The 57671-nt window shown below is 49.2% G+C and carries 49 protein-coding genes and 2 pseudogenes (1 of these 51 running past the window's edge); 45 read left to right on the top strand and 6 right to left on the bottom strand.

Features of this window, described 5'->3' with window-relative positions:
- Window positions 1-183 precede the first annotated feature (183 nt).
- Together Q0101_RS03025 and Q0101_RS03030 are read right to left on the bottom strand one after the other, a co-directional pair.
- On the bottom strand, window positions 184-954 hold the full coding sequence (locus Q0101_RS03025) for an ATP-binding cassette domain-containing protein (protein WP_297942206.1): 771 nt from the start codon (window positions 952-954) through the stop codon (window positions 184-186).
- On the bottom strand, window positions 951-2054 hold the full coding sequence (locus Q0101_RS03030) for an ABC transporter permease (protein WP_297942209.1): 1104 nt from the start codon (window positions 2052-2054) through the stop codon (window positions 951-953). The genes Q0101_RS03025 and Q0101_RS03030 overlap by 4 nt, the downstream gene beginning before the upstream one ends.
- A gap of 80 nt (window positions 2055-2134) precedes the next feature.
- Here Q0101_RS03030 and murJ point away from each other — a divergent pair, with 80 nt between their 5' ends.
- From murJ to Q0101_RS03050, 4 genes and pseudogenes are all read left to right on the top strand, one after another.
- Window positions 2135-3532, top strand: a complete 1398-nt coding sequence (murJ, locus tag Q0101_RS03035) for a murein biosynthesis integral membrane protein MurJ (RefSeq protein WP_297942212.1) — start codon at window positions 2135-2137, stop codon at window positions 3530-3532.
- Window positions 3519-4970, top strand: a pseudogene (cysS, locus tag Q0101_RS03040) (cysteine--tRNA ligase); the annotation flags it as partial. The gene murJ and the pseudogene cysS, both read left to right, overlap by 14 nt.
- 1282 nt (window positions 4971-6252) lie before the next feature.
- Complete coding sequence (locus Q0101_RS03045; RefSeq protein WP_297942214.1) at window positions 6253-7974, top strand: ABC transporter ATP-binding protein; 1722 nt, start codon at window positions 6253-6255, stop codon at window positions 7972-7974.
- Window positions 7975-8492: 518 nt separating this feature from the next.
- Window positions 8493-9644: an MFS transporter gene (locus Q0101_RS03050; protein ID WP_297942216.1), complete on the top strand. Its 1152-nt coding sequence runs from the start codon at window positions 8493-8495 to the stop codon at window positions 9642-9644.
- Window positions 9645-9654: 10 nt separating this feature from the next.
- Here the strand turns inward: Q0101_RS03050 and Q0101_RS03055 are convergent, their stop codons facing one another.
- Window positions 9655-10845, bottom strand: coding sequence for an MFS transporter (locus Q0101_RS03055; RefSeq protein ID WP_297942218.1), 1191 nt, complete (start codon window positions 10843-10845; stop codon window positions 9655-9657).
- 118 nt (window positions 10846-10963) lie between these two features.
- Here Q0101_RS03055 and Q0101_RS03060 point away from each other — a divergent pair, with 118 nt between their 5' ends.
- From Q0101_RS03060 to Q0101_RS03220, 33 genes and pseudogenes are all read left to right on the top strand, one after another.
- Window positions 10964-11884 (top strand): stomatin-like protein, encoded by a 921-nt coding sequence (locus tag Q0101_RS03060; protein ID WP_297942220.1) that lies wholly within the window; start codon window positions 10964-10966, stop codon window positions 11882-11884.
- Entirely contained in the window at window positions 11881-12444 is a 564-nt protein-coding gene (locus Q0101_RS03065; RefSeq protein ID WP_297942223.1) for an NfeD family protein, read from the top strand. The genes Q0101_RS03060 and Q0101_RS03065 overlap by 4 nt, the downstream gene beginning before the upstream one ends.
- Window position 12445: 1 nt before the next feature.
- Window positions 12446-12796: a nucleotidyltransferase family protein gene (locus Q0101_RS03070; protein ID WP_297942225.1), complete on the top strand. Its 351-nt coding sequence runs from the start codon at window positions 12446-12448 to the stop codon at window positions 12794-12796.
- Window positions 12789-13163 (top strand): HepT-like ribonuclease domain-containing protein, encoded by a 375-nt coding sequence (locus tag Q0101_RS03075; protein ID WP_297942228.1) that lies wholly within the window; start codon window positions 12789-12791, stop codon window positions 13161-13163. Before Q0101_RS03070 ends, Q0101_RS03075 begins: the two co-directional genes overlap by 8 nt.
- 2 nt (window positions 13164-13165) lie before the next feature.
- Window positions 13166-14215: a dehypoxanthine futalosine cyclase gene (locus Q0101_RS03080; protein ID WP_297942231.1), complete on the top strand. Its 1050-nt coding sequence runs from the start codon at window positions 13166-13168 to the stop codon at window positions 14213-14215.
- Window positions 14216-14769: 554 nt separating this feature from the next.
- Entirely contained in the window at window positions 14770-16029 is a 1260-nt protein-coding gene (locus tag Q0101_RS03085; RefSeq protein ID WP_297942234.1) for a pitrilysin family protein, read from the top strand.
- Window positions 16030-18329: 2300 nt separating this feature from the next.
- Window positions 18330-19616: pseudogene (gene recG, locus Q0101_RS03090) on the top strand (ATP-dependent DNA helicase RecG); the annotation flags it as partial.
- Window positions 19617-19829: 213 nt separating this feature from the next.
- Window positions 19830-20312, top strand: a complete 483-nt coding sequence (locus Q0101_RS03095; protein WP_297942237.1) for a hypothetical protein — start codon at window positions 19830-19832, stop codon at window positions 20310-20312.
- Window positions 20313-20844: 532 nt separating this feature from the next.
- Window positions 20845-22086: a histidine--tRNA ligase gene (gene hisS / locus Q0101_RS03100; protein ID WP_297942239.1), complete on the top strand. Its 1242-nt coding sequence runs from the start codon at window positions 20845-20847 to the stop codon at window positions 22084-22086.
- Window positions 22083-23921 (top strand): biosynthetic arginine decarboxylase, encoded by a 1839-nt coding sequence (gene speA / locus Q0101_RS03105; RefSeq protein ID WP_297942242.1) that lies wholly within the window; start codon window positions 22083-22085, stop codon window positions 23919-23921. The genes hisS and speA overlap by 4 nt, the downstream gene beginning before the upstream one ends.
- Window positions 23918-24613, top strand: coding sequence for a serine O-acetyltransferase (gene cysE, locus Q0101_RS03110; protein WP_297942244.1), 696 nt, complete (start codon window positions 23918-23920; stop codon window positions 24611-24613). Before speA ends, cysE begins: the two co-directional genes overlap by 4 nt.
- A gap of 12 nt (window positions 24614-24625) precedes the next feature.
- Window positions 24626-25105 carry a hypothetical protein gene (locus Q0101_RS03115; RefSeq protein WP_297942246.1) on the top strand — a complete coding sequence of 160 codons (480 nt, stop codon included), beginning with the start codon at window positions 24626-24628 and terminating at the stop codon, window positions 25103-25105.
- Window positions 25102-26280 (top strand): pyridoxal phosphate-dependent aminotransferase, encoded by a 1179-nt coding sequence (locus Q0101_RS03120; protein WP_297942248.1) that lies wholly within the window; start codon window positions 25102-25104, stop codon window positions 26278-26280. Before Q0101_RS03115 ends, Q0101_RS03120 begins: the two co-directional genes overlap by 4 nt.
- A gap of 1341 nt (window positions 26281-27621) precedes the next feature.
- Window positions 27622-28611, top strand: a complete 990-nt coding sequence (locus tag Q0101_RS03125) for a c-type cytochrome (RefSeq protein WP_297942249.1) — start codon at window positions 27622-27624, stop codon at window positions 28609-28611.
- Between the two features lie 804 nt (window positions 28612-29415).
- Window positions 29416-29958, top strand: coding sequence for a 4'-phosphopantetheinyl transferase superfamily protein (locus tag Q0101_RS03130; RefSeq protein ID WP_297942252.1), 543 nt, complete (start codon window positions 29416-29418; stop codon window positions 29956-29958).
- Window positions 29955-30371, top strand: a complete 417-nt coding sequence (locus Q0101_RS03135; RefSeq protein ID WP_297942254.1) for a hypothetical protein — start codon at window positions 29955-29957, stop codon at window positions 30369-30371. Before Q0101_RS03130 ends, Q0101_RS03135 begins: the two co-directional genes overlap by 4 nt.
- The gene (locus Q0101_RS03140) at window positions 30352-31842 is read left to right on the top strand and encodes a beta-ketoacyl synthase N-terminal-like domain-containing protein (protein WP_297942257.1); all 1491 of its coding nucleotides are present in this window, start codon (window positions 30352-30354) and stop codon (window positions 31840-31842) included. Before Q0101_RS03135 ends, Q0101_RS03140 begins: the two co-directional genes overlap by 20 nt.
- A complete protein-coding gene (locus tag Q0101_RS03145; protein WP_297942259.1) occupies window positions 31839-32267 on the top strand; it encodes a hypothetical protein in 429 nt (142 codons plus the stop codon). Before Q0101_RS03140 ends, Q0101_RS03145 begins: the two co-directional genes overlap by 4 nt.
- Window positions 32260-32994, top strand: a complete 735-nt coding sequence (gene fabG, locus Q0101_RS03150; protein WP_297942262.1) for a 3-oxoacyl-ACP reductase FabG — start codon at window positions 32260-32262, stop codon at window positions 32992-32994. Before Q0101_RS03145 ends, fabG begins: the two co-directional genes overlap by 8 nt.
- Window positions 32988-34217 (top strand): beta-ketoacyl-ACP synthase, encoded by a 1230-nt coding sequence (locus tag Q0101_RS03155; protein ID WP_297942264.1) that lies wholly within the window; start codon window positions 32988-32990, stop codon window positions 34215-34217. Before fabG ends, Q0101_RS03155 begins: the two co-directional genes overlap by 7 nt.
- Window positions 34218-34227: 10 nt before the next feature.
- Window positions 34228-34650, top strand: coding sequence for an excinuclease ABC subunit A (locus Q0101_RS03160; RefSeq protein WP_297942267.1), 423 nt, complete (start codon window positions 34228-34230; stop codon window positions 34648-34650).
- A complete protein-coding gene (locus Q0101_RS03165) occupies window positions 34640-36199 on the top strand; it encodes a beta-ketoacyl synthase chain length factor (RefSeq protein ID WP_297942269.1) in 1560 nt (519 codons plus the stop codon). The genes Q0101_RS03160 and Q0101_RS03165 overlap by 11 nt, the downstream gene beginning before the upstream one ends.
- Window positions 36189-37298, top strand: coding sequence for a hypothetical protein (locus Q0101_RS03170; RefSeq protein ID WP_297881416.1), 1110 nt, complete (start codon window positions 36189-36191; stop codon window positions 37296-37298). The genes Q0101_RS03165 and Q0101_RS03170 overlap by 11 nt, the downstream gene beginning before the upstream one ends.
- Window positions 37295-38050, top strand: a complete 756-nt coding sequence (locus Q0101_RS03175) for a lysophospholipid acyltransferase family protein (RefSeq protein ID WP_297881418.1) — start codon at window positions 37295-37297, stop codon at window positions 38048-38050. Before Q0101_RS03170 ends, Q0101_RS03175 begins: the two co-directional genes overlap by 4 nt.
- Window positions 38047-38313, top strand: coding sequence for a phosphopantetheine-binding protein (locus Q0101_RS03180; protein ID WP_177388711.1), 267 nt, complete (start codon window positions 38047-38049; stop codon window positions 38311-38313). Before Q0101_RS03175 ends, Q0101_RS03180 begins: the two co-directional genes overlap by 4 nt.
- The gene (locus Q0101_RS03185) at window positions 38306-38584 is read left to right on the top strand and encodes an acyl carrier protein (RefSeq protein WP_297942271.1); all 279 of its coding nucleotides are present in this window, start codon (window positions 38306-38308) and stop codon (window positions 38582-38584) included. Before Q0101_RS03180 ends, Q0101_RS03185 begins: the two co-directional genes overlap by 8 nt.
- 749 nt (window positions 38585-39333) lie before the next feature.
- Window positions 39334-39873 (top strand): DNA gyrase subunit B, encoded by a 540-nt coding sequence (locus Q0101_RS03190; protein WP_297881422.1) that lies wholly within the window; start codon window positions 39334-39336, stop codon window positions 39871-39873.
- The gene (locus Q0101_RS03195) at window positions 39854-41947 is read left to right on the top strand and encodes an AMP-binding protein (protein ID WP_297881424.1); all 2094 of its coding nucleotides are present in this window, start codon (window positions 39854-39856) and stop codon (window positions 41945-41947) included. Before Q0101_RS03190 ends, Q0101_RS03195 begins: the two co-directional genes overlap by 20 nt.
- Entirely contained in the window at window positions 41928-42929 is a 1002-nt protein-coding gene (locus Q0101_RS03200; RefSeq protein WP_297942273.1) for a glycosyltransferase family 2 protein, read from the top strand. The genes Q0101_RS03195 and Q0101_RS03200 overlap by 20 nt, the downstream gene beginning before the upstream one ends.
- Complete coding sequence (locus Q0101_RS03205) at window positions 42922-44046, top strand: hypothetical protein (RefSeq protein ID WP_297942276.1); 1125 nt, start codon at window positions 42922-42924, stop codon at window positions 44044-44046. The genes Q0101_RS03200 and Q0101_RS03205 overlap by 8 nt, the downstream gene beginning before the upstream one ends.
- Complete coding sequence (locus Q0101_RS03210; RefSeq protein ID WP_297942278.1) at window positions 44033-44542, top strand: thioesterase family protein; 510 nt, start codon at window positions 44033-44035, stop codon at window positions 44540-44542. The genes Q0101_RS03205 and Q0101_RS03210 overlap by 14 nt, the downstream gene beginning before the upstream one ends.
- Before the next feature lie 33 nt (window positions 44543-44575).
- Entirely contained in the window at window positions 44576-45103 is a 528-nt protein-coding gene (locus Q0101_RS03215) for an outer membrane lipoprotein carrier protein LolA (RefSeq protein ID WP_297942280.1), read from the top strand.
- Window positions 45096-47231, top strand: a complete 2136-nt coding sequence (locus Q0101_RS03220; RefSeq protein ID WP_297942282.1) for a hypothetical protein — start codon at window positions 45096-45098, stop codon at window positions 47229-47231. The genes Q0101_RS03215 and Q0101_RS03220 overlap by 8 nt, the downstream gene beginning before the upstream one ends.
- A 385-nt stretch (window positions 47232-47616) precedes the next feature.
- Here the strand turns inward: Q0101_RS03220 and Q0101_RS03225 are convergent, their stop codons facing one another.
- Window positions 47617-48528, bottom strand: a complete 912-nt coding sequence (locus Q0101_RS03225; RefSeq protein WP_297942284.1) for a LysR family transcriptional regulator — start codon at window positions 48526-48528, stop codon at window positions 47617-47619.
- A gap of 139 nt (window positions 48529-48667) precedes the next feature.
- Here Q0101_RS03225 and Q0101_RS03230 point away from each other — a divergent pair, with 139 nt between their 5' ends.
- The 5 genes from Q0101_RS03230 (at window position 48668) to Q0101_RS03250 (ending at window position 52353) form a co-directional block, all read left to right on the top strand.
- Complete coding sequence (locus tag Q0101_RS03230; protein ID WP_297942286.1) at window positions 48668-50209, top strand: flavocytochrome c; 1542 nt, start codon at window positions 48668-48670, stop codon at window positions 50207-50209.
- Window positions 50210-50288: 79 nt separating this feature from the next.
- Window positions 50289-50720, top strand: a complete 432-nt coding sequence (locus Q0101_RS03235) for a cytochrome c3 family protein (protein ID WP_297942288.1) — start codon at window positions 50289-50291, stop codon at window positions 50718-50720.
- On the top strand, window positions 50717-51388 hold the full coding sequence (locus Q0101_RS03240) for a NapC/NirT family cytochrome c (protein ID WP_297942341.1): 672 nt from the start codon (window positions 50717-50719) through the stop codon (window positions 51386-51388). Before Q0101_RS03235 ends, Q0101_RS03240 begins: the two co-directional genes overlap by 4 nt.
- 376 nt (window positions 51389-51764) lie before the next feature.
- Entirely contained in the window at window positions 51765-52226 is a 462-nt protein-coding gene (locus tag Q0101_RS03245) for a hypothetical protein (protein ID WP_297942290.1), read from the top strand.
- Window position 52227: 1 nt separating this feature from the next.
- Window positions 52228-52353, top strand: a complete 126-nt coding sequence (locus tag Q0101_RS03250) for a hypothetical protein (RefSeq protein WP_297942292.1) — start codon at window positions 52228-52230, stop codon at window positions 52351-52353.
- A 357-nt stretch (window positions 52354-52710) separates the two neighbouring features.
- Here the strand turns inward: Q0101_RS03250 and Q0101_RS03255 are convergent, their stop codons facing one another.
- A complete protein-coding gene (locus Q0101_RS03255; RefSeq protein ID WP_297942294.1) occupies window positions 52711-54102 on the bottom strand; it encodes an OprD family outer membrane porin in 1392 nt (463 codons plus the stop codon).
- A 447-nt stretch (window positions 54103-54549) separates the two neighbouring features.
- A complete protein-coding gene (htpG, locus tag Q0101_RS03260; protein ID WP_297942297.1) occupies window positions 54550-56391 on the bottom strand; it encodes a molecular chaperone HtpG in 1842 nt (613 codons plus the stop codon).
- Window positions 56392-56823: 432 nt separating this feature from the next.
- Between htpG and Q0101_RS03265 the strand changes: the two genes are divergently transcribed.
- The 3 genes in view from Q0101_RS03265 to Q0101_RS03275 are tightly spaced (at most 17 nt apart) and all read left to right on the top strand, a layout consistent with a single transcriptional unit that may run on beyond the window.
- Window positions 56824-57192 (top strand): hypothetical protein, encoded by a 369-nt coding sequence (locus Q0101_RS03265; RefSeq protein ID WP_297942299.1) that lies wholly within the window; start codon window positions 56824-56826, stop codon window positions 57190-57192.
- Window positions 57193-57209: 17 nt separating this feature from the next.
- Window positions 57210-57542: a hypothetical protein gene (locus Q0101_RS03270; RefSeq protein WP_297942301.1), complete on the top strand. Its 333-nt coding sequence runs from the start codon at window positions 57210-57212 to the stop codon at window positions 57540-57542.
- Window positions 57482-57671: the 5' portion of a tetratricopeptide repeat protein gene (locus Q0101_RS03275; protein ID WP_366939390.1), read on the top strand. 176 nt of this gene lie beyond the right edge of the window; only the first 190 of its 366 coding nucleotides appear in the window; the start codon lies at window positions 57482-57484; its stop codon lies off the right edge, out of view. Before Q0101_RS03270 ends, Q0101_RS03275 begins: the two co-directional genes overlap by 61 nt.

Below are 57671 nucleotides of genomic sequence, written 5' to 3' on the forward strand. Positions count from 1 at the left end.
AAATTTTAAAATTTCGATTGAGCCGCTAAGGTCTAAATTTTAAAATTTAAGCCCTGCGGAGCCCGGAATTCCTCGCTAGGTTTAAAATTTAAAATTTTCCCGCCGCTATTTTAAAATTTCAGCTCCTACCTATCTAAATTTTACTCGCCGCGATGCGTATTTCGGCTCGGTAAATTTCAAAGCCTAATCTCTTTGTCGCATCTTAAATAGCTCTTCAAGCGGGTTATTCTTTAGGCTTGAAATTTCCTCGATGCTTCCTTCGAAGGCGATTTTTTGATTATCCACGATCAAAAACCGATCCAAAATGTCAAAGATACTGTCCACGTCGTGCGTCACCATCACGACCGTGACGCCGAGGCTGTCTCTAAGCTCGCAAACAAGCCTATCAAGGGCTCTGGCGCTGAGCGGATCAAGCCCCGAGTTTGGCTCGTCCAAAAATAAAATTTCAGGGCTTAGAGCTAGCGCGCGAGCCAGCGCCACGCGCTTTTTCATACCGCCGCTAAGCTCGTTTGGCCTAAGCGCGGCGGCCTCCTTCTTAAGCCCCACCTTTTGGATCCAAAACATCGATAGCTCATCTATCTCGCGCTCGCTAAATTTAGAGTATTCGCGCAGCAGCACGCCTACGTTTTCGAGCACGCTCATCGAGCTGTAAAGCGCGCCGAACTGAAACATCACGCCGCATTTTAGGCGGATCTCGTTTTGCCCTGCTTCGCTTGCGCGCCAAATATCGCGTCCGAAAATTTTAATCTCGCCGCTTTGCGGGCGCTTTAAAAATATGAGCGTTTTCATTAACGTCGTTTTACCGCTGCCGCTGCCGCCTAAAAAGCCGTAAATTTCGCCCTTTTTGACGCTAAAGCTCACGCTATCGTGCATAACACGCGATCCGTACGCAGTAGTAACGTCGCGCGCGACTATGATTTTGGAGGTTTCGCTAGACTGCGCTTGCTCGCTCATAGCCCGATTTCCGAAAACAAAACCGCAAATACCGCATCGATCGCGATAACCCAAAATATCGCGTTTACGACGCTAATGGTGGTGTATTCGCCGATGCTTTGGGTATTTCCTTTGACTTCAAAACCCCGCATGCAGCCGATGATAGCGATAAATGCCCCGAAAAACGGCGCTTTAATCATACCTACTAAAAAATGCCTAAGCTCTACAGAAGCCTTAAATCTATCCAAATAATCGCTAAAGGCTATGTCTAAATACGCGTCACACACGATCATCTGCGCAAGGATACTCACGCCGTCTGCGATAAAAATGACTAGCGGCATGATTAGTACCATCGCGATAATGCGCGGCATCGCAAGAAAATAAAACGGATCAAAGCCCATCGTCCTCATCGCATCGATCTCTTCGGTGATCTTCATCACGCCGATCTGCGCCGTAAAACTCGAAGCCGAACGACCTGCGATAACAATAGCAGCAATTAGAGGCGCTACTTCACGGAGCGTCAAAGCGCCCATTATATCGATGATATAGATGCTAGCGCCAAATTTAGAAAGCATATCCGAGCCTATGTAAGCAAGCACGATACCGATCAAAAATGCCGTCAGTGAGACGATGAAAAGCGCGTCTATGCCGCTATCTTTGATGAAATTTACGGTTTCTTTGAAACGGAATTTCATCGGATGAATTACAAAAGCCGCGAGTTTAGAAAAAAACTCGCCCAAAAAGCTTGCAAGGCTTAGCAAGCCTAGAATTCCAAGATGGCAATAAAGTCCGATCTGTGCTAAAAAATTTAGCCTGCGAGACTCGGGTACGTAGCTAAAATCGATCGTTTTATCATCCATAAAGCTTAAAATTTTGGCAGCTTTGCAGCTATTCTCCACAAGGCTAACCCGCTTGCCGGCAAGGGCATTTTTAATCATCAGCGCCATGAAATAGTCTAAATTTGAAATTTCGCTTAAGCTTAGCTCCAGCTCGTTTAAATTTTTTACCGCTTTTTTTAGTGCAAGTAACTGCGAGCGCGAGCTTTTGTAGTTCCACTGCCCGCGTAGCGATAAGGTGTTTTTCCCGCCCGAGCTTTCGAGCGAAAAGGCTAAATTCCGCAAAAATTTCTCTCCAAAATCAAAAAATAGGGGAAATTATAATATAATCAACCTTGGCATTTTATAAAATTTAATGGAGATTTATGCTCAGAGGCTTTTTTACAAATAGCGCAGGCACGCTGGTTTCGCGAGTTTTGGGTTTCGTGCGCGACCTGCTTACCGCATCGGTTTTGGGCGCGGGAATTTACAGCGATCTGTTTTTCGTAGCGTTTAAACTGCCCAATCTTTTTCGCAGACTATTCGGCGAGGGAGCCTTTACGCAGGCGTTTTTACCGAGCTTTACCGCCGCGCGCAAAAAAGGAATTTTCGCCGCAGCGGTGCTTATTAAATTTAGCATTTTTATCGCGCTTCTAACGGCGCTTGTACTGCTCGCAGCACCCGTTTTTACCAAAGTTTTAGCATACGGATTTAGCGCCGAGCAGATCGATCTTGCCGTGCCATACGTGCGGATAAATTTTTTCTACCTTACATTCATTTTTGTCGTTACGCTCTTTGCCTCGCTGCTTCAGTATCGCGACCACTTCGCTACGACGGCGTTTTCGACCGCGCTTTTAAATTTAGCGATGATCGCGGCGCTTCTACTGGCTCGCGGCAAAGACGGCGCCACGGCGGTGCTCTATCTTAGCTTCGGCGTCGTGGCGGGCGGGCTTTTGCAGCTTGCGGTACACGTTTATGCGTTGAAATTTACCGGTATGCTGCGCGTCTTAGCCGGCGGCTTTGCGCGGCTTGCACGGGGCGATAAACCGCAGACGCAGGGCTTTTATAAAAATTTTTTCGCGGGCGTGCTCGGTGCGTCGGCGCTTCAGCTAAGCTCGTTTATAGATACCTTTTTTGCGAGCTTCCTTGCTAGCGGCAGTATCAGCTATCTTTACTACGCCAACCGCATATTTCAGCTGCCGCTCGCGCTTTTTGCGATCGCGCTTAGCACGGCGATCTTTCCGCGCATGAGCAAATTCGTAAAAGCTCGCGACGACGCGCAGGCTCTAGCTCTAGTCGAGCGCGGATTTTACTTCCTTTTGGCGCTGCTCGGGCTCTCTGCGATAGGCGGCGTGATGCTGCAAAACGAGATCACGCAGCTGCTATTTGAGCGCGGAGAATTTACCCGCCAAAATTCTATCGAATGCGCCGCGGTTCTTGGCGCATATATGGTAGGGCTCGTGCCGTTTGGGCTATCTAGGATTTTTTCGCACTGGCTGTATGCGAATATGAAGCAGAAGCTAAGCGCGAAAATTTCGATCTGGTGCGTTTTTATAAACGTCGCTTTGTGCGCGCTGTTTTTTAAACCCTTCGGAGCGGTGGGGCTTGCGTTTGCAAGCACGATAACGGGAGTGTTTCTACTTGGCTTTAATCTCTATTTTTTTGGATTTAATAACTTTTTGGCTATAATCCGCGCAAAAAAAATTATTGCGATCGCGGCGCTTTGTGCGGGCGAAGCGGCGATTTTATACATTTTAAAAGGCTTGTATTATGGTAATTTATGATAGTTTGAGCAAAAAAAAGCTCCCATTTAAGCCCATTAGCGAGGGGCTAGCGCGCATTTACGCCTGCGGTCCGACCGTCTATGACGACGCGCATCTGGGCCACGCAAAAAGCGCCGTGAGCTTCGATCTGCTGCGCCGCGTGCTGCAAGCGGAGGGATATGAGGTTAAATTTGCGCGAAATTTCACCGATATAGACGACAAAATTTTAAAAAAGATGGCGGAAACCGGCAAGAGTCTGGGGGAGATTACGGAATTTTATACCCGCAGATATTTGCAGGATATGAGCGCGCTAAACGTCGCGGACGCGAGCATTTCGCCTAAAGCGACCGAAAATATCGCCGCGATCTGCGAGCTCATATCCTCGCTTCTTAAAAAAGGCTTTGCCTACGAGATCGCGGGTGACGGCATCTACTTCGACACGCGCAAAGACGGGAATTATCTAAGCCTTAGCGGCAAAAAAGATGATGCTAGCAAAAACATCGCCCGCGTCGCCTCAAACGATGCTAAGCACGACGAGAAGGACTTCGTGCTGTGGAAATTTGACGAGAATTGGTTTGATAGCCCGTTTGGCAAAGGGCGCCCGGGCTGGCACAGCGAGTGCGTCGCGATGATTTTGGCGCACCTTGATAGCGGCGATCCGCAATTTTGCATCGACATTCACGCAGGCGGCGCTGATCTGCTCTTCCCGCATCACGAAAACGAAGCCGCGCAGTGCCGCTGCGCCCGTCATAGAGCGCTAAGCAAATACTGGCTTCACAACGGCTTCGTGCAAGTAAATAACGAAAAGATGAGCAAGAGCCTCGGCAACTCGTTTTTTGTAGGAGACGCCCTAAAAATCGCACCGGGCGAGGCGCTGAGATTTTATCTCTTAAGCTCGCATTACAGGGCAAATTTTAATTATTCGATAGCCGATCTGCTTGCGAGCAAAAAGAGGCTAGATAAAATTTACCGCCTTAAAAAGCGCGTCCGTGACGTTTTAGCTCCCGCTGCGGGGCAAAATTCCGCGGTATGTGTATCTGAACATACTGCGCAAATTTCATCCGCAAGCTCTGCGCGGGCTTGCGGAGCTGCGGGGCAAAATTTAGCTTCGAACGGATCTCAAAGTTTAAGCCCAAACACGGCGCCGAATTCCAAGCCTAAAAATTCTGCGTCTGAACTGCCTGCTGCGGAGGCTAAATTTAGATCGGAGATGATGGAGTTTTTAAGCGATGATCTCAACACCTCGGGCGCGCTTGCGGTGCTCGATAGCTTCGTAGCAAGCGCGAATGAAGCGCTAGATCGTGCGCCAAAAGACAAGGCGCTAAAGGCTCAGATCGCCGCAAATTTGGAGTTTGCGAAGCAGACACTCGGAATTTTATATGAGGATGAGACCGAATACTTTCGCTTCGGCGTGAGCGAGCAGCAAAGGGCGCAGATCGAGGAGCTAATAAAACAGCGCGCGCAGGCGAAGGCGGAAAAGGACTTTGCGAGCGCGGACGCCATCAGAGCGCGCCTTACGGATATGAAGATCGAAGTGATGGATACGCCTAGTGGCACGGCTTGGGAGGTCGCAACGGAGTAGAACGCAAAATTTATCGCAAAATTTTACGTTAAATTTTATGATTTTTGTCATACGGAGTACAAATCCGAACGCTAATTCGCGCGTAAATTTTAGCGCGATTTCATTCGGCGGTGCGATGGTAGCACTGCGGCGACCGTGCATATTTCGGCGCAATTTTTATTCGGCGATACAATGGTACGGCGATGTGGCGGCAAAGGCGCAAGGCGAATTGCGATTTTCATTAGTCGGCGCAGCTGATACAGCCGTGGCAAAATGGAGTAACGCTACGGTGTCTGCGCGTATTTACCGCGTTTTATCGGCAATGGACGATGCGGCGGCGCTATATAACGCGGTACAGCGGTAGTACTACGTGTCTGACTGTACGTAAATTTCAGTGCGATTTTTATCGGCAATTGGCGATGCGGGGTTGTGCCGTAGCGCAGTGAAAGCAGCACTGCGGCGACGCACAAATTTCGGCGCGATTTTTATTCGGCGATACGATGATACGGCGATGTGGCGGCGAAGGCACAAGGCGGGTCGTGATTTTTATCGGCAGCATGTGGCGATGCGAATGGGTGCAGCGAATAATAGCAATGCAGCGCTTGCGCGTAAATTTAGCGCGATTGCGGCAGTATGAAAGTGCAATGCGGCGCGCTGCTGCGCTGTCGCGATATAGCGCGACTATATTATGATGCGGCACTTTGTAGCGTTTTTATGGCGCCTCAAAGCATTTGCCGCTTAAAATGGGCGTACGAAAGCGCAATGCAATGCGATATGGCGGCAGTGCGGCGCCCTCTGGACGGTTCACAGCGCCTCAAAGCATTTAACGCTTAAAATGGCTCGCGAAAGTGTGGAAATCGCGATAAATAAAAACTCGCTCGCTTTTAAGGCACTTTGAGCTTTAAAAATGGTAATGTAAAAACCGCTCTGCGATGCGCAAAAGCCATTTTAAAGCGCTTTATGCTTTAAAAGTAGTAAATAAAACAACCAAAAACGGCGAGGCGCCGAAATTTCTAAAATTTCAGGAATTTTGGGATTTTAAATTCCTAAAATTTTAGAAATTTCGGAGTTGAAAATTCCTGAAATTTTAAGAATTACAAAATTTCAGGAATTTTAAATTCTAAAATTTCATGAATTTTTGGATTTTAAATTTTAAAAATCTTATAAAAAAGGATTGTATTTGAACGGCTTTAAAACTTTACTATCGCGCTTTAAGCCCTATTTTGGGGATTACAAGCCGCAGTTTGCATTGGCGATTTTGGGTATGGTGATGACGAGCGTGGCGACTGCTGCGAGCGCGAAGCTGGTTGAGCCCGTTTTAAATAAAATTTTCGTCGAAAAAAACGAGCCGTATCTCTACACGCTTCCGATCGCGATCATCGTGGTTTTTGCGATGAAAAGCGGCGGCGCGTTTATGCAAAACTACTTCACCGCCTTCATCGGTCAAGACACGGTGCGCCGCTTCCGCGATAGACTCGTCGCAAGCCTCGTGCGGCTGGACGTGGATTTTTTCAACCGCTTCCGTACGGGCGAGCTCATCAGTCGCACGATCAACGACATCGAGCGCATCCGCGTCGTGGTTTCGAATATGATCCCCGATTTTTTCACGCAGATCATTACGATTTTGGGGCTTTTGGGCGTCGTGATCTATCAGAGCCCAAAGCTTTCATTTTTCGCGCTCGTGGTCTTTCCGTGCGCGATATATCCGCTCTCGCGCCTTGCAAAGCGGATGAAAAAAATTTCGCGCGAGTCTCAAGAGAAAACCTCCGATATCTCCTCGGCGCTCAGCCAAATTTACTCCAACATAGAAATCGTCAAGGCAAGTAACGCCGAGAGCTTTGAAGTGGAGAAATTTAACGCCGAAAACAAGAAATTTTTCGGTCTAAATTTAAAGGCGGTCGTAACGACGTGCCTGGTAAGCCCGATCATGGAGATGTTAGGCGCCGTGGGTATCGCCGTGGTGATCATCGTCGGAGGGCAGGAGGTCATCGCGGGCCAGATGAGTATCGGCAGCTTTTTTAGCTTCCTTACGGCGCTTTTTATGGTCTACACCCCGATAAAAAAGGTCTCCTCGCTATACAACAACATGCAAGACGCCATCGCAGCGAGCGAGCGGACGTTTGAGCTCATAGACTTGGAGCCTACGATCGTAGGCGGCGGCAAGCAGATGGGTGAGATAGGCTCGGTGAGCTTTTGCGATGTGTCGCTAAACTACGGCGACAAGGCGGCGCTAAAAGATATAAGCTTTAGCATCAAAAAGGGCGAAATTTTAGCGCTCGTCGGAAACAGCGGCGGCGGCAAAAGCTCGGTCGTGAACCTACTGATGCGCTTTTACGACGCAAGCAGCGGTAAAATTTTATTCAACGGCAACGACGAGATCGGCGAGTTTAGCATCCCTAGCCTGCGCGAAAACATCGGCCTGGTAAGCCAACGCGTCTATATTTTTAACGATACGATCGCGCAAAACGTAAGCTACGGCGCGGAATTTAACGAGCAGCGCGTCATAGAAGCGCTGAAGCTCGCCAACGCCTATGAGTTCGTAAGCTCGATGAAGGATGGAATTTACACCGTGCTTAGCGAGTTCGGCGCAAATCTTAGCGGCGGGCAGCGCCAGCGTATCGCCATCGCGCGCGCGCTGTATAAGGACCCGCAAATTTTAATATTCGACGAGGCGACTTCGGCGCTGGATAACGCAAGCGAAAAGGAGATCTCAAACGTCATCGAAAAGATCAAACAAAGCAAAATCGTCTTTGTAATCGCTCACCGCCTCTCCACGATCGAGCGCGCCGATAATATCGCCGTGATGAAAAACGGTCGCATCCTCGCTATCGGCACCGATGCGAAGCTGACGGGCGAATGCGAGGAATATCGCAGCCTAAAGGGGATAATGCAAAACGGCTAGAGCTTTAAAATTTTGCCCCTTTTACGCCCCGGTTTTGCTCTATGAAATTTTGAAATTTTAGTTTTGAAGTAAGCCGCGTAAGTTTATCCGCAAAGATTGAAATTTTATTTTAAAATTTAGCCACGCGGATAGCCGCTTTGGCTGCAGAGCTTTTTTTAATAAAACTCGTCTCTTTGATGCGACGAGGCACGACTGCTAGAGATTTAACGTTTGGATTAAAATTTTATCTTAAAATTTCAGCGCTTCGTTGCGAGCCCGCCTCTAAATTTAAACGCTCGCGCTGTTTTAAAACCGCTGCGGTAAAAATTTTATCGCATGCTGGGCTTTTCAGCGCACTACCTGCACTTGATCTTAGACATCTGCGATAAAATTTTGGCTTTATTTTCCTTTATAAATTTTCGTATTTTTTTAAAATCTCTATCCGAATCGAAATTTTTCAAATATTTTTTTACATAAAAACCGAGCTTTAATCAATAAAAGGCTACAATAACGCCAAATTTAATTCCAAGGAAAAGTCATTGTTTGAATCTATGCGCGCGGCACGCTCGCTAAGCCCCCTATTTCTGGGGATTTTCTTTATGTTTATCGGCGACGCGCTAGTCATCGCAAGCGCGGGCATCATGCTAAAAGAATCCGGCCACAGCGAGCTTGAGATCGGACTAATTTCGGCGTTTTTCTTTTTAGGGGCGATCTTTAGCGGCTTTTTTGTGCCTTCGATAATCGGCGCACTCTCATACGTGCGAGCGTATGCGGTCTTTACGGCGCTTTTCGGAATTGCCGCAATGCTGCACGATCTTGGCTCAAACCTCGTATATTGGGCAATTTTGCGCTTCATTTTGGGCTTTTGCTACTACGCGCTTTTGATGATAATCGAAAGCTGGATAAACTCAAAGATCACAAACTCCATCCGCTCCCGCGTGCTGGCGATCTACGAAGCGGTTTTTTACGGCGCGTTTGCGATAGGAGTTGCAATTTTAGCGCTAAATTTCGGAACGATGAAAGTTTTCGTGCTAAGCGCATTTTTCATCATCCTAGCGCTGCTGCCGGTAAATTTAATCCGCTTCAATCCTCCTAGAGTCCCCGCTCGCATGCGAATTTCGATGCCGCAAATCTCGATCGTGCCGCCGCTTGCGTTTGCGACGGTGGTTTGCGCGGGCATTTTGATTAACGGCTTTTTTTCGATGGCGAGCGTTTTCGTGCTAAGCGCAGGGCTTGGAGTGGGCTCGGTGGGCGCATTTATGGGATCTGCGATGGTTGGAGGCTTCCTATCGCAGCTTGTTTGCGGCGTAATCTCGGATAAATTCGGCCGCAAACGCGCCATAATGATAGTTTGCGCCATCGGCATCGCAGCTTGCGCAGCGCTGTTTTTTGCCAAGAGCTTCATCCTAACGTGCGCGCTCGCGCTGATGTTAGGATTCGGCGCCTTTCCTTTGTATTCGCTTGCCATCGCGCGCGCAAACGACTCCATCACCGGCGAAGGCGCATCTCGCGTGCAAATTTCGGCAGCGATGCTTTTTATCTATTCGAGCGCGTCGCTCTGCTCGCCTTTGATCATCGGCGCGATGATGAAATTCTTGGGCGCAAACGGCTTTATCTGGGTATTTTTCGCGGCGATGAGCTTTTTATTTATATTTGCTATCTTCCGCCCCGAGATCGCGCCGAAAAGATAGCTTTAAAATTTTAAATTTTTTCGTAGATCAAAAATTTATAATAAAACGCCGCGATTGCGAACATAAAGCCCATGCCGAAGGTGATTTGCGAAAGCGAAAATCCAAGCTCGAAAAAAAATCCGATCGCAGCCGACACGAGCGTCGCGACGATGAAATACGCCATATCGTTGTAAGCGATGACGCGCCCAAAAAACTCCCTATCGACGTGGCTTTGCAGCTGCGTAAAAGAATACGACCACACCGTCGTGATGAAAAATCCCGCCGCGATCATGCCCGCAAACGAAAGCCAGTAGTTAAACTCTAGCACCGCCCACAGCCCGATGCCCGCAAACTGCCCCAGCAATAGCCAAAAAAACGTATGTTTATTCACGATCTTGCTTAGCCATATCTGTCCGAAAAACGCAGCCGCCGAGCGCGACATATTCATAAGCCCGATGACTAGCGATGCGCTTAAAATTTCTTTGTATTTGTACTTCGCAAGAAGCGCGATGAGATTGTCGTAGGTGGTGACGGCGACAAAGGCGTGAAGGACGATGAGATGTACGACCAAAGGATGCGAGCGCAGGTAAGAAAAGCCCTCCTTTAGCATCTTAAACACGGGCTCTGGCGCATTTCTTGCAAGGTCTTTAAAATTTAGCCGCAGCAGGATAAAAAACGAAAAAACGTATAAGCAAAAATCCAAAATAAATGCCGCTCGCACGCCGAAATAGTGGATAAAAATACCCGCGCTCGCCATGCCGAAAGTATATGTGATCGTCCAAATAATGCCCGTCATCTCGTTGGCAAGCTTGAGATAGGGGCGACTTAGAAATTTCGGCAGCGTAGATGATTCGGTTTGGAAAAACAGCGTGCCTGCGACGCTGCGCACGACCACGATCAAAAGCAGCAGCCACAAATAATCCAAACTATCGATAAAAATCAGCATGAAAATACTGATCATCTCGGTTATGAACATCGCCGTCATCAACGGCTTTGGTTGAAATTTATCCACGATGATGCCGTTGATGGGCGCTAAAAAAACGTTCGGTACGAACGAAACGACGCCCACCGCCGTGATCGCCCATACCGGCGCGCCAAGCTCTATGAGCAGCGTAGCGACCCCCACCACCGAAAACCACAAGCCGAACATACATATAAAACCCGCCGAAAAGAGCAGGCGGTAGTTGCGCGAATGGCGAAGCAGTACGATGTATCTGATCATAAAATTTTATCCCGTAAATTTAATATAAAAAATCTATCGAAATTGTATCACGGCGCGCCTTAAAAGCCAAAATAAGCTAAAAATGCTATAATTGCGAAATTTTAATTCAGGAGTGAAAATGGAAGGGTTCGTAACTACGGTAATAGTATTTTGCGTCCTCATCGCGGCAATTCTAAAGATGGGGGTCAAGATCGTCTCACAATCCGAAATTTTGATCATCGAGCGGCTGGGTCGCTTTCATAAGGTGCTAGACGGCGGCTTTCACATCATCGTGCCGTTTTTTGACGCGGTGCGCGCGAAGATGAGCGTGCGCGAGCAGCTGGTGGATATCAGCAAACAGCAAGTCATCACCAAAGATAACGTCAACATAAGCGTCGACGGTATCGTCTTTTTGAAGGTCATCGACGGCAAGATGGCGCTTTACAATGTCGAGGATTATCGCCGCGCGATTTCAAATTTAGCGATGACGACGCTACGTAGCGCGATCGGCGAGATGAGCTTAGACAGCACGCTTAGCTCGCGCGATCAGCTAAATTCCAAACTGCAAATCGCTCTGGGCGACGCTGCGGATAACTGGGGCGTAAAGATCATGCGCGTGGAGATCTCCGAAATTTCGGTACCGCACGGCATCGAAGAGGCGATGAATATGCAGATGAAAGCCGAGCGCGAAAAGCGCGCGATCGAGCTTAAAGCCGAGGCGGAAAAAGCAGCCCTCATCCGAAACGCCGAAGCGCTAAAGCAGGAGAAGGTTCTCGAAGCCGAGGCGATCGAGCGTATGGCGGATGCGAAAAAATATGAGCAGATCGCGCTCGCGCAAGGTCAAAAGGACGCGATGGACAATATAAATTTAGCGATGAGCGCTTCCAGCTTTGCGGCGGAATACCTGCTCGCGCAGGGTCGCGTAAACGCCTTCAGCGAGCTGTCCAAAAACCCGAGCAAGGATAAAATTTTAATCCCTTACGAAACGAGTGAGCTTATCGGCTCTCTTAGCGTGCTTAAAGAATTCCTCGGCAAAAACGGCGCGAAGGATGCTAAATGAACGCGCTGATTTTTATCATAATCGGCGTGATTTTGGCGATCGTCGAGCTTTTGGTGATGGATTTTACCTTTATATTTTTCAGCGCCGGATTTTTCATCACGGGGCTTTTGAGCTTCGGCTTTCATCTTGATTGGGACGTGCAAATTCTGCTTTCGTTCGTGCTTTCGTTCGTGCTTCTAATCGCACTTAAAAGGCCTCTAAAATCGCGCTTTTTCAAACCCGAAGAGAAACACGAGGATAATTTTTTGGACGAGAGCGGCACCGGCACCGTCAAAAACGGCATGGTCTATTTCAAAGGTACATTTTGGAAAAGCGATGAAATTTCAGATCTTAACGAAGGCGACCGCGTCGAAATTTTAGGCGTAAAAAACGGCCAGATCGTGGTTAAAAAAGATAGCAATCGAAATTCTAGCGGCGCAGACAGCGTAAATTTAAATGACGGCGACGTAAATTTAGGCGACGCGGACGCGGACGATAAAAATTCTAACGCCGCCGCGAGCAAAGACGCGCAAAGCTCTGGCGCTAAACAAGAAGCGTCCGCAGATCCGAAAGAGGCGTAGAGTGAGCGCTAAAACCGCACCGAAAAAAGCGATAAACAGCAAAGATGAAATTTTAAAATTTTTATCGTCGCAAAAAAAGAGGCTTTTTGCGGTGGGCGTTACCGAGCTAGGACTTTTCGGCAGCTACGCCAAAGGTAGCGCCGACGCGTTTTCGGACATCGACATCGTGATCGAAACCGATGGAGCAAAAATGGCAAAAAATTTAGGAAACCCATTTTCGGCGCTGGTCTTTTTAGACGATTTTAAAAAAAAGCTATCCTGCAAATTTAATGTAAATGTCGATCTGTGCGATACTACCTCTTTAAGTCGCGAAGAAAAAATGAAGCTGCTGCAAGGAGCGATTTATGTTTGAAAGATCAAGCGTCGAGCGATTAAAAAAGATATCTGATAAAATTTCATCCATCCTAAAAAAATGCGAGGGCGGCGCAGCGCAGGCTCTTGCCGACGAGGATGTTTTGCAGCCCGCGATAATGATGCAGTTCATAAATATCCACGCCCTGCTAAAGGGGCTGCAAGAAAGCAACGATTTGCAGGCTTTGGCGATCTTTAGCAAAGATGAAATAAGAGCTATCAACGCCACCAGAAATATCGCTTCGCACGAATACGAACGGCTAAATTTTGAACTGATAGAGATAGCTATCAAGGACTATCTGCCGACGCTAAATCAAAAAATCACCAGCGCACTAAAGCCGTATCGCAAAGGCAAACCGGAAGGATAAATTTGAAAAGACTAAGTATAGATGAAGCCTTAAATTTAATAGAACATGCCAATCTAAACGAGCTTGGGCGCGCGGCGTTTGCGCGCAAGCTCGAGCTGCATCCTGACCGCGTCACGACCTTCATCATCGATCGAAACATAAACTACACCAACGCCTGCATGATAGATTGCAAATTTTGCGCATTTTATCGCCACGCAAGCGACGCAGATGCCTATGTGCTGAGCTTTGAACAGATTAGCGAAAAGATCGAGGAGCTCATCGCCGTGGGCGGCACGCAAATTTTATTTCAAGGCGGCGTCCATCCGAAGCTGAAAATCGAATGGTACGAGGATCTGGTGGAGTTCATCCGCAAAAATTACCCGAGCATCACGATCCACGGCTTCTCGGCAATCGAGATCGATTATATCGCGCGCCTTAGCCGCATCAGCACGCTTGAAGTGCTTCGCAGGCTGCAAGCCAAGGGGCTCTACTCGATGCCCGGAGCCGGAGCCGAAATTTTAAGCGACCGCGTGCGAGAGCTAGTAGCGCCGCGCAAAAGCGATAGCGCCACGTGGCTTAGAGTGCACGAGGAGGCGCACGGCATCGGCATGAAAACGACCGCCACGATGATGTTCGGCACGCTTGAGAGCACGCGCGAGATCGTGGAGCACTGGGATAAAATCCGCGAGCTGCAAGACCGCACGGGTGGCTTTCGAGCGTTCATTTTGTGGAGTTTTCAGGGGCAAAACACCCGCCTTTTGCGCGAGCATCCCGAGATTAAAAAGCAAAGTCCGAACCGCTACCTGCGCCTGCTCGCCGTCTCGCGGCTATTTTTGGATAATTTCAAAAACATCCAAAGCAGCTGGGTCACGCAGGGCAGCTACATCGGGCAGCTGGCGCTGAAATTCGGCGCGAACGATCTGGGAAGTACGATGATGGAGGAAAACGTCGTAAAGGCGGCGGGCGCGAGCTTTCGGATGAGTAAGGACGAGATGATAGCGCTGATCCGCGACGTAAGCGAAATACCCGCCAAGCGCAACACCAACTACGATATTTTGGAGACTTACGCTTAGGTGCGGGGTTTGCGCGTTTGCGGCAGAAATTTTTATGCGTTTGCGGCTAGAGAATTTAGCGGTAAAATTTTGTCTTAAAACAGATGGCGAATTTTTGCGATCGCGAGCGTGGAATTTTGCAACGGAATTTAAAATTTTGATATGGGTGCGGGTTTAAATTTACTGGCGCAAGCGGAATTTGCGCGGTAAAATTTCATTTCGCTACGGAATTTCGCCTTAAAATTTTGCGGACGCGAAATTATACGCCGCAAGATCAACACGGCGGAGACGGCGCGTGAGAGATATTTCGTTTACAATGCTTGCCGTATTTGGGTGCGGATATATTTCGTCTCGTACTGCGAATACGGCGCGACGCGGTGTTTCGGGCGCTGAAATTTTACAAAAATGCGGCGCGATTAAATTTCAAATTTTAAAGCGGAATGGGCAAAACTGCCTTGGCGCGAAATTTTAAAAGCGAGCCCTGGTGCAAATTTTAAAAGCGTCTCGGCTGCGTCAAAATTTTAAAACCACGCCTGCAAGAACGATGAAATTTAAAAATTTTATAAAGGAAAACGATGGAAAAAAAAGAGATTTCACTCAAAACTAAAGGCGGCAAGAGCGCTAAAATCGACTTTTTGTATCAGTTTGATGATTCGCTGCCGGTGGCGAGCTTCAAGTTAATTTTTAAAGCAAGCGGTGCGGTGAGCGAGAAGACCCCAGGTCTTGCGCGCATCTGTGCGGGCGTTTTGGGCGAGGGCTCAAAGACGCTAGGAGTGAGCGAATTTCACCGCAAGCTCGATATCCGCGCGGTCGAAATCAGCGCCGCGAGCAATTTTGAAACCTTCGGCATCCAGCTAAACTGCCTAAAAGAGCACTTCGATTTCGGCTTAGACATGCTGCGAGAGCTGCTTAAAGAGCCCAATTTAACGCCCTCGGTGCTAGAAAAGCTAAAAATGCAAACCATAGGCGAGCTCGCCGTGCTAAAAAGCGAGTTCGATTACATCGCGACATGCAACCTCAAAGCGCTTCTGTATCCACGCACGAGGCTCGAGCAACCGCTTATAGGCGACGAGGCGAGCGTAGAGCGGATCACGATGAAGGATGTGCGGGAGTTTTTCGCCTCGCTGAGTTTAGAGAATTTATACGTCGTTTTATGCGGCGACGTGAGCGATAAAAACCCGAAAATCGCGGAAATTCTAAGCCTTTTTGCAAGCGGAGAAAAGCGCGAGCTGCCGTTTTTCACGCCGAGCGATGCGAAAAAAATAAAGATCCAAAAGGAGCAGACGCAGCAGGCCTACATCTACTTCGGCGCGCCTTTTGCGCTGCCGAAGGAGCAGGAGTTCATCGCAAACACCGCGCTATTCGTGCTCGGAAGCAGCGGTTTCGGCAGCAGGCTGATGGAGCGCATCCGCGTCAAGCACGGGCTTGCGTACTCGGTCTATGCGCGCGGTGATTTCGAGCTTAGCCGCCGCGAGTTTTGGGGCTATCTGCAGACCAAAAACGAAAATTTACAAAACGCCGCCGCGCTCGTAAAAGAGGAGATCGCGAAATTTATCGCATCTGGCGTGAGCGAAGCGGAGCTGAAAAGCGCAAAAAAATTCCTAATCGGAAGCGCCGTGCTACAAAAAGAGACGATGTTCAAGCGAGCGGCGATCGCGCAGAGCGAGTATTACAAGGGCTATGCATTCGGCGAGTTCGAGCGAAATTTAAAGCGCATCGAGACGCTAAAACTAGGAGCACTTAACGATTTCATCAAGTCGCACGACGAGATCATGAACCTAAGCTTTTCCGTCATTTGCGACGAGGCCGCCGCGAAAAAGGGGCTTAAAATTTAGCCCGTCACGGCGCGTATCTGCAGTCGGCATAAATGGATAAATTTTAAATTTATAAAGCGGCGCGGGCCGCGCTAAATTTTACTTTTGCGCTCTGTTTGCGTACGGCTTGTGCGTTTAAATTTAAAACCGCGCCTGCGTCGCACTAAAATTTACGGGCTTTGCAGAAGCGATTAAATTTACGAGCCTTGCAAGAACGGCTAAATTTAAAGGCGCCGTGTACGACTCGGTAAAATTTCAGCGCGCAAAATAAAGCCCGATTTCGCACGCCGTTTGCAAGCCGCGTAGTGAAATTTAAAAGATGATGCGCGCGCATCTCTTTCGGATCGTACGGTTTGCAAATCGTGCCGTGAAATTTAAAGCGATCGTACTCTGTTTTAAAACCCGGTGCGCGCCGAAAAGACGCGGTTGCCAAACAAAGTGCGCGCAAACGAGTAAAATTTACAGGCGCAGCCGGCAAGCAAATTTGCCGCAATAACGAAATTTCGAGCAAATTTAAACAAGCGTTCGATGCAGCGCGTAAAATTTCGATCAAATTTAGGCGAGCGATTCCACTGCGGCGTATAAAATTTCGCAGCGCGAGGGCTTAAACGCCTATCAAATTTAAAGGATGAAAATTGATTTTTGAAGCAAAAGACGCGGCGACGCTGCAAAAGGCGGGCATTACGACGCTTTTGGATCTGGCGCTGCTTCTGCCCAAAAGCTTCGACGATCTAAGCGTTAGAGACGCGCCCTGCGCGGGCGAGAGCACGGCGGAGGTCGAGTGCCTCTTCCAGCACAGGCGCGGCTCGATGCTCATCGTCGCGGCGCACTGCCTCAGCTGGGAGCGCGAGATCAAAATCGTGATCTTCAATGCCAAAAGTTGGCACTTCGGCGCCTTCAAGCGCGGCAAAAAATTCTTCATCCACGGCAAATGCGACGAGAGCTTCGGCTCGTGGCAGTTCGTAAACCCAAAAATCGTAAGCGAGCCGGGCAGGATCGCGCCCAAATACAAAGCCGTGCTGAGCGACGCTGCGGCGCAAAAGCTGATCAAAAAATATCTAAGCGCGGGCGCGCTTTTAGCCTGCGGGCTACGCGCGGACGAAGCGGCGGTACTGCTCGCGCTACACGAGAGCTCGCCGCGCAGCGTGCGAATGCTAGCTGCGTTAAATAGGCAGCTCAAGGAAGGCGGCGCGGAAAATTTTGGCGAGCGCGACGACGTTTCAAACGGCGGCAAAATTCCGAGTGGCAGTGAAATTTTAAATGGCGGAATTTCAAACAGCGACAAAATTTTAAATGACGACAGAATTTTAGGTAACGGAGAAATTCCAAGCTCGCAAAGCTCGGTAGCCGCCGAAATTTTAAAGGGCAGATCGCAAAACGGTGAAATTTTTAGGGGTAAAATTTCAAACTATCCTCAAAGTAGCGGAGCTCTTGCCTGCGAAGCAATGCGCGGCACGGAGAACGAAATTTTAAGCGACGGAATTCCAAATGGCGCGGAGACTTCACTCCCCCCAAGCCTCCGTGACGACGAGATTGCGAGCGATAAAATTTTAAACGGCGAAGGGCGCCAAGCGCACGATGCAGAGATTTATAACGACGAAAATTTTTGCGTCCAAAGCGATGAGGATTTTCTTGCTGTATACGGCGCGGAGGCGCGCGAGGATGAAATTTCGGACGACTTTAAAGCCGATAATGAAGCGGCGGCGAACAGTGATAAAATTTCAAATGACCTAGTATCCGATATCCAAGCAGCGGCACGACCAGCAGACGTTGAAGCCGCAATTGCACAACCCATGACCAAGCAGTCCGTAGCCGAAGCCATAGTCGCGCAACAAATTGCAAGCGCCCAAGACGTAGATACACAATCCGCAGTGATTAAAACTTCAGACGTTCGAATCGCAGATTTGCAACCCGTAGCCGTCCAAACTCAAAACGCAAGTATGCAACCCGCAGCAATCCAAACTTCAAGCCAAGTAGCGAGCGCACAAACCGCGACCATCCAAACTTTGAGTGCACAAGCTACGGGCGCACAGCCTGTATGCAATCAAACTGAAAATCTTCAGACGGTAGTAGCCGCGCGGATCGCAACCGCAGAGCCTATGATCGCTCAAAATGTAAGCGATGCCGAAACTGTCCATGCCGCCGAGGCCGCACCTATGAGCGCTTCGCGCGATTGTGCCGTGCAATCTACGCATTACCAAACTGGAACTATCCAGACCGCAGCCGCCCAAGCTACGACCGCCATACCTACAATCGCTCAAATTGCAAGCGACGCCGGAACTGTCCATGCCGCCGAGGCCGTCCGAGCCGCAGCCGTAACGCAGATAAGCGGTGCTGCGATTTTACGCACGCTGAAATTTGTAGAAATTCTAAACTACCTGCAAAAGCTAAGCGCAAAAAAAACAAGTTTCCCGGCGCAAATTTACCCGCTGCGCGACATTTCGGATTGGCTTGCTTCGCTTCCTTTTGAGCCTACGCGCGATCAGTTGGGTGCGATAAAGGACATCGCTAGCGATCTGCAAAGCCCTCTAGCGCGCCGCCGCGTCGTCATGGGCGACGTAGGTAGCGGCAAGACGCTCGTGATCCTCGCGAGTGCGGCGATGAACTACCCGCGCATCAGCTATCTGATGGCGCCTACGAGCATCTTGACCGAACAGATTTACGCTGAGGCGCTCCGTCTGCTGCCGCCGCAGATTAAGGTTCTGCTCGTAAAAAGCGGCGATCGCGAGCCGAATTTCGCGGGCGCGCACCTTATCATCGGCACTCACGCCCTGCTCTACCACGAGCTCGCGCCGTCAAATCTCATAATGGTCGATGAGCAGCACCGCTTCGGCTCCAACCAGCGCGAAAAGATCGCGCGCCTCACCGAAAACGGCGAGTTTCGCGCGCATTTCATTCAGTTTAGCGCTACGCCGATACCGCGCACGCTAAGCATGATCCAATCCGAGCTCGTAAACTTTAGCTTTTTAAAACAGCTGCCGTTTGAAAAACAGATCAAAACCAAAATTTTGCAAAACGACGGATTTGCGGGCTTTATGCAGGATCTGCGCCGTGAGCTTGCCGCGGGCAATCAAGCGATCATCGTCTATCCGCTCGTGCAGCAAAGCGAAAGCTCGGTCTATCAAAGCCTTGAGGAGGCGGCGCCGTTTTGGAAGGCTCAATTCCCAGATGTCCTGATCACCCACGGCAGCGACAAGGACAAGGAGGAGGTTTTGCGCCGCTTCCGCGATGAAGGGCGACTGCTGATAACCACGACGATAGTCGAAGTGGGTATCTCGCTGCCGCGGCTTAGCGTCATTTTAATCGTGGGCGCCGAGCGAATGGGGCTCGCGTCGCTTCATCAGCTGCGAGGGCGTGTCGGACGCAAAGGCCAGGCGGGGCGCTGCTACCTCTACACCAAGCTCAAATCCCCACCGCAGCGCCTGCGCGAGTTCGCAGCGACGCTGGATGGATTTAAGGTCGCAAATATCGATCTGAAAAACCGCCAAGGGGGCGATCTGCTGGGCGGCTCGGTACAGCACGGCGCGATGTTTACGTGGTATGATTACGAAGAGGACGTGACGGCTGCGGCAAAGCAGCGACTGAAAGACATAGGACGGGGCGCGTGAAATTCTACGAGATACGATAGAATTTAAACGTAATTTTAGTCGCGGCAAAATTTTACGAAGCGAATGCGATTATGAGGTAATGGGCGATCTGATATAAAATTTGAAATTTCACGGCGCAGATTGCATCGGATAAAATTTAGAGCTTTACCAAGCGTCGTTTGCTTTTAATTTCTAAAATTTATGCAACTTAAAGTCCAAAAAAAGGAGAGCAAAATGGCTTGCGTGACCTACGACAAGGCGAAATGGCACTGGGGCGCAAAAAATGCGCCGACAGATATCCCGCAGGAAAACGGCGCGACGCACATCGCGTTTTTCTTCCGCTGGTGCATGGAGCGCAAGCTCTATTCCAAGGACTTCGCGGCGGATTTCGCGGACGATATAGCGCGGATGAACGATAGCTTTGATTATCGTCAGTATTTTTTCGACGCCATGGACGGCGTGCTGGGTAGCGACGAGCTAAACGCCGTGGGTAAGGCCTTTGCGAAAGCCTACTACACCACGGACCGCACGAAATTTGCCAAAACGCACGGCTGGTATTTGCAAGATTACGACGATTTCGTCGCACGCAAATTCGGCGATAAAAACTTCGACAACGCCTATTTTTACATAGAAAACTCGCCGCAAAATTACGCCGAGATCAAAGAGATCATCGATCGCCGCTACGAGGAATTCTTGAGCTTCAAGGCGGCGAAGTAGAAATTTTACCGCGAGCTTAGCCGGTTTGAAATAGACGCCTAAGTCGAAACGGCGGTGCGATCGACGGTGCGGTAAAATTTAAAATTTTACGCAATGCGTTAAATTTTGCGCAGCGCGTAAATTTCGGTGGCGCTTTAATTTTACATAGCATGCCACGAGCCGGCGCGACGCATCGCAAATTAAATTTTAAAATCCAACCGCTTCGCAGTGCGGGATACATTAAACCTAGCGGCGCGCTGTTTTTATAAGCCTGGCGCTGTATTTGCAAGCTCTCAGAATGCAATATTAGCAGCCGTTACGCCGATCGTCGCGCCGTAAATTTTATAAACGCCGATCGTTTAAAATAATTCTCAAAGATCGCGCAATCCGCATTTTAAGAATAAATTTGAAATTTTAAAATCATCGCGGCGCGCGATGTAAATAAGCAGAACCGATACGTTGCTGCGAGCGGCAGGGCTTAAAATTTAGGTAAATTTAACTATAATCGCCGCAAAAATTTGAAAATTTTAAAATTTCACAAAGGATTTCATCGATGATCAAGGCACTTCGCGGTATGAACGATATTTCAGGCGAACAGGCGCGCATCTACTCGCAAATTTTAAGCGTGTGCGAGCGCGTGGCGCGCAATTACGGCTTTTGCCTCATCGAAACTCCCAAGCTCGAGCAGACCGCGCTATTTCGCCGCAGCGTCGGCGAGAGCAGCGACATCGTCGGCAAGGAGATGTATGAGTTTAGCGACAAAAGTGGTGAGAGCGTCTGCCTGCGCCCCGAGGGCACCGCGGGCGTCGTGCGCGCCTTTATCGAAAAAAAGCTCGATCGCAGCGGCGGCGTGCATAAATTTTATTATCAAGGCTCGATGTTTCGCTACGAGCGCCCGCAAAAGGGGCGCCTGCGCGAGTTTCATCAATTCGGCGTCGAGTGCTTCGGCGAAAATAGCGTTTATGAGGACGCGAGCGTGATTTTGATGCTGGCGCAAATTTTACGCGAGCTAAATGTCGCCGCAACGCTTAAAATCAACTCTTTAGGCGACGAGGAGTGCATGCCGGCATATAAAACCAAGCTCGTAAATTTCTTGCAAGGACACAAAGACAGGCTCTGCGAGGACTGCCAAAGGCGCATCGATACCAATCCGATCCGCGTGCTGGACTGCAAAAACGAAAGCTGCCAGAAAATTTTAGCCGCCGCGCCTCTTATAACGGAAAATTTAAACGACGCCTGCGCCGCGGAATTTGTGCAGCTGCAAAGAATTTTAACCCAAAACGGGCAAAAATTTGAAATAGATCCGAAGCTCGTGCGCGGGCTTGATTACTACTGCAAAACCGCCTTTGAGTTCGTCTCAAGCGAGCTTGGCGCGCAAAGCGCCGTAGGCGGCGGCGGGCGCTACGACAGGCTCGTGGAGTTTTTAGGCGGCAGAAAGACGGCGGGCGTGGGCTTCGCGATCGGTATCGAGCGAATAGCCGAAATTTTAAAAACGCGCGAAAGCCCACAAGCGCGCGAGGGACTTTATATCGGCGCGCTGGATGAAGCATTCGTAAGCACGGCATTTTCATTTGCGCTAAAACTGCGAAAGTTTTGCAAAACTCAAATTTCATACGAGCCCAAGAGCCTAGCCAAGCATTTAAAGGCAGCCGACGGGGCGGAGGCTAAATTTTGCCTTTGCATCGGGCAGGACGAGTTTGACCGAGCCGAGGTGTGGTGTAAAAATTTAGAGGATCAAACCACCTTCGCGATCAAATTTAAAGAGGTCGAAGCGTTTTTTAAGGATAGAGCATGAGCGATTACGGACTAAATATTTGGGGAAATTCCAACTTCACGATAGACGGGGGCAAACTATGCCTAAACTCCGATTTCAAGCAGCCTTTGGTAGATATCATAAAAGAGATCCGCGCAGACGGCGTGCGAGGCCCGATACTGCTGCGCTTCCCGCACCTCATCAAAAAGCAGATCGTCGAAATTTATTCAAATTTTAACCGAGCCATTAAGGAGTTTGATTACAAGGGAAAATTCCACGCCGTCTATCCGCTTAAGGTAAATCAATTCCCGGGCTTCGTTAAAAATTTAGTCGATATCGGCGAGCCTTACGGATACGGACTCGAGGCCGGCAGCAAGCCCGAACTGCTGCTAGCGATGGCGTATAACAAATACGGCGCGCCGATTACCGTAAACGGTTTTAAAGATAAGGAGCTCATCAATATCGGCTTCATCGCCGCAGAGATGGGACATAACGTAACGCTTACGATCGAGGGGTTAAACGAGCTTGAAACCATCATCGAAACGGCCAAGGAGCGGTTTGCGCCAAAGCCATTCATCGGGCTTCGCATCAGGCTGCACAACTCCGGAAGCGGGCTGTGGGCGAAAAGCGGCGGGATAAATTCCAAATTCGGCCTTACCTCGACCGAGCTTATAGAGGCGATAAATTTGCTCAAGAAAAACGACCTCATCGAGCAGTTTACGATGATTCATTTTCATATCGGCTCGCAGATTACAGAGATTCATCCGCTCAAAAAGGCCCTCATCGAGGCGGGCAACATCTATACCGAGCTTCGCAAAATGGGCGCGAAAAATTTAAAATCCATAAATTTAGGCGGAGGTCTTGCTATCGAATACTCCCAAGCCAAAGAAAGCTCCAGCCGCAACTATACGCTAAAAGAATACGCCAACGACGTGGTCTTTCTACTAAAATCGATCGCAGAGGATAAAAAAGAGGCCGAGCCCGATATTTTTATCGAGAGCGGAAGATACGTAGCCGCCAGCCACGCGGTGCTCGTGGCGCCGATTTTGGAGCTTTTTACCCAAGAATACGCCGAAGAGAAGCTCGCCCTAAAAAAGGATAATCCGCCGGTAGTCGCCGAGCTATACGATCTGTATAAAACTCTAAAACCCTCCAACGCGCTAGAGTATCTGCACGACGCCATGTCGCACATGGAGAGTGTGCTTACCCTTTTTGATCTAGGATATGTCGATCTGATCGACCGCTCAAATGGCGAAATTTTGGTTCATCTAATAATGCGAAAGGCGTATGGAATTTTAGGCAACAAGCAAGAGTATAGCAATTTCTTAAACTCCCTAGGCAACGCCCAAGAGCGCTATTTAGTAAATTTTTCGATCTTTCAAAGCTTGCCCGATTTTTGGGGCATCAAGCAGCACTTCCCAATCATGCCGTTAGAGAGGCTGGACGAGCGCGCCACGCTATCGGCGTCAATCTGGGATATCACCTGCGATAGCGACGGCGAGATAGAATTCGACAATCAAAAAAATCCGCTCTTTCTGCACGATTTCGATCCTGAAAAAGAGGAGTATTTTTTGGGCTTTTTCCTTGTCGGAGCCTATCAGGAGGTGCTTGGCATGAGCCACAACCTCTTTGCACACCCCACTGAAGCGACCGTGATCTTAAAGGATGACGGCGGCTTTGAGATCAAGGATTTTATCGAATCTCAATCGGTCATCGACATCTTGGAGGATATGGACTACGACGTAGTAGATATCCGCGAAAGCCTAAACGAGCGCGTCGAAAAATCAAATCTTATCGGAGATAAAGAGAAAAAGCATATCCTGGGCGAGCTATATCTGTTTTTAAACGACAACAGCTATCTAAAGACGATCAAATGAGTTTTTGGCAAATTTTAAAACGGGACTTCACCGAGCCCTTGCGCCAAGACCCCGCATGCAATAGCGTATTTGAGATATTTTTCTGCTATCCCGGCGTCTGGGCGCTGATAAATTACCGCTTCGCGCATTTTTTCTACGAGCGAGGTTTTAAGCTCATTGCTCGCGCGATCAGCGGACTTAGCCGCATAATCACCGCCGTAGATATAAACCCCGGCGCACAGATCGGCTCGGGCGTGTTTTTCGACCACGCCACGGGGCTTGTCATCGGAGAAACGGCGATCATCGGCGATAACTGTCTGATCTATCAGGGCGTCACTCTCGGCGGCGTGAGCTTAGAGCACGGCAAGCGCCATCCGACGCTGCAAAACGGCGTCGTAGTTGGTGCAGGAGCTAAAGTGCTAGGCAACATCACCATCGGCGAAAATTCCAAAATCGGCGCAAATTCCGTCGTCGTAAAGGACGTCGAGCCAAACTGCACCGCTGTAGGCGTGCCTGCTAGAATTTTAGGAAGCTGTGAGAGCGATCCTTTAGCGCATAATAAAATTCCCGATATCAGCCAGGAGCTTATCAAATATCTCATCAAGCGTATCGAAATTTTGGAAGATTGCATCTGCAGCGGCAGAAAAGATATCGCCGAAATGGATGAGGATCTCAATAAATTCTACGAAGAGTATCTAAAATCATTAAAATAATAAGGGTTAAAAGTGAAAAAGGCTCTATTTTTTATAATTTGTGCTATTTTGTCGGCAAGCGGCAGCGACGCTAATAGCGTGAAAAATTCCGCGGACGACGCCAGAATAAGTTTAGTAAAAAGTCTATACATCAAGGACACCTATTTCGGCGATCACAAAAATGCCCTATCAGCTTCTTTCAGATCCGTGCTTATGCAAGATGAAGCATCTGCTGGCGAAGGTGAGGTGGGCTGCTTGGACTATGATCCGGTAATCGGCGGTCAAGATGTCTGCGACGATGCGAAATATGATTTTGAGCTAGGGCAGCGCGATACCGTCGTAGTAACTCAGACCTGCCCCTACGGCACGCAGACGATAATCTACAAACTCGTCCGTAGCGGAGGAGATTATAAAATCGACGATATCTACAACCAAGACCCAAGCGGCGGCAGGGCTTTTAGCGTCAAAAATCAAATTTTAAATTGTCTAAACCAATCCAAGGAGCATCAATGAAATTAACACTTTCAAGTCGCGTAAGCAAGCTCGGCGAAAGCCTAACGATCGCAATCAGCACCAAAGCCAAGCAGATGAAAGCCCAGGGGCAAGACGTCGTAATCCTAAGCGCGGGCGAGCCTGATTTCGATACTGCAGAGGTCGCCAAAAAAGCTGTCATAGAAGCTATGGCTAAGGGCTGTGGAAAATATACACCGGTTGCCGGAACGCCTGAAATTTTAAATTTAATCGCGCAGAAGCTAAAGCGCGACAACGGCCTAAATTACAGGCCCGATCAGATCATCACCAACGTAGGCGCCAAACACTCTCTATTTAACGCCTTTAACTGCATCTTAAACGAAGGCGATGAGGTCATAATACCGGCGCCTTATTGGGTCACCTACCCAGACATCGTAAAATTCTGCGGCAGCAAGCCCGTCATCGTAAACACAAAGGCGGAAAACCGATATAAAATCACCGCCTCACAGCTTAAAGCCGCGATCACCCCGCGCACGAAGGCGCTGTGTCTTTTTAACCCGAGTAACCCCGCAGGCGCCGTATATTCGCGCCAGGAGCTGCAAGAGCTTGCGGAAGTGCTAAAAGGCACGGATATTTTAGTAATTGCCGATGAAATTTACGAAAAAATCGTCTTCGGCAAGAGCTTCATAGCCGCAGCAAGCATCAGTGGGGATATGTTCGGGCGCACCGTGACGATCAACGGGCTAAGCAAATGCGGCGCGATGCCCGGTTGGCGCTTCGGCTACACCGCCTGTGCTATCGATGAGCTAAATAAGGCGATGATAAACCTGCAAAGCCAAAGCGTCAGCAACGTAGCAAGCATCGTCCAGGCAGGCGCTATGCCAGTGCTGCGTGGCGAGGCGGATGATTATATCGAGGAGATGAGGCGCGAATACGAGCGCAGGCGCGATTTTGGCACGGACGCAATAGGTGCGATCCCAGGGCTTAGTGTCGTAAAACCAGATGGCGCATTTTATTTCTTCATAGATTGCTCTCAGGTAGAACCCGATAGTATGAAATTCTGCATGCAACTGTTAGATAAAGGGCTCGTAGCCACGGTGCCAGGAAGCGGATTTGGTATGGATGGGCACTTCCGCGTAAGCTTTGCATGCTCTATGGAAAATCTAAAACGCGGCTTTGAGCGCATAGAAAAATTCGTAAAAAATTACCACAGATAGACATGCTAGCGAAATTTTGATCTAAATTTTAACGCAGCTCGCCGTAGTAGTGGATTTTGAGACAAATTTGACTCGACGATACGACGAATTTTGTGCAAATTTTGCGCGGCGCGGCGACGAAATTTTGACCGTAAATTTAGTGCGCACGACGGCAAAATTTAAAACAAATCTAGTGCGGTGCAACTCGGCGGCAAAATTTGATGTAGATCCTGTCGGGCGTAGCACGGCGCGGCGGTAGAGCTTAACGCTGATATTACGCGATGCGGCTCCGCATGATACGGCTTAGCGACGGAATTTATCGACCGCCGGGCGCGGTTAAATTTTGTGCCGCCCGACACGGCTTGGAATTTTCAGAATTTAATGCGGCGGCTCGGTGCGGTTAAATTTCGCGCTGTTTTAATTTAAGAGCATTTAAAATTTCATGCCGTTTTATTTAGGAGCGTTAGAATTTCATATCGCCGCATTACGGCACCTGCCGCGCGAAATTTTATCTCGGCGGCGATATTTCTAGCGCGGATACGGTTCGGCGCGGCGCGCAGGCGAGATCCGACCGCCAAAGCCTAAATCCGCTTAAATTTAAAATTCCAAGCCCGCTCGGGTTAAATTTCAAACCTAGAGCCCGTTTAAGGCGAGTGCAGGGCGAGCATAAATACGCGCGCCGTCTAAACGGCGCATAGACGAGACGATTCGCCTCGTCCTATCGCGCCGGCGGACTTAGATAATTTCAAATGCGGCGGCGATCCTGCTGCGATGCACTGCGACATGCTTTTGCAAATCTCGCGCTGAAATACTAATTTGCGACTTGTACTTCGGCAGCATGCCGCGACAAGTTTTTGCGAACGGCTCGTTTATGGCGGAGTAGCAGGGGCGGCACGGATCAAATATACCGCGGTTGCGCACGAGCGAAATTAATCCGTTTATCTTATCCGTTCGTTTCCCGCGGACGCTTGCATGCGCTCTGCATTTATACGCGGCGCGATGCCGCATCCACGACGCAAAAAATGAAGCGGTCCGTGCGCGCGACGCAAAATACAGAGGCGCAAGATACAACAACGCAGGAAGCGACCGAGCGGTGCACGAAACGAGCCGCAAAGCGAAAGCGCCCTTAAATTTGCACTCTCGCAGGCCTTCAAAAATCGGCTTTTTTAAAATCTCCCCTACGCGCAGATCGCAAAATCAGCCTTTAAAATTTTTTCGCCTGCTCAAATTTTAAAATCGGCTCTTTAAAATTCTCCTCTGTGCGAGCTCTCGGAATTTCTCCTTTTTTTAAAATTTTAACGCACATTTAACTAAAAAATTCAATAATTTCAAATGTATATTTTACTTTTTAAAGGAGAACATATGAGAAAAACCACCCTTGTTTTAGCGCTTCCGCTCTTTTTTACGCCCGTTTTAGGCTTTGATGTAGCCAAACTCAACGCCAAAAAAGCCGTGCCGTACGAGCAAAAGACGCAGGAATTTAGGCTGCCCGTAGGCATCGACGAAAACGGTGTCATAGACGAGGCAAAGCTCGGCGACTCGCCTTATGCAAAGACCGTCATCTACGGCGCGAAGCTCATCAACGAGACGACGAGATATCTCGGACCGCAGGCGAAGGATGAAAAAATGCGCTTTGCGGGCAACAACCTCTCCTGTTCGAGCTGCCATACGAGCGGCGGCGTCGTGCCCGATCAAAGCCCGTTCGTGGGTATCTACGCGAGATTTCCGCAGTATGTCGCGAGATCGGATCAGCTAGTCACGCTGCAAGACCGCATAAACGGCTGTTTTCAGCGCTCGATGGCGGGCAGAGCGATCCCTACGAACTCCAAAGAGATGCGCGCGATGATCGCCTACATGCACTGGCTCTCCGCAGGATATGAGGTCGGCGCCAAGCTAAAAGGTCAGGGGCTGCCGAAAGCGCAGTTTTTAGACCGCGCGGCGGATCCTAAAAAAGGAGGCGAAATTTACGCCGCAAAATGCGCCGCCTGCCACGGCGAAAACGGCGAAGGGATAAAAAACGAGGGGTTTGCTCAAAGCGGCGATTACTACACATTCCCCGCGCTTTGGGGCGACGACAGCTACAATACGGGCGCCGGTATGTATAGGCTCATCGAAGGGGCGAGGTATGTCAAAGCCACTATGCCTAAAGGAGACGCCTCGCTAAGCTGGGAGGAAGCTTTCGACGTGACGGCGTATATAAACTCAAAACCGCGCAAAATCAAACCCGATAGGAAGAAAGATTTCCCCGATCTAGACGTCAAGCAGATGGATATGGACGTGGGGCCCTACAACGACGGATTTGACGAGAATGATCACCGCTTCGGCCCGTACAAGCGCATGATCAAAAAATAAAATCAAACGCCGTCCTTGCGACGGCGGAATTTTGACGTAAATTTGTCACGGCTTAGCAGCGAAATTTCTACATAAAATTTAATGCGGCTCAATAGCAAATTTAGTGCGACGCGGCACAGAATTTGATACAAATAGCGTGATGCGGCACAGATCTTAAAGCATTCTGCTCGGCGCAGCGCAGAACGGCTCGGGATTTAATGCGGTTGCGACAGCTAAGCGCGATTGAATTTCGTGCCGCTTTAATTAAATTTCAAGCTGCCGTATTCAGGAGCGCTTAAATTTTATGCCGTTTTATTCAAATGCGGCCAATTTTGCGCTGTTATACTACGATGTCTGCTGCGCCGCGCACTGCTCGCGGTTTAAAATTCCGCTTCGGAATTTTAAAGCTCATCGCGCAATTCATCTAGGTTTCGTCGCAAAAGCTCTAGCACAAACGCCGCCCGCGGTAGAAATTTTATCGTGAAATTTTAAAATTTTACGCCGAGGCTTTCAAACCCTGCGCTGCCTGCCTCTTGATACAGCCACGCTAAAAATTTAACCAAATACGACGAACAAGGCGAGTGTAACGAACACAGCCGACGCCGCATAGCGACACGCGACGAACCAAAAAGCGCGTGGCTCAATTCGCAAACGCGATAAATTTTAAAATTTTACCGCGCCAGAAGCCTTGATGCAAACACGATAAATTTTATGTTTTAGTGCGCCTTTGAGCCTAGTCGCATCAAATAGATTTTAAACGAAATTTCAACGCCGACGCGCTATTTTATATTTTTATAAAGACTATTTTAGTAAAATCAGAGCTTTATGAGCGAGATAAAAATTTTAATCACCGACGAGGATCTGTGCGCTCCGCGGCGGCTTTTGAGCAGGCGCGATAAGAAGCTGGCGCGCGCGCGAGCCCATCTGCGCGAGTTTCGCGTTTCGCGGGCGCTTAAGGCGCGCTTTAAAAAACGCGGCAAATTTTGCATCTCGCACAAAAGCGCGGATGGCAAAACGATCGTCACCGTGGGTTTTGCGAGGCAAAAATTCGGACTCGATCTTGAAATTTTAAAACCGCGGAATTTTGCCGCAGCGAGCGAGTTTTGTTTCAACGCCTTTGAGCGCGAGCTTTTAGCGGCGGCGGACGAGAGCAAAAAGACGCTCGTTTTTTATAAAATTTACACGATCAAAGAGGCGCTGATTAAGGTGCGAAGCCTGGGTTTTTACGCGCTTGCTCGCGTGGGGCTGGCGCGCGGCGCGGAGGGAGAGGTTCTGGCGCTTGATGAGCGCGGCAGGGCGTGGCACTACAAGAGCTATATTTTGGAGGGCGAAATTTTGATTTCGCTCGTTTTTAGGGAGAATTTTTGAGACCTGTTTATCGTTTTTACGCTATTTCTAAAACGGCTTTCATTCTGCTTTGCGCCGCGTTTTTTATAGACGGATGCGCGCGCAAAGCGCCTGAGCAGATAGCGGAATTTAGCCAAAAGCAGTTCATCCTGACGGACGAGCTCGGCGTAAAAAGCAGAGCCCTAATCTCAAAAATTTCGCCCGCAAGCGGCGAAGATGGCCGCTACAAGCTCGTCTGGCTCGATATGCTAGGCGCGCCGATCGCACGCAAAATTTTATCGATCAAAGGCGGCGAGGCTAAATTTCGCAACGACGGCTTCCTGCCGCCCGATTCGCAAAGCGAGCGAGTATTTTTAGCCCTGCTTGAGAATGCGGATAAACCGAATTTCACCATAAACGCAAAGGGGCGCCGATATGACGCAATATCTAAGTAGCCCCGGGCTCATCTGTGCGGGCGCAAACAGCGCCGCAGAGCTTTTTAGCGCGCTGTGCGAAAAAAGATCCTCGCTGCGAAAGCTTGATGTCTGCGGTAAAAATTTCATCTTCGGGCGCGTGGATACGCCGCTGCCGCAGATCAAAGATCGCGCCTACGCCACGCGCACGAACGCTCTGGCGCTTTATGCCTGCCTCGGCGTGCACGGACAGATCGAGCAAGCCGTGAAAAAATTCGGCGCGCACCGCATAGGCGTGGTATTTGCGACCACCAACACCGGCGTGCAGGAAAACTATGCGGAATTTTTCGCCTGCGGCAAAGACGCGGGAAATTTTATCTCGCAAGACGGCGAGAGCTCCGCGCCGTGCAGTGAAATTTCCACTGCAAACGGCGAAAATTTCGCCAAAATTTCAAGAGACGCAAACGATAAATTTAAAAACTTCTGCTTCGAACGCAACTCCCACGCAAACCCCGCAAATTTTATCCGCGAACACTTCGGGCTAAAATCCGTCGCGATCGGAGTTTCGAGTGCGTGTACCAGCGGAAACAAGGCTCTCATTGAAGCTTCGCGCCTCATTTCTTGCGGACTTTGCGACGCGGTCGTATTTGGCGGCGCCGACGCATTAGACGAGCTTACGCTGCAGGGCTTTAGCGCGCTTGAAATTTTAAGCGAGCAGCCGCTAAAGCCGTTTTCAGAGGCGCGATCAGGTACAAATCTAGGCGAGGGAGCCTGCGCATTCGTGCTCTCGCGCGAACGCATAAGCGACGTCGCGTTTTTGGCTCACGCCGCAAACTCCGACGCCTACCACATCACCAAGCCCGATCCCGGCGCGCGCATGCAGATCGCGGCGATCAAAACCGCGCTAAAATCGGCTCAGCTGCAAAGCGTGGATTACGTAAATCTACACGGCACGGGCACTGCGGCCAACGACGCGATGGAAGCCTTGGCTATGAGCGCCGCTCTACCCTTAGCGCCCGCAAGCTCGTCCAAATGGGCGATTGGACACACCCTGGGTGCAGCGGGGGCGATCGAGCTTGCCGTGTGCTACGAGGCGATCAGACAGGGCGTGATCCCGCCGAATTTTACGAATGATAAAATTTGGCGCGGCTCGGAGATTGAAATTTTATATGACATGCAGGCGCGGCACGGCGAGCGAAACGATGAAATTTTAAACGCCGCGAACGATCAAATTTTATGCAGCTCGGGAGGTGAAATTCTGCAAAATGCGCAGGGTGAAATTTCAAAAAGCGGCACGAATAAAATTTTGGCTGCGTCTAAAGCTTTGCAAGGCACGGACGATAAAATTTTAAAATACGCCGCGGATCAAACTTCACAAATGAGCGAAATTCCAGCAGCGCTGTCTAAATTTAATCTCGCGTGCGAAGCAAAAAAAGCGCGCGTAGATACCGCGATGAATCTAAGCTTTGCTTTCGGCGGCGACAACGCCGTAACCATAATAGGACGCGTATGAAAGCCTCTAGCATCCTACCGCAGAGCGGATATATGGTCTTCGCGGATGAAATTTTAGAGGTTAGCGACGAGTATGCAAGCTGCGCGTTTAGCGTTAAAGAGGACTCGCCGTTTACCGAAGACGGCAAGCTCGGCAGCTACGCGTATATGGAGATAATGGCGCAGTGCATCGGTGTGTATTCGGGCTACCGAAATGACGGCGAAGCGAGGCTTGGGTTTTTGCTGGGCGTGCGGAACCTCGATATTTCGCGCGTAAGCCTGAAGGTGGGCGAGCGCGTGATCGCGACGGCGAGGCAGAGCGTAAGCGACGGCGAGGGATTATATATCTTTGACTGCGAGATCCGCTGCGGCGGCGAACATATCGCAAGCGCCACGCTAAGCGTAATGCGCGCGAGCGACGAAATGCTAAAGAGTATAAATGGCTAAGAGAATTTTAATTACCGGAGCAAGCGGCGGTATCGGCGAGGCGTGCGCATTAAATTTAGCGCAAAAGGGCTACGGCTTGGCACTAAACGGGCGCAACGAAGCAAAGCTTAATGACGTGGCGAGGCGCTGCTTGGACGCGGGCGCGGCGGAAGTTCAAATTTTAAAATTTGACGTCGCAGATACCGCTGCGGCGCAGAAGCGGATCGAAGCAGATATAGAGGCAAACGGCGCATACTGGGGCATCGTGCTAAACGCTGGCATCACGCGAGATAACTCCTTCGTGTGGTTTGAGCGCGAGGATTGGCAAAGCGTGATAGATACGAATTTAGGCGGGTTTTATAACGTCCTAAAGCCCGCGCTAATGCCGATGATCCGCGCCAAAAAGGGCGGGCGTATCGTGGTGATGAGCTCGGTTAGCGGAATTGCCGGCAACCGCGGCCAGAGCAACTACGCCGCTAGCAAAGGAGGCCTAATCGCCGCGGCAAAATCGCTAGCGATAGAACTTGCAAGCCGCAAGATCACGGTAAACGTCGTGGCTCCCGGGCTCATCAAAACGGCGATGAGCGAAGGTATAAACGAAACCGCAAGCGAGCAAATTTTAAGCGCGATTCCGTTAGGCCGCATCGGCGAGCCGAGCGAGGTGGCGCATTTGGTGGAGTTTTTGCTAAGCGAAAATTCCGCATATATCACAAAAGAGGTTATTAAAATAGACGGTGGATTATGTTAAATAGAGTAGTTATTACGGGTTTTGGCAACGTCTGTGCATTCGGACGGGACTGGGCAAGCATCAAGCAGAATTTGGCGCAGCAAAAAAGCGCCGTAGTTTATATGAGCGAATGGGATATCTTCGGCGAGGAGCTAAACACCAGGCTTGGTGCGCCGATACAAAACTACGCGCCGCCTGCGCACTGGAGCCGCAAAGATACCCGCTCGATGGGCAAGGTAGCGATGTTTGGCGTAGATGCTGCGGGCGAAGCTCTGGCGGATGCGGGACTTTTAGATGATGAGCGCATAAAGGACGGTCGTATGGGCGTCGCAGCGGGTAGCTGTAGCGGCGATGCGAAGGCTACGGGCGAGGTCGTAGATATTTTGCATGGCAAGGATAGCACCTTCAACGCCAACTCATATGTTAAGATGATGCCTCACACCGTCGCTGCGAATATCGCGATCTACTACGGGCTAAAAGGCAGGCTCATCCCCACGAGCTCTGCGTGCACGAGCGCATCTCAAGCGATCGGCTACTCCTATGAAGCGATAAAATTTGGCCTTGCGGATATGATGCTAGCAGGCGGCGCGGACGAGCTGCACCCAAGCCAGGCATTCGTATTTGATAAGCTCTACGCGACAAGCTGCAAAAACGACACCCCTACTCTCAGCCCTGCGCCTTTTGATATAGCGCGTGATGGGCTGGTTTTAGGCGAAGGTGGCGCTATGTTTGTGCTAGAAAGCCTCGGGAGTGCGCTTGCGCGCGGCGCTAAAATTTACGCCGAGATAGTGGGCTTCGGCACGACCTGCGACGGCACACATATTACCCGCCCGCAGAGCGAGACTATGCGCGCGGCGATGCAGTTGGCGCTCAAAGACGCCGCCATCTCGCCGGATCTCATCGGGCATGTAAACGCCCACGCTACGGCGACCAGACAGGGCGACGTCGCAGAATCTATGGCGACGCATGAAATTTTCGGCTCGCAAACGCCCGTGAGCTCCTACAAAGGCTATTTGGGTCATACTTTGGGCGCGTGCGGGGCGCTAGAAAGCTTCATCTCGGTGATGATGATGAACGAGGGGCTATTCTATCCGAATCTAAATTTACGTGATATCGATCCGCAGTGCGCACCGCTTAGATATCTCACGCAGCCGCAGGAGATAAAGACGGACTATGTTATGAATAACAACTTCGCTTTCGGCGGCGTAAACACATCTTTGATTTTTAAAAAATTTATCGACTAAAGGAGAAAAAATGAAAAAATTTCTATTTTTCGTAGTTGCGACGCTTTTTGTCGCTAATTCGGCTTATGCCAAAAACGATATCGTGCGCTTCCCGATCGCTGCGGCACTCGCAGAGCCAGACGCTAAAGCCAAGCTTGATCCGAACATAAAATTCTACTTCGGTAACAAATCCGCAGGCAGAAAGATCACGCAGCAGCTAAGCTCGAATAAAAAAGCAAACGGTGTTGGCAAGAGCGATCAAGCCGCATGCAACCGTGCGTTTTTATCGGCGCTGCTTAGTTTTCAAGATCGCGCCAAAAAAGAGGGCGGCAATAAGGTCGTCAATATCACGAGCTACTATTACAAAAACGTTTTCGTGAGCGACAAAGAGTTTGAATGCGGCGTAGGCACGATAATGAGCGGTGTCACACTAAGAGGCTACATTGCAAAATAAACTAAGCTTCGGTATATCTTACGCAAGCGCGATAATTTCGGGTGAGCCGGCGGAGTTTTATAAAAATCTCGCCGCTTGCTCGGACGGAATTTCCGAAGTAAGCTTAGGCGGAAATTCCGATCTCGCTTGCGACACGGATCAAAATTTTACGTATGATTTCGCGTTAAATTCTACGCAAGATTTTACAGATATTCCAGACTGCAAGCAAAATTCCATAAATTCTGTAAAATTTACAGCTTGCGAGAATAACGAAAAAGCGGGGCGTAACCTTGTTACAGAAGATTTTGATGAAAAATCTACCGAGCTCGGCTCGCAGCGGGGATTAAATTACAAAGCGGTTGCGTCTAAATTTAGCTCCGCGCGCACTTTTGATTGCGGCTCCGAAAAGGTGGCGGAGCTTTATAAAAATTTCGCCGCGCGCGAGGGCGAGGCTTTACAAAATAGCCCTGAAGAAAATTTAGAAATCGCTGCCCGCTTAAAAGAGGAAATTTTAGCACTCGAAGCTTTAAAAAAAAAGCCGGCTCTTTATCATATTCCGCCATTGCAGCGTCGCCGCTTGGGGCTCGGGGCAAAACTTTGCATCTCGCTTTTAGGCGAAATTTCGCAAAATACGCCGGAAAGTTTAGCCGAGGAAAGCTCCTTAAATCTCGCGCCTCAAAATTTAGATGCAAGCAAAAGCCGTGCCGCCGCACAAAACCCGTCGCCGCAGGATTTTTCAAATGAGAATTCTTTAAATTTTATGCCGCAAGATTTAAATTCGGCGCAGCAAGATTTCACAAATAAAAATTCTTTAAATTCCGCGAGGCAAAATTCCAAAGCAAACGAATGCTCGGGAGCCTGCGATCATGCGATGCAAAGCTCCGCAACGCAGCGCGAGGGAATGCCGCTCGTCTTTTGCTCGCGCCTGGGCGAGATCAACCGCTGTTTTAGCCTGCTCGGCTCGATGAGCGAAAGCGTCTCGCCTTCGAGCTTTTGCGTCAGCGTACTCAACGCGATCGCGGCGCAAAATGCGATTTTTACGCAAAATCATGCCGAAATTTCGACGATCTCTGCGGCGTGCGCGCTCGAAAACGGCGCAATAATCGCCGCTGCGAGGCTGAAAGAAAGCGCGGAAAATTTCGGCTCCGCGCAGGACGCAAACGAAGATGGCAAGGACGGCGAATGCAAGTTGGATAACGATAAAATCGCCCTGCTCTGCTATTTTGAGGAGGTAAATAACGACTATCTGAAGCGCTGCGACTTCGCCTGCGCCCTACTTCTGGTGCTTCAGCGCGGAGATGACATGCAGATCGAAATTTCGCCGCACGTTGCGGACGCAACGACACAGAGCATAGAGGCACAAAATCCAAAACCGCGAGCCGAGAATGAAATTTTACGAAGCTTTAAAGGGAACGGCGAGATCCCTCTAGATACCGCGGTGAAATTTTTGGCTAAAATCCTCTCCGGCAAGCGCGAATGGCGCAGCAGCGACGGGGTTTTGGACTATCTTTGGCGCGTCAAAGATCCCGCCAAAATCGCAGCTTTTTTAAGGCAAGATCGTGAGCGTTAAAATAGCAAAATTTCATCGCATGAGAAAGCGTGGCGAGACGAGCAAATTTAATCAAAATCCTAGGCCACGCGGAGCCGCAAAGGCACGAACGACGAGCTTTAAATTTAGCCGCTCCGCCAAACGCGGATATAGTGAAGGTTTTAAATTTAGCCGCGCTATCAAACACGAGCTCGCCCAAACGGCACATCTTAAAAACACGCCGAAAGGGCGCGTGCCGTGCGCCCCCAAATCGCGTTGCAATGAGGCGCGCTGCGAAAATACGCCGCCGAGGAATACGCAACGAATCCAAAAAAATCCGCCTAAACGCTGCGAGCTGCGAGCCATAAAAATTTTACCGCAGCGGCGCATGGAAGACACCGTAAAATTCCGCTATAAAGACAGATGCGGCGAGCCGAAATACTACGCGCAGCAGGCTGTAAATTTCATAAATTTAGCAGATCAAAGCTTGGGCTACGAGTTTAAATTTAGCCGCGCGATGAACCGAGTAGCCACTCACGCAGGATGCACACGACAAGGCGCTACGATGAATTTTAAATTTAACGACGCCGCGAGCTATAAATTTAATCAGACGGCGCGTCGTATGGCGGCGCAAAAACAGCGTGTATGGCACTTCGCAGAAATTCTGTCGCAACGGCGCGCGTGGCAAACCGCCGAAATTCTACCGCAACGATATGTGCAGCAAAAGATAAAAATTCCATCGCAGCAATACGCACGACGAAGCGTGCGGCAAACTGCGGAAATTTCACCGAGACAGTACGCACGGCAAGCGGCGGGAATTCTACAAGATCGCAGTTTATCGCGCGTCACAAAAATTCTATTGCTTCGGCACATGCACGGCGCCGAGATCGCCAAGGCTCCCGCTCAGAGCACGAAAAATCTATTACTTCGGCGCACGCCGCAAGCTGAAATATCGCGCACAACAAACCGCAAAAACTCCGCTGCGATGCGGCGAGCGGTAAGCCGTAAAAATTTTATCGAGATCGCGCGCATGATTAACCATCAAATCCCCGCCGAGAACAACAAAACCCTCGCCGATAGTCATAAAATCCCTAACGAGAGCTGCCGCATAATCCCCGCTGAAAGAGGCGCCGCGCGATGAAGCAGTTAAATCCGCTAAGGCGCAAAATCAAGCAGATCGGCATCGCGTTATCCTTCGCTAGCTTCGGCGCACTGTGTATGATAGGTAACCTACTCTTCCTCCCCGTAGCGCTGCTGCGGCTAAACCGCATAGAGGTCGTGCGAAATTTCGTGCGCGATTTTATAATGATCTCGTGGCGCATATTTTTGCTGCTCGCGCGACTTTACGGCAGTATCGGCGTGAACTGGCGCTGCAAACTCCCGCCTAGCGGCACCCTCATCATCGCAAACCACCCTAGCCTGCTTGACGTGGTGATCTTTTTAGCTCACGTGCGGCGCGCAAACTGCGTAGTCAAGGAAAGCCTATGCAAAAACCCTTTCCTCTCCGCCGCCATCGCAGCCGCGGGCTACATCCCAAACACCGACTCGGAAGCGATGATAGATGCGTGCCGCAGCGCCCTTGCGCGAGGAGAAAGCCTAATCATCTTCCCCGAGGGCACGCGCACCGCAGATCGCATCGCCATGCACAAAGCGGCGTTTTACATCGCGATAAATTTCGCAAAAAATATGAATTGCATCGCGATAAAAATGGATCCTAAAAGCCTAAAAAAAGGACAAGTATGGTACGATACGCCCGAGGTTCGGATGAAGTACGACCTCTACGAGCTGTGCGCGCTCGATCTAACGGACTTTGAGCCGGATCGCCCAAATCCGATCCGCGTGCGCAAACTCTACGAAAAAATATCAAATCTATATGAAAAGGAGAATCTGTGAACGAAGAAATTTTGGAGCTTAAGGAGCTGATCATTTCGGGGCTGAACCTCGAAGACGTAGCGCCCGGCGACATAAATGACGATGAGCCGCTTTTTGGCGACGGGCTCGGGCTCGATTCGGTCGATGCGCTGGAGCTCGGGCTTTTGGTGCAGAAAAAATACGGCATCGTGCTTAACTCAAAAACCCAAAATTTAAAGCAAATTTTCTCATCCGTTGCGTCTTTGGCGCAGTACATCGCCGAAAATAGGAGTAAAAATGAGTAAAGATGAAATTTTTGAAATTTTAAAAAAGGCGCTCGTGGAGCTTTTCGAGATCGACGAGAGCAAGGTCGTGCCTGAGGCCAAAATTTACGAGGATCTGCAGATCGACAGCATCGACGCGATCGATCTGGTCGATTACGTCAAGAAAAACACCGGCTATAAGCTGATGCCCGATGATTTTAAAAACATCCAAACCCTTGGCGACATCGTGGATGCCGTAACAGCGAAGCTCAATCAAGGCGCGAGCGGGGAGACTACGGATGGCGAGAGTTAAATTTAGCCGTGCGGCGCGGCAAGATCGCGCGTGCGCAGCTCGGTAGTTTACTTTGCGGCGGCGTTTGGCTTGATAGATAGCAACGGCGGCATTTTGTTTGGTGCGCGCGGTGTTTTGACGGCACACAGCGAACGTTTTATTGAAAGCATGCAGGAAGCGGCTTGCGGGCTTGGCGATTAAGCGGCACGGTACAAAGCCCGCCTACCCGCCGCTTTTAAGCTATTATGCAAAGCGCTTTGCAGATCAAAATTTTAAAATTTTAATCTGCAAGCCTGGGTGAAATTTTGAAATTTTAAAAGACGTCGTTTCTTTTGAGACCGTCGTTTTCATAAAATTTCAAAATTTTAAAATTTCGGCTAAATTTAATTTAGCGGATTTTATCGCGAGCGCGACGCCGCGGGTTAAATTAAAGCGCAGCTAAATTTTAAGATGCGGCTAGAATTTGAAGGCGGCAGGCGCGGCTGAATTAAAATTTTAAAAGTGCGGCACCTAAAATCGAACGCTAAGGCCAAATTTAAAGTATCGAAGCGCGGTAATAATCGCGCCGATTGCGCTACTAGCAGCAAAACCAAAATCGCTGCGACGAAACTAAAGCTGCCACGGCAAAAGCCTAGCCAGCCGCGGTAAAACTAAAACCGCAGCAGAAAAAAGCTCAACCGCTGTGACGAGGCTAAAGCTGCCACGGCAAAAGCCCAACCGCCGCGGTAAAAAAACCAAGCCCTTGCGGCTAAATTTAAGGATTACAGAGATTGCGACGAACGATATTTTTAAAAACAGCTACCGTAATTTTAAGCGTGTTTTACCCTTTCGGCCTTTATTTTTTGCACGGCGGCGCGCTGGTCTGCTTGCTTGTAGCGATGAGCGCGCTATGGGGAGCGCGAGCTGTTTTTGAAAGTAAAGATCACGCTATTAAGGGCGCGAGCGCGGCATTTTTTGCGCTGTGCGCCGTATTTGGCGGCGGAGCGCTTGCGTATCTGTATCCGCTCATAATAAATTTCTCGCTCGCGGCGCTTTTCGCGCTCAGCCTAAGATCGACGCCCGCGATCACGCGCTTAGCGCTTTTGAAGCAGCCAGGTCTCAACGAGCACGGCCGCGCCTACACGCGCAAGCTGACCGAAATTTGGCTCGGATTTTTCGTGCTAAACGGCCTACTTAGCGCGGCGCTGCTGCTACTGCGAGATAAAATTTATTGGAGCGTTTACTGCGGCGCGATCTCATACGTCCTCATCGGCGCGCTGATCGGCGGCGAGATGATTTTTAGGAAATTTTATGTTAAAAAATTTGATTAATTCTTTGAAACCTTACGAGCGCGAAATCCTTGCTGCGGCGGCTCTTGCGCGCGATTTAGCAAAAACTGGATGCAAGCAGAGCGAAGCGGCAAACTTAAAAGGCGCGGACAAACTCAAAAATAGCGCGGCAAGCGTAAATTTAAAAGATGCGGAAAATTCTAGCGGCGGCACAGATACCGCGCGCGACCTGCAATCGGCGCAGACGCAAGAGCAAGAACGCGCGCCGATGATTGAAATTTACGGCGAGGACGCGGCGGAGCTCATCGCGTTTTTTTTCGGCGCGCTGATTGCGGGCTTTGCGCCCGTACTGCTGCGAGAGCCCAAATTTAGCGGTAAATTTCATCTAGGCGGCGACGTAAAAATTCCAAATCTCGCCGCAGCGCAAAATTTAGACGAATTTAGCCCGCATGATTTAGAAAAAATTTCGCCGCACGATACGGGAAAATCCGCGCCTAAAATTTCATCTAAAAACGCGCCGCAAAATCACGCGCCGTGCGAGCAAGAGGCTGTCTCTTTGTATCTGCTGCGCGCCGATCAAAAATTTTATATCAAAACTTCAGGCTCGACGGGCGAAGCGAAAAATATCGGAAAAAGCCTACGCGATATGGTTTTGGAGGCGGAATTTTTGGTAGAAAGATTCGGCCTTTGCGCAAGCGATCGATTTTTATCGGGTGTCTCGCACCAAAATATGTTCGGGCTCACATTTAGCATCTTCGTGCCGCTGATTTGCGGCTCGCGCACGCAAAAAGGCGGTCTAAACTACCCTGAAATCATCCTTGCAGCCGATCTTGCGGGCGCCGTGCTGATCAGCTCACCCACGGTGCTCGGCGCGCTGTGCGAGCACGCAGACGCCGCAAACATAGCGCCTTTGAGCACCATTTTTAGCGCGGGTGCACCGCTAAGTCCTGCGATCCGAGATAATTTGCGCGCGCTTAGCAGTGCCCGCATCGTCGATATTTACGGCTCGAGCGAGACGGGCGTGATCGCCTGCAACGAGGGCGCGGGGCTTAAAAAATTCGCTCCAGTTAGCGTGCAGATCCGCGCAGATATTGATAGCGGCAGCGCGGCAAAATGCGAGAATAAGCCCTTCGATCTTGTGGCAAGCTCTTGCGGCGGAAATTCTGCGGCAAAGCCTAAAACACGCTGTGCGGACGGGCAAGACGCAAACCGCTCGGGCAAGCAGGCGTCTAAATTTAATGCAGACGTTAGCGATAAAACCGCGACCGATACAGAAAACAGCTCCGCACCGAACTCCGCGACAAAACACGACGATAAATTTACGCAGGCAGAGGGGCTTTGCGATAAATTTACGACAAAGCGGCCCGCCGACCAATTTTCGCAAACGGGCGAGTTTACGATCAGCTCGCCTTGGTGCGAGCGCTTTGAAAGCCGCGATTTCGGCTATGTGTGCGCAGATGAGATCACGCTTTTGGGGCGCGGCGATCGCACCGTAAAGATCAACGAAAACCGCGTGAGCCTCGATCTTCTCGAAGCCAAACTCCGCTCGCACGAATTTATCGGCGAGTGCAGGATTGATCTGCACCCCCAGCGAGACCGCGCCGTAGCTCTTATCAAGCTCAGCGAACGCGGCGAGCAGGCGTTTCGCGCAGGCGGCAAAAAGGGCGTCACGGACGAGTTAAAGGCCTTTTTAAAGCCCGAATTCGGCGCGATTTTGCGCTACTTTAAGATCGCAAGCAAGCTGCCTTTTAATGAGCAGGGCAAGCTAAGCAAAAAGGACTTTTTAAGCGCCCTGCAGCGCTACGAGGTGCCAATTTTCGAGCGGAGCGCGGAGAGTGAGTTTCGCGCGAAGGTGCGAGCCAGCGACTTTTATTTTGACGGACACTTTGCGCGATTTGCGCTGGTGCCCGCGTTTATGCAGCTTCGCTTCGTATTGATCTGCGCAAAAGCCCTGGGCTACGAGCTGGACGGCACGCAAAAGATAGAAAATTTAAAATTTACGAATTTCATCCGCCCCGGCGATGAAATTTTAATCAAAATCACCGAAGCAAGCGGCAAACTCCGCTTTGAAATTTCAAACGACAAGGTCTGCGCCAGTGGAAGAATTTGCCTTTAAGCCCGCATTTTTACTGCCCTACTTCAACCACCCCGCGCGCATCGCCGAGCTCGTGCACGCCCTGGCGCCCATCGCGCCCGTGCTGATCGTGGACGACGGTAGCGACGAAGCGAGCAAAAGCGCGCTAAAGGGGCTTGCGGCTCAAATTTACACCCGCGCGCAAAACGGCGGCAAAGGCGCTGCCGTGTGCGACGGCCTAGTGTGGGCGAAGAAACTTGGATTTACGCATGCTTTTCAGATCGACGCGGACTTTCAGCACGACGTAAGCAGATGCGAGGAGTTTTTGGCACTTGCGGCGCAGCAGCCCTCCGCGCTGATCTGCGCTGCGCCCGCGTATGACGAAAGCGCGCCCAAATCCCGCCTACACGGACGCAAGATAATGAATTTTTGGTGCGTGATAAATACCCTTTCGCACCGCATAAAAGACGCGATGTGCGGCTTTAGAATTTACCCGCTAGAGGGGATCGTGCCGCTTCTGCCCCGCACTAAGAGCCGCAGAATGGGCTTTGATGCCGAAATTTTAATCCTGGCCGTGCGCGCGGGGCTAGAGATAAAATGGCTCGATCTGGCGGTGCGCTACGAAGCAGGCGGAGTGAGCCACTTCGCGCCGTTTCGGGATAATTTCGGAATTTCGCTGATGCACGCGAGGCTATTTTGCGGACTTCCGCTCTGGCTTGCAAAAAGGGCGCTAAAACGCGCCTGCGATAAATTTAAAAAGCGCGACTTGCAGGATGCTTCGCAGCAGAGTGCAGACGAAATTTTGCAAAGGCTAGCGGGGCAAAACCCTTGCAGCGGCGCGCGGCGCGATAGTCGCAAAGGTGCAAAAGAGGAGATAGACGGCGGCGCAAACGAAAAAGCTGGTACCGAAAAATGCGGCGACAACGCCGCAGCGCAAAGCTCACAGGCGGAAAATTCAGCGCAAAGCTCGCTCGTAAAAGCCTCGTCGCAACATGCCGCCGCAAAGGACGGGCGCGATGGCTAAGCACTGGAGCGAAAACAACGAAAAGGCGGGCGCGGCGCTTTTAAATTTAGCCCGCTTCATCACGCTTCACACGCCTGATTTTTGCATGCGAGGCACCGCGCTTTTTATCTCGGCGATCTATTTTGCGCTGCTTAAAAATGAGCGACGCGCGATCGGGGAGTTTTTGCGGCGCGCGCTTGATCGTGAGCCCAAGATTCGCGAAATTTACGCGAATTTTTATAAATTTTCCCTCAGTCTGTGCGAAAAAATCGCGGTTTGGAACGGCAAGATCGCGCTGGATCAAATTCGCGTGCAAAGCGGCATGAAGGAGCTTTTAAGCGACGGAACGGGCAAAATTTTAATCACTTCGCACTTCGGCAACACCGAGATCGCGCGCGCCCTTTCGGCAAGCACGGCGGGGATAAAAATTAACGTGCTGATCTTTCGCAAACACAGCGAAAATTTTATGAAATTTATCGAAAAGATGGGCGGCGGCGTGAAAATTCTTTACGTCGGCGAGCTAGGCATCGGCGAGATGCTGCAAATCAAAGAACTGCTGCAAAACGGCGAGCACATCGCGATAATGGGCGATCGCATGCCGGTGGGCTCGGATAAATTTCAAAGCGAGGATTTTTTAGGACGCAGCGCGAACTTCCCGATCGGCGGGTATCTGCTCGCCAAAATTTTGGACGCGCCGCTATTTAGCCTATGGTGCTACGAGGGGCGCAGCGGCCACGAGCTGCGGCTACAACCGCTGCCTGCGCCGCTAAAAAGCCGCGATAAGGCGCGATCTGTAGCGGCGCCGCTTAAAAGCTACGTGCGGCAGCTAGAGCTTTATGCCAAAGAATTTCCTTCTCAATGGTATAATTTCTTTGATTTTTGGGCGCAAGGAAAAGACGTGAGCGAGACGATGCGCGACGGCGCGCAAAATTTCGGCGAGACGAGCACGGATACTGCGTCAAATTTAAATGGCGCAGCGGATTTAAACGACACGGCAAGTTCGAATGCCGCATCAAATTTAAAAAATGCGGCGGACTCGGATACTGCGCTAAATTTAGATAATTCAAATTTAGCCGCCGCAAAATCCGCCTCGCAAGACGAAAAATTTCATAGCGGAGAGAGGAATGAAAGAGTATAAATTTCGCGCCAGATTTTACGACGCTGATCCGATGGGCGTGATGTGGCACGGCAACTACGTAAAGCTCTGCGAGGACGCTAGATGCGAGTTTTGGCGCGACGCAGGCTACACATATATGCAGATGAGAGATGATGGATTTATATATCCCATTATCAAAATGGAATTTAAATTTATCGCGCCGATACTTTTTGACGACGAGGTTGCGGTAAGCATCGAGCTGCTTGAGTGCGACACGATCATAAAATTCTCCTACCGCATCAAAAGCCCATCGGGCGCGCTATTGGCCAAAGCTACCACGTCGCAAGCCGCAGTGGAGCTTGATTCCAAAAGGACGCTGTATGAGATACCGCCGCAGTTAAGGGCGTGCGCGGATAAAATTTTAGCGGGGAAAAATTCTGCCGGTAAAATTTCAGCGGCAAGCAAAGCCGCGCCCGAGCAAGACAGCTCTCAAAACGTCGCGGCGAATGAAATTTTGCCTAGCGATAACGAGCAGTGAAATTTTAGCGAGCATAAAATTTAAAGGACTACGATGAAAATTTTAGCTTTATTTTTAGCGATTTTGGGACTTGCGAGCGCGCTTGAAGTGAGCGATCTGGCGCTTAAGACCGACAATATCGGCGGCAAATTTAGCGAAACGCTCAGCATCGAGGGCTTTGCCGAGCCCGTGCGAAGCAGCGGCGAGTTTAGGATCAAGGGTGGCGAGCTATTTTGGACGACGCTAGAGCCGGTGCGAAGCGAGCTGAAAATCGGCGCGGACGGCGTTTTTGAGCGCAGTGGCGAAGCGTGGGTCAAAAGCGCCGATTCGCTTTTTGATAAGGACACCTTTTTGGCGATCTCGCGCCTGGACGTAGCGCGGCTTAGCAAAAATTTCTCGATCGCGCTAAGCGGCAGCAAAGATGCATGGCGCGCCGAGTTAAGCCCCAAAGGGATGCTGCAAAATATCTTTAAAAATATCGTGATCGAGGGCGGCGCCTACGTCAGAGTGCTGCGAATTAACAGCGCTAACGGCGACGTGAGCGAAAACGTATTTTCGGGCGTCGTGAGCTTAGATGAGTAAGATCGCGATTTTAGCGGTATTCGGCGCGGTTTTCATCGCGCTTTGCGCCTTTATAGCGCTCAATTTAAACCGCGTAAATTCCGATTTTTACGAACTGAGCGGCATCGAAATTTCGGGCGAGCAGAAACAGAGCGTCGAGGATTTCAACCGCGAGATCGCACGGCAAATCATCATCGCAAGCGCAGAGAGAGCGAGCTTTGACGCGTTCATTGCAGATATGCAAAAAAGCGGGCTTTTTGAAAGCATAATTTATGAGGTAAAGGACGCGAGCATGTATCAGAGCGAGCTTGCGCGCTTTGCGCCCGCGATGCTCGATGATGCGAGCGTGGAGCTTTTAAAAAGCGATCCGCAGGCCTTTTTTGAGCGTAGCGCGCGTGAGCTTTATTCAAAATTTCGCCCGCTTAGCCTCTCGCAGGACTTTTTCTCGCTTAGCCTTCACTCGCGCCTCAGCTCTCGCGGCGCTATCAGACTCGATCCTGCACAAAACCGCTTTATTACGATCATTGACGGCGCGCCGTACTACTTCGCTATGGCTAAATTGGCTCCGAAAGCAAATGACGACGCGCTTAGCGCGCTTGTGCGCGAGGCGCAAAAAAGCGAAATTTTAATTTCTGGCACTGCCCTTTTTAGCGCATTGGGTAAGAGCGCTGGCGTGCGCGAAAGCTCCGTGGCGGGCGCCGTATCGCTTAGCCTGTGCGCGGCGCTACTGCTGGCGGCATTTTCGCGCGCACGGATCTTCTGCCTGCTGCTGCCCGCACTTTTCGGGCTTGCCTGCGGCGTAGCGGCTACGATGGCGATCCGCGGCTCGATCCACATCCTAAGCGCCGTGGTTTCGACGAGCCTAATCGGGCTGATGCTGGATTACGCGGTGCACTGGCTCGGCGCAAACATCTCGCGCCGCATCGAAGCTCGCTCGATAAAAAGTATGCGAAACATCCTGCTTCTAGGGTTTTTCATCACTGCGGGAGGCTACTTCGTATTTTTATTCAGCCCGTTTTTTCTGCTCAAAGAGATCGCGATCTTTGCCATAGCCGCGCTTGCGGGGGCATTTTGCTTTAGCTACTTCGCCCTGCCGCTGCTTCTTGAAGGAGCGGAATTTTGCCCCGCCCCGCTCTTTGCAAAAGCTCTTGAACTCTACGCGAAGGCTCTTTGCAAGGTAAACCTAAGCCTAAAAGCGCTCGCCATCGTTTGCGCGGCGCTGCTTGCGTTTTTGTATTTTAAGATGGAGCTTAAGGACGATGTCAGCGAATACGCGAGCCTGGATAAAAACCTGATCGCGATGAGCGCCAAGCTCGCAAGCATCGGAGGCTCCAGCTTCGATCTGATCGTGGGCAACGATGCAAGCGCGGTAGCCAAAGAGGTTGTAGCGCGCGGTCTTGCGGACTCATACACCGGCGCGCCGATTTTGGATCCGGCTACGCAGAGCTTTATCAAGCAGTCCTTTGCAAACTACGATAGAAGTGCGTTTTTACATCTCGGGCTTAGCCGTGAGCTCGTGGACGCAAACTTTGCTAAGATCGCAGATGCGCCCATTTTAAGCTACGAGCAGGCTAGAAGCTCCGTCCTTTTTGCCGCGATGCCGAGTATCGATCCGCATATCGCTTTTTTGCGCGGCGTGCGCGATAAAGCGGCCGTTAGCGAGCTTGCCGCGCAGATGGGCGCACTGCATCTAAACATGCGAAGCGCCATAAGCGAGGCATTTTCGCAGATCAAAATCAACGCTCTGTATTTAAAATGCGCCGCGTATGCCCTAGCTCTCGCGCTGCTGTGGGCGTTTTTCGGCGCGCGGACGGCGTGGCTGATCGTCATCTGCGTTTTTGCGACAAATTTGGCCGTGCTCGCCCTGCTTAGCGCATTCGGCGTGAGCGTGAATATATTTGTCATCTTTGCGCTGATCCTCTCGGGCGCCGTGGGGATAGATTATATGATCTTTGCAAACAACGATAAGATGGCGCTTAGCGATAAAATTTTCGGCATCACGCTCGCGTCTTTAACCAGCATAATCTCTTTTTTTACGCTCGCTTTCAGCTCCACCAAGGCCGTGGCGCTGTTTGGGCTTTGCGTCAGCCTAAATATCGCGCTAGCAGCGATCTTGGCGCAAGTTTTGGCGGCAAGCAAGAAAAGCTAATCAAGCGGGAGCCAAAGAGCCGAAAGCACCGAATAGACGCCCTTTGCCCCGCTTACAGATAAAATTTTATAAAAGAGCGCGCCGTAAATTTACGTAGCCGCGGCGAATGAAAATTTAGCCTAGCGCGCCACGAGGTAAAATTTAGTCTGCATGTGCAAGATAAAATTTAACCGATTAGAGCGCGAGATAAAATTTGAGATGAAATTTCGACCAAGCAAGCTGCGAACCGGAATTTAAAAAACAAGGTTGCGGGATAAATTTTAAAAGTTGATCTTTGGCGCAGCGTCTCGAAGCATGCTATTAAATTTAAACCTATGCAGTGCATTTTTAAATTTAAACCCTTGCGGCGCGTTATTAAATTTAAATTTGCGCGCCGCAGATCGCCCTACTCGCCGCTTTTGCCCGCTTTTATCATCTTTATAAATTCCTTTGCGAGCTTGGATGGTTTTTTATACACGACCGAAAACGACACGTCCAAAAGCGGCTCATCTGCGACGTCAAAGAGCGTGATGTAGTCCTTCTGCGTCTCAAAAATGTACCGCGCAAAACTGAAACTCACGCAAAGCCCCGCCGCAACCATCGCGTTAGCCACGTACAGATAGGAGGTGTCGCAGAAAATTTGAGGCGTAAAGCCGGCGTTTTCAAAGATCTTTTTGAAGTTCGATTCGCTTTTTAAAATTTTACTGCTAATTGCAAATTTATCGGATTTGAACTCGCTAAGCGCGATCTTGGGGTATCTCTCGGTAGAATTTATACTCGCTCGCGAAACAGCGGGATGAGAGGAGCAGACGCTTAGAAGCAGCCTGCGCTTTTTTATAAACTCGCACTCAAGCCCCTCCGCAGAAAGCTCGCCGAAGTGCGCGACATAGACGATATCAAGCTCGCCGCTTTTTAGCATCTCGATTAGCGCGGGCTCGGAGTGGACATGCACGATCCTGATATCAGCCTTCGAAAACCTACTGCAGAAGACCGCGATGATCTTTTCGATAAATTTAAAGCTGGTCGAGGTCGCGCCGATTACGAGCTTACCCGTCTTGATAGACGAAAGCCCGCGGATTTCGTTATTTAGCTCCTTATTAAGCCTAAGCATATTTTTCGCTCTGGCGATGTAAATTTCGCCCGCATAGGTAAGCTCAAGCCCGTTTTTTCTATCAAAAATTTCGACACCTAGCTCCTTTTCTAAAAGCATGATGCTCTTTGAAAGTGATGGTTGCGCGATTCCAAGCTCGTTCGCCGCTTTTGTAAAGCTTTTAAGCTCCGAAATTTTTACCGCAAATTCCATATGTCGCAAGCTCATTTTTTGCCCCTTCGGTTGAAATTTTATAGCCTCTAGCTATTAAATTATATACTAAATAACATTTGACTTACATAAAGATTTAATATAAAATTACAATATTAATCTTTAAGATTAAGGGATTTCAAAGTAAAGGAGCAATATGCAGAGACGCGACATACTGAAAATGGGTATGGTAGGAGCCGGTGCACTCGCACTCGGCGCGGTAAATGCGCAAGCAAGCGCAGTGGACGCAAAGGACGTTAAATTTGACGAGGAGTGGGATGTAATCATCATCGGCAGCGGTTTTGCAGGGCTTGCGGCGGGCTTAAAAGCCGCGCAAAAAGGCAATAAAGTGCTAATCCTCGAAAAGATGGGCCGTATCGGCGGAAACTCCGTAATCAACGGCGGCGGTATGAGCGTGCCAATGAACCCAGTGCAGGAAAAAACGGGCATCAAAGACAGTAAAGAGCTATTTATGAACGACTGTCTAAAAGCAGGACTTGGCATCAATCACCCCAAGCTTTTAAGCACGCTAGCAGACCGCGGCCTAGACGCGTTTAAATTCCTCGTAGATAACGGCGTGCAATTTAAGATGGATCACTGCGCGCACTTCGGCGGTCACAGCGTCGCGCGCTCGATGCTAACTACAAATGATAGCGGCTCGGGCTACATCCAGCCGATGCTTGAAAAATTTGAAGCACTAAAAGACAAAGGCTGCGAGCTTCGCCGCCGCGCCAAATTTGACGATTTCGTAATGGACGGTGATCGCGTAGCGGGCGTCGTGATCCGTGAGGAGTATAAATTTGATCCCAATCTTTACAGCGACGATCTTGAAAACACGAGCGGCACAAAAAAGACGCTCAAAGCCAAAAAAGGCGTAGTACTCGCAGCGGGCGGATTTTGCCGCGATAAAATTTTCCGCAAGCTTCAAGATCCGCGCATTCCAGATGATGTCGATAGCACGAACCACCCGGGAGCAACTGCGGGCGTGCTACTAAAAGCCTTTGAGATCGGCGCGTATCCGGTGCAGGTCGATTGGATCCAGTTCGGTCCGTGGGCGAGCCCCGATGAGAAGGGTTTCGGCACCGCTCCGATCTTAACTCAGCAAGGCACCTTTAAATACGGTATCGCCGTGGACGTTCGCACGGGCAAACGCTTTATGAACGAGCTTGCAGATCGCAAGACTCGCGCGGACGCGGAGTTTAAAATTTTACGCGAGGATCCGAAAGCCTATCCGATAACCTTCGCCGACACCAAAATGGCGTTTAAAGACCTAAGCGAAGAGGTTATTTCCAAAGGCATGGCAAGCGGAAAGCTAGTGGGCGAATGTGCAAGCCTAGATGAGATCGCTAGCAAATACGGCGTGCCTGCGGATGCCTTAAAAGAGAGCGTCAAAAAATACAACGAAGGCGTTAAGGCTAAAAAAGACGAGTTTGGCAAGCAAGAAAGCGCACTTAGCGAGATCAACGAAGCGGGACCTTTCTACGTCATCCGCCTCTCGCCGAAACCTCACCACACTATGGGCGGCCTAAAAATCAACACCAAAGCCGAGGTCTTATCATCTAAGACGAATAAACCGATCCCCGGGCTTTGGGCTGCAGGCGAGATCACCGGCGGTACTCACGGAGCCAGCCGCTTAGGCACCGTTGCGATCACCGACTGCATAGTTTTCGGAATGATCGCAGGCGAGCAAATCGCTTAGCTAGGTCTGAGCGTAAGCTCTTTAAAGCCTTGCCAGTAGCGAAAGCGGGTCGGCAAGGCAGTTTTCTAAAAGGTTGTAAATGAAAAATTTCAGTTTTACGGCGCTGTTTCTGTGCTGTATCATCGCGACTTTGTTCGGCGCGCCGAGTGCTAACGACGCCAACGCCACGGACATAGTCGTTTCAGATGAGCTTCGGGCAAAATACAAAATCAAACCTCATCACGAGCATTTGTCATTTGACTGCGTCGATTGCCACATAAATCAAGGAAGCGATCCGTCTAAATTTAAAAGCATCGGCGATAAAGGCTGTATCAGCTGCCACGGCGACAAAAAGCAGCTCGCTTTGAGGCTTAAATTTATGGATACGCTTAAGGCTAATCCGCATAACTCCGTCCACGACGGTCCTACGCTATACTGCGACGAATGCCACAACGAGCACAAGGCATCTACGAATATGTGTACCGAATGTCACGAGCACGAAGTGCCGCAATGGATGGGGGTGACACCATGAGAATTTCTAAAAAATTACTAGCGCTTATTATCTTAATAAGCGGCATTATAGGGTTTTTCGTCGTCGTGCCGGTGCATTACGCGCTTGAGAAAACGAGCACCGATAAATTCTGCGACGTCTGCCACGAGATGGATCCGATGGTGATCGCTTATCAAGACGACGTCCACTCGGGTAAGGGCAAAACGGGCGTCAAAGCTAAATGCGTCGACTGCCACTTGCCGCACGACAATATCGTAAAATACGTCTATCAAAAGGCCAAAAACGGCGTGTTGGAGGGCTACTCGCACTTCTTTGACGAGCCTGAAAAATACGACTGGAATAAAAGGCGCGAAAACCGCGAGCACTATGTGTTTGACAACGGCTGCACAAGCTGCCACGCCACCGTGATCGACAGCAAGATCACCTCCGAGCAGGCGCAGCGCATGCACGCGCACTATAAAAAGCTCTTGGGAACAGATAAGGAGCTTAAATGCGCGAGCTGCCACGTAAGCGCAGGGCATGGCATCGGGCTTCGCAACTACCTAGAGTACTGGCGACCGACGTATAAAATTTACGAAAAGAAGATGATGCAGGAGAAGATCAAGGCGAAGAAGGAATTTTTCGGCGACGAGTATAAACCGAGCGCCGAAGAACAGGCCTTTATGGACGCTTCTAGCGCGAAGAAATAACGCCGCTTGAAATCCTAGAATTTCTAAATTTCAAAATTCCGCCGAGGTTTAGCTGAGACCTTGACGGGATTTTTGAAATTTTGACGAAGTTTTTATTAAATTTATCGGCTTTTAGATTTAAAATTTCCTCGAATTCTCGATTTAAAATTTCATCTATCAGACTATATTTAAACCAACCGCCCGCAACTTAAGTTTATGCGCTTCTTACTCGCCAGCTCGTAAACGAAAAGTATCGACAAAAAACCCTTACAATTGCATCTATATGAGCCTTACTATAGTGCTAATTTAAAATTTCATACTCACGATACATTCTGAGAGCATAAGGCTAGCATAAATTATCGAGGGTATAATCTAATTAAAATTTTAGGAGGAAGCGATGGCGTTTGAAAACGCAATCATAACCAAAGAGGATGATGAGAAGTATGGATTGAGTGCTCTATATGGTAAGTATAATTATGGAGGAAAGTTGCCAAATCTAAATTTTACAATAGATAGGCAATTAGATTGCTGGCTTTTAAAAATTTATAGTTTTCCAGACCCAAATTATGACAGAGCTGTTTTATCAAAGTCTTTATGGATTTTGCATTATAATAATAGAAATATAGAAATTACGCTGGACTATAATTTTGATATTGATAGCACAATAAGTCCAAAGAAATTTCATCGTATTTGGAAAGTTTTAGGGTTAAAGCCTAGTTTAAATTCCAAAGCACAAATGCAAAATATTTTTCACTTATTGCAGAAAAGCTTAGAAGCTTATGGCGATTATGATGCGTGGCAATCGGATCCAAACTATACAATGGAACTACAAGACTTAACCAATAAAAAGGAGGAATAAAATGGCGTTTGTTGCAGAGCATATTCCAAAAGGAATTTTAAATGTGCCTGGAATAGGAGGGTCTACAACGATGCACCTAAAAGAATATCTAAGTCACGCTTTCGTATCAAAAGATTTAAAACGCTAGAAAGGTATATTTCTTGTAATTGTAATGAAATTTCTAAAATCTTATAAATTTAAAATTCCTATAAAGCACGCGTAACAAAATCCTCGTCAAAATTTCAATGCCCAAGCTTTATTTAAATTTCGGTACGTCAAGCTCTGCGGCGAAATTTTAGAGATAAATTTTACCTCCGTTTCATTTAAAATTTAAGAGCATGTTTAAATTTAAGGAGCTAGGATGAAACATTTATCAAGCGCGAGCCCGCTTGATAATGCAGATGAGAAAGAGTAAATTTTTCGGATTTAAACGCCCTTTTTGCGTCATATACAAGGCAAAATAATGCAGATGAGAAAGAGCGGAAATGCTCCGCTCTTTAAAGCTTTAGTTGCCGCTTAGATCAAATTTATACGCAGCTTGTAACCATATCTCGTTCTCGTCGAACTTCCTATTTACGCCGCTAGCGTAGTGGTCGCTCCTCTCAAGCGCAGTGTAGGTTACGCCCAAGCTTAGCCCCTTAACGGCCTTAGGAGCGTAGTTTGCCGTTACCGCCCAGCCCTCTACGTCCATGCTGGTGCCGACCGCTTGACCCGCAGCCCCGCTAGCATTGATATTATTCGTGCCGCCTACTCTGTCTTGATCGCCTTTTACGTAGTGTAGCGCGGTTTTAAAGCCATCTAGGCCAATAGCGCCGAAGTTGTAATCAAGCACGATCTTATGCGTATCCATACCCGCGTATCCTGTGAATACGAACGGACCTCTAATAGGCAGAGCGGTGTATGATCCAGGGCCGTTGCCGACGCCCAAAATAACGGCATCATCGTCGCTAACGGTCGTATAGGCATACGATAGACCGAATCCGAAAAACTCGCTAACCGAGACTCTTGCGCCGAACATATCGCCGTCAAGCCTTCTTGGCTCCAGCCCTCCGTCTACGCGCGAGCCTTTGTAGTTAAGATCAAATCCTAGCTTTAAAACCTCACCTGCCGGCACTTTTACGTTCGCCTCGGCAAGATACAGGCTAACGTCGCCGTCCTTTAACGCGTTAGCCGGTTTAACGTCCGTTACCGCTGCGTAAGCGCCGGTTAAAGTAGTATAAGGCAAGGATTTGTTTTGAACATATGCGGAGAAGATATTTTCAAATTTTACGGCGACAGGACCGGTCATATTACCCAGAATCACCCTATCTTTAAACAAAGGAGCTTTTCCTTCGCCTGCAGGAGCGCCCATAGCGGTTTTGCTCCTTCCTTGGAATTTATAAAACCATCCGCCCCACAAGGTAGTATCGGGGATATCTTTATTAGATATCGCTACGCCCTCGAAAGCTTCTTTAAACGCCCTCGTATAGTTGCCCGCAACGAGCGGAGTTACGACATATTGTCTACCCGCCTTTATATCAGTATTTCCTATGCCGTATCCTAGGTATAGTTCCGATAAGACCGCGCCTTTGGTAAACCACTCTTTATCGTAATGGGTTTTATTGCTTGTTCCTACATGATACGGCATTAACCAGCCCTGTCCGGTAAGCCCTATTCTAAAGCCGTAAAGAGGATCGGTAACATATCCAAGCTCAAGACCCACGCCGAATGCCTCGTAGTCGTTATCGCCCGTAGCGGCTTCGCCTCTATTATCTACGGTTTTATTGGCGTAAGTGGTCTTTACCGTTCCGCCAAACTTACCGTTAGTGATCGCCTCGGCTACGCTATCCGCCGCGCTTAGCGAGGATACCGCACATGCGCAAACCGCCGCAGCTAAACTTAGTTTGATGAGTTTCATTCGAAATCTCCTTTCATAAAGATTTACAAATATTTATAAAATGAATTATATCAAACAATCTCGCTGTTTGCGATAAAAAAGGTGGAAATTTAAAATAGAATTACGCAACTTTGTAAAGATTAAATTAATGAATAGCGAAATTTATCGCCCGATTTATGATTTTATGATTTGACGAATATTTTCGGCTCGCGCTCCGACCTCGACTAGCGGATAAAAGCGATCAAAAATTTCAAAATTTCCAAAACGCCAAACCGAGCCGCAGGATAGAATTTTACCGAAATCAAAGGATGAAATTTCGCCGCTTTTAAATTTTAAAATTTAAAAAGTGCGACGAAGCTTGCCCGCCGAAATTTCTCTTTAAATTTAAAACGCGGCTACATAGATTTATACAGCCTATGCAGCCGCGCGGAATTTTGCTAGCAGATCGAAGCTCTAAATTTAGATAATCTACAGAGCCTTTGCGATCAGCTCATTTACGTTTTTGATAAACTCGCTCGGATTTTCCAGCTCCTGCCCCTCGCTAAGGCGCGCCAGATCGTAGATTATCTCGGTTACTTGCGGCAGCATCAGTTTATCGGCCTGCAGCTTTTTGATGATCTCGTGATCTGCATTGATCTCCAAAATCGGCTTTATTGGCGGTAGATTGCGGCCTCCCATCTGCTTAAGCAGCTGCTGCGTCGCAAAATCGGGATCGTTCTCGTCAAAAACAAGGCAGGAAAGCGAGCCGCTTAGACGCGATGAAATTTTAACGTCCTTGACGCGTTCGCCTAAAATTTCTTTGATCTTCGCGGCGATCTCTTTGGCTTGCGGCGTCGCGGCATCGTCGCTCGCAGCTTCTTGCTTGATCGAAGTTGCGTTTTTAACCGGCGTCTTATCAAACTCAAAAACGCCCGGCATCACTATCGTATCGATCTCATCGTCGCAGAGTAGCACCTCCGTGCCCTCGGTGTTAAATTTCTCGATCAGAGGCGAGCTTTTAAGCATCGCGGCGCTGTTTCCGGCGATATAATAGATCTCTTTTTGCTCTGCGCCCATTTTTTCCTTATACTCGCTAAGCGTGATGAGGCCGTCTCGCAGGTTTGATTTGAAAAGACAAAGCTTTAAAATTTCCTCTTTGTTTGCGCCGAAGCCGTAAAGCCCCTCTTTCAAAACCTTGCCGAATAATTCGTAAAATTTTATGTATTTTTCGCGATCGTTCTGCAAAAGCTTTTGCAGCTCGGATAGAATTTTTTTGACGCTCTGCTCGCGGACGTAGGCTAGAATTCGATTTTCTTGCAAAATTTCGCGACTTACGTTTAGCGGCAGATCTTCGACGTCCATTATACCACGCACGAAACGCAGGTAGCTAGGCAGCAGCTCTTTGGCGTCGTCGGTGATGAAAACGCGCTTGACATAAAGCTTTACGCCGCTTTGATAATCGACGCGATATAGATCGAAAGGCTCGCTGCTCGGCACGTAAAAGAGCGTCGTGTATTCGTGCGTGCCCTCGGCCTTGGTATGGATGTAAAACAGCGGATCGCCGCTGTCGTGGCTGATCTGCTTGTAAAATTCATTGTAATCGCCAGGCTTTAGGCTGCTTTTTGGCAGTTGCCAAAGTGCGCTCGCGCGGTTGATCTGGACGTTTTTAACCTCGCTATGTCCCTGCTCACCCTCTTTTTGCGCAGGAACGTATTCTTCTTTATCCATAAAGATCGGATAAGGGATGTGGTTGGAGTATTTTTTGATGATGCCTTCGAGCCTATATTCGTCCAAAAACTCCTCATCTTTCATATGCAGGATTATCGTCGTGCCGAAGCTCTCTTTTTGCGCCTTTTCGACCATGTAGTTGCTCGCGTCGCTGCTCCATTTAAAGGCATCCTGCGAGAGAGGCTTGCGGCTGATAACATCGATACGATCTGCAACCATAAACGCCGAATAAAACCCGACGCCGAACTGCCCGATGAGGTTGCTGTCCTTCGCCGCATCGCCGCTGAGGCTCGCCATAAAGCCCTTCGTGCCGCTGCGCGCGATAGTGCCGAGATTGCTCTCAAGCTCGGCTTCGTCCATACCGATGCCGTTGTCGCCGATGCTTAGCGTTTTGGTCTCTTTGTCGATCTTTATATCGATGCGCGGCACATACGAAAGTGCCTTGTAATCGTCGTTTGTAAGGCTTAAGTAGTTTAATTTATCCAGTGCGTCGCTTGCGTTTGAGATCAGCTCGCGCAGGAAAATCTCCTTGTTTGAATAAAGCGAATGGATCATCAAATTTAGCAGATCATTCACTTCGGTCTTAAATTTTTTCTTTGCCATTATGCAGTCCTTTTTGAAAATTTTGGCAGATTATATCATGGAGTGCTAATCTTGTCAAGAGTAGAATAAATAAACTTGATATGAATCCTATCAAGTTTTGTAAATTTAGAGGTGCGTTTTAAAATTTAGCGTAGAATTTTGCTCGATTTGCTACCTACGAAATAGCCGCTCGCTCAACGTAAAATTTTGGCTTTTTACGCGCGTCAAGCTTCTAGTTCTCAGGCGTGCCAAACACAAAGGCGCCGCCGCGAAAACCGAAAAATCCGCAAAAATCGCAAAAGCCGCAGAAATTTCAAGTGCGGGTTTTGGTAAGAATTTCGGCGCATCATAGCGAAGCTTCCTTCCGGAGAGGAAAAATCAAAAATTTATCTCTTAAAAAAACGAGAATGAAATTTATCGATTTTTAAGGGGGGGATAGAATGCGCTAAATTTTTGGTTGAAAGGAAAAATATAGCTGAGGATAAGATTAACGGGAACGAAGCCTTGACCCAAAACGGCATGAACAACAATAAGAAAGAAAGTGAAACGAAAAATATAAATGAAGATAAAGAAAATGAAGCTTTTGTCCAGGTTTCTTTATCGATTTTGGGCGGTATAGTAGGCGGCGCATGGGCTAATATATTAGATAAAGATTTATGGATTAATGTATTAACTATAGCTGTAGCGGGCTTTATTGTCTATGCAACAATAACTTGGCACGATAAGAAATTAGATAAAAAGATAGGATTTCCTATTCTGATTGTTCTTTTGCTCATAATAATGGCTCTACTTGCGTGTTTAGCATATTGCATTCACAAATAATTTCAAATGAGAAAAGAATGAAAAAAGTAATTTTGGTTTTGGCAGTTCTAGCGAATTTGGCGTTTTCTGCTGAAGAATTAACACAAGCTCAAATCGAATATTTCGATAAAGAGTGTGAGGGTAGAAATTTAAAGTATTACACTGTAATCGGTGAATATTACTTTATGGTTGGCGGAGAAAGGATAGATTACAAAAAAGCAAAATACTATTTTGAAAAAGTTTGCAAAATGGACAAAGCTGTTCAAAAAAAAATGAATATTTTATTGAAAGCTGCGGAAATCTCGCAGCTATGTATTATAAGGGGATTGCCGGGATCGAACAAAATTATAAAGAAGCGGCTCGCTTATTGAAAGTGACTTGCGATATTGGAGACCCTATGGCATGTAACAATCTTGGGATAATGTACAATAATGGATATGGCGTGAAAAAAGATATAACAAAAGCCGTATCTTGCTATAAATACGCTTGCAATAAAAACA

This window comes from uncultured Campylobacter sp., assembly GCF_937921625.1.
In the GTDB taxonomy this organism is placed as follows: domain Bacteria; phylum Campylobacterota; class Campylobacteria; order Campylobacterales; family Campylobacteraceae; genus Campylobacter_B.

Excerpts from the sequence above, each read along its gene's own strand:
- Q0101_RS03025 (WP_297942206.1), bottom strand. The coding sequence starts at position 954 with ATGAGCGAGCAAGCGCAGTCTAGCGAAACCTCCAAAATCATAGTCGCG.
- murJ (WP_297942212.1), top strand. The coding sequence starts at position 2,135 with ATGCTCAGAGGCTTTTTTACAAATAGCGCAGGCACGCTGGTTTCGCGA.
- Q0101_RS03055 (WP_297942218.1), bottom strand. The coding sequence starts at position 10,845 with ATGATCAGATACATCGTACTGCTTCGCCATTCGCGCAACTACCGCCTG.
- Q0101_RS03060 (WP_297942220.1), top strand. The coding sequence starts at position 10,964 with ATGGAAGGGTTCGTAACTACGGTAATAGTATTTTGCGTCCTCATCGCG.
- Q0101_RS03065 (WP_297942223.1), top strand. The coding sequence starts at position 11,881 with ATGAACGCGCTGATTTTTATCATAATCGGCGTGATTTTGGCGATCGTC.
- Q0101_RS03075 (WP_297942228.1), top strand. The coding sequence starts at position 12,789 with ATGTTTGAAAGATCAAGCGTCGAGCGATTAAAAAAGATATCTGATAAA.
- Q0101_RS03085 (WP_297942234.1), top strand. The coding sequence starts at position 14,770 with ATGGAAAAAAAAGAGATTTCACTCAAAACTAAAGGCGGCAAGAGCGCT.
- Q0101_RS03095 (WP_297942237.1), top strand. The coding sequence starts at position 19,830 with ATGGCTTGCGTGACCTACGACAAGGCGAAATGGCACTGGGGCGCAAAA.
- hisS (WP_297942239.1), top strand. The coding sequence starts at position 20,845 with ATGATCAAGGCACTTCGCGGTATGAACGATATTTCAGGCGAACAGGCG.
- speA (WP_297942242.1), top strand. The coding sequence starts at position 22,083 with ATGAGCGATTACGGACTAAATATTTGGGGAAATTCCAACTTCACGATA.
- cysE (WP_297942244.1), top strand. The coding sequence starts at position 23,918 with ATGAGTTTTTGGCAAATTTTAAAACGGGACTTCACCGAGCCCTTGCGC.
- Q0101_RS03120 (WP_297942248.1), top strand. The coding sequence starts at position 25,102 with ATGAAATTAACACTTTCAAGTCGCGTAAGCAAGCTCGGCGAAAGCCTA.
- Q0101_RS03125 (WP_297942249.1), top strand. The coding sequence starts at position 27,622 with ATGAGAAAAACCACCCTTGTTTTAGCGCTTCCGCTCTTTTTTACGCCC.
- Q0101_RS03130 (WP_297942252.1), top strand. The coding sequence starts at position 29,416 with ATGAGCGAGATAAAAATTTTAATCACCGACGAGGATCTGTGCGCTCCG.
- Q0101_RS03140 (WP_297942257.1), top strand. The coding sequence starts at position 30,352 with ATGACGCAATATCTAAGTAGCCCCGGGCTCATCTGTGCGGGCGCAAAC.
- Q0101_RS03145 (WP_297942259.1), top strand. The coding sequence starts at position 31,839 with ATGAAAGCCTCTAGCATCCTACCGCAGAGCGGATATATGGTCTTCGCG.
- fabG (WP_297942262.1), top strand. The coding sequence starts at position 32,260 with ATGGCTAAGAGAATTTTAATTACCGGAGCAAGCGGCGGTATCGGCGAG.
- Q0101_RS03155 (WP_297942264.1), top strand. The coding sequence starts at position 32,988 with ATGTTAAATAGAGTAGTTATTACGGGTTTTGGCAACGTCTGTGCATTC.
- Q0101_RS03160 (WP_297942267.1), top strand. The coding sequence starts at position 34,228 with ATGAAAAAATTTCTATTTTTCGTAGTTGCGACGCTTTTTGTCGCTAAT.
- Q0101_RS03175 (WP_297881418.1), top strand. The coding sequence starts at position 37,295 with ATGAAGCAGTTAAATCCGCTAAGGCGCAAAATCAAGCAGATCGGCATC.
- Q0101_RS03185 (WP_297942271.1), top strand. The coding sequence starts at position 38,306 with ATGAGTAAAGATGAAATTTTTGAAATTTTAAAAAAGGCGCTCGTGGAG.
- Q0101_RS03195 (WP_297881424.1), top strand. The coding sequence starts at position 39,854 with ATGTTAAAAAATTTGATTAATTCTTTGAAACCTTACGAGCGCGAAATC.
- Q0101_RS03205 (WP_297942276.1), top strand. The coding sequence starts at position 42,922 with ATGGCTAAGCACTGGAGCGAAAACAACGAAAAGGCGGGCGCGGCGCTT.
- Q0101_RS03210 (WP_297942278.1), top strand. The coding sequence starts at position 44,033 with ATGAAAGAGTATAAATTTCGCGCCAGATTTTACGACGCTGATCCGATG.
- Q0101_RS03215 (WP_297942280.1), top strand. The coding sequence starts at position 44,576 with ATGAAAATTTTAGCTTTATTTTTAGCGATTTTGGGACTTGCGAGCGCG.
- Q0101_RS03220 (WP_297942282.1), top strand. The coding sequence starts at position 45,096 with ATGAGTAAGATCGCGATTTTAGCGGTATTCGGCGCGGTTTTCATCGCG.
- Q0101_RS03225 (WP_297942284.1), bottom strand. The coding sequence starts at position 48,528 with ATGAGCTTGCGACATATGGAATTTGCGGTAAAAATTTCGGAGCTTAAA.
- Q0101_RS03230 (WP_297942286.1), top strand. The coding sequence starts at position 48,668 with ATGCAGAGACGCGACATACTGAAAATGGGTATGGTAGGAGCCGGTGCA.
- Q0101_RS03235 (WP_297942288.1), top strand. The coding sequence starts at position 50,289 with ATGAAAAATTTCAGTTTTACGGCGCTGTTTCTGTGCTGTATCATCGCG.
- Q0101_RS03240 (WP_297942341.1), top strand. The coding sequence starts at position 50,717 with ATGAGAATTTCTAAAAAATTACTAGCGCTTATTATCTTAATAAGCGGC.
- Q0101_RS03245 (WP_297942290.1), top strand. The coding sequence starts at position 51,765 with ATGGCGTTTGAAAACGCAATCATAACCAAAGAGGATGATGAGAAGTAT.
- Q0101_RS03250 (WP_297942292.1), top strand. The coding sequence starts at position 52,228 with ATGGCGTTTGTTGCAGAGCATATTCCAAAAGGAATTTTAAATGTGCCT.
- Q0101_RS03255 (WP_297942294.1), bottom strand. The coding sequence starts at position 54,102 with ATGAAACTCATCAAACTAAGTTTAGCTGCGGCGGTTTGCGCATGTGCG.
- htpG (WP_297942297.1), bottom strand. The coding sequence starts at position 56,391 with ATGGCAAAGAAAAAATTTAAGACCGAAGTGAATGATCTGCTAAATTTG.
- Q0101_RS03270 (WP_297942301.1), top strand. The coding sequence starts at position 57,210 with ATGAAAAAAGTAATTTTGGTTTTGGCAGTTCTAGCGAATTTGGCGTTT.